The organism is Paraburkholderia sp. 31.1 (genome assembly GCF_014397645.1).
Taxonomy (GTDB): domain Bacteria; phylum Pseudomonadota; class Gammaproteobacteria; order Burkholderiales; family Burkholderiaceae; genus Paraburkholderia; species Paraburkholderia tuberum.
In genome coordinates this window covers 1-57,671 of the sequence record NZ_VZQN01000021.1, presented here as the reverse complement: position 1 = coordinate 57,671, position 57,671 = coordinate 1, and the positions used below count along the sequence as shown (strand labels likewise).

At 63.6% G+C, this 57,671-nt stretch carries 43 protein-coding genes, 1 tRNA gene, 3 pseudogenes and 2 riboswitches (1 of these 49 running past the window's edge); of the genes and pseudogenes, 32 read left to right on the top strand and 15 right to left on the bottom strand.

Annotated features, from left to right (window positions below):
- From F6X37_RS17825 to F6X37_RS17710, 24 genes are all read left to right on the top strand, one after another.
- Positions 1–378, top strand: the 3' portion of a protein-coding gene (locus F6X37_RS17825; RefSeq protein ID WP_018418872.1) for an ABC transporter ATP-binding protein. Its footprint begins 402 nt before the window's first position; only the last 378 of its 780 coding nucleotides appear in the window; the start codon falls outside the window, past its left edge; its stop codon occupies positions 376–378.
- Positions 375–1,133 carry an ABC transporter ATP-binding protein gene (locus F6X37_RS17820; protein ID WP_187612233.1) on the top strand — a complete coding sequence of 253 codons (759 nt, stop codon included), beginning with the start codon at positions 375–377 and terminating at the stop codon, positions 1,131–1,133. The genes F6X37_RS17825 and F6X37_RS17820 overlap by 4 nt, the downstream gene beginning before the upstream one ends.
- Before the next feature lie 62 nt (positions 1,134–1,195).
- Entirely contained in the window at positions 1,196–2,410 is a 1,215-nt protein-coding gene (locus tag F6X37_RS17815; protein WP_184060997.1) for an ABC transporter substrate-binding protein, read from the top strand.
- 190 nt (positions 2,411–2,600) lie between these two features.
- A complete protein-coding gene (locus tag F6X37_RS17810; protein ID WP_184036882.1) occupies positions 2,601–3,485 on the top strand; it encodes a branched-chain amino acid ABC transporter permease in 885 nt (294 codons plus the stop codon).
- Entirely contained in the window at positions 3,485–4,456 is a 972-nt protein-coding gene (locus F6X37_RS17805; RefSeq protein ID WP_187612277.1) for a branched-chain amino acid ABC transporter permease, read from the top strand. Before F6X37_RS17810 ends, F6X37_RS17805 begins: the two co-directional genes overlap by 1 nt.
- 559 nt (positions 4,457–5,015) lie before the next feature.
- Complete coding sequence (locus F6X37_RS17800; RefSeq protein ID WP_187612232.1) at positions 5,016–6,182, top strand: ABC transporter substrate-binding protein; 1,167 nt, start codon at positions 5,016–5,018, stop codon at positions 6,180–6,182.
- Positions 6,183–6,600: 418 nt separating this feature from the next.
- A complete protein-coding gene (locus tag F6X37_RS17795) occupies positions 6,601–7,761 on the top strand; it encodes an ABC transporter substrate-binding protein (protein ID WP_187612231.1) in 1,161 nt (386 codons plus the stop codon).
- A gap of 219 nt (positions 7,762–7,980) precedes the next feature.
- Positions 7,981–9,036, top strand: coding sequence for a branched-chain amino acid ABC transporter permease (locus tag F6X37_RS17790; RefSeq protein ID WP_187612230.1), 1,056 nt, complete (start codon positions 7,981–7,983; stop codon positions 9,034–9,036).
- A gap of 4 nt (positions 9,037–9,040) precedes the next feature.
- Positions 9,041–10,825: an ATP-binding cassette domain-containing protein gene (locus F6X37_RS17785; RefSeq protein ID WP_187612229.1), complete on the top strand. Its 1,785-nt coding sequence runs from the start codon at positions 9,041–9,043 to the stop codon at positions 10,823–10,825.
- Positions 10,825–11,601 carry an ABC transporter ATP-binding protein gene (locus tag F6X37_RS17780; RefSeq protein WP_184051910.1) on the top strand — a complete coding sequence of 259 codons (777 nt, stop codon included), beginning with the start codon at positions 10,825–10,827 and terminating at the stop codon, positions 11,599–11,601. Before F6X37_RS17785 ends, F6X37_RS17780 begins: the two co-directional genes overlap by 1 nt.
- Before the next feature lie 175 nt (positions 11,602–11,776).
- A complete protein-coding gene (gene mnmG, locus F6X37_RS17775) occupies positions 11,777–13,735 on the top strand; it encodes a tRNA uridine-5-carboxymethylaminomethyl(34) synthesis enzyme MnmG (protein ID WP_187612228.1) in 1,959 nt (652 codons plus the stop codon).
- Entirely contained in the window at positions 13,732–14,415 is a 684-nt protein-coding gene (gene rsmG / locus F6X37_RS17770) for a 16S rRNA (guanine(527)-N(7))-methyltransferase RsmG (RefSeq protein WP_187612227.1), read from the top strand. Before mnmG ends, rsmG begins: the two co-directional genes overlap by 4 nt.
- 71 nt (positions 14,416–14,486) lie before the next feature.
- Positions 14,487–15,278: a ParA family protein gene (locus tag F6X37_RS17765; protein WP_187612226.1), complete on the top strand. Its 792-nt coding sequence runs from the start codon at positions 14,487–14,489 to the stop codon at positions 15,276–15,278.
- A gap of 18 nt (positions 15,279–15,296) precedes the next feature.
- The gene (locus F6X37_RS17760; RefSeq protein WP_090802389.1) at positions 15,297–16,184 is read left to right on the top strand and encodes a ParB/RepB/Spo0J family partition protein; all 888 of its coding nucleotides are present in this window, start codon (positions 15,297–15,299) and stop codon (positions 16,182–16,184) included.
- A 575-nt stretch (positions 16,185–16,759) separates the two neighbouring features.
- Positions 16,760–17,305 (top strand): ATP synthase subunit I, encoded by a 546-nt coding sequence (locus F6X37_RS17755; RefSeq protein ID WP_090802391.1) that lies wholly within the window; start codon positions 16,760–16,762, stop codon positions 17,303–17,305.
- 165 nt (positions 17,306–17,470) lie between these two features.
- On the top strand, positions 17,471–18,322 hold the full coding sequence (gene atpB / locus F6X37_RS17750; protein ID WP_187612225.1) for a F0F1 ATP synthase subunit A: 852 nt from the start codon (positions 17,471–17,473) through the stop codon (positions 18,320–18,322).
- An 82-nt stretch (positions 18,323–18,404) separates the two neighbouring features.
- Complete coding sequence (atpE, locus tag F6X37_RS17745; RefSeq protein ID WP_007180033.1) at positions 18,405–18,674, top strand: F0F1 ATP synthase subunit C; 270 nt, start codon at positions 18,405–18,407, stop codon at positions 18,672–18,674.
- A gap of 136 nt (positions 18,675–18,810) precedes the next feature.
- Positions 18,811–19,281, top strand: a complete 471-nt coding sequence (locus F6X37_RS17740) for a F0F1 ATP synthase subunit B (RefSeq protein ID WP_090802394.1) — start codon at positions 18,811–18,813, stop codon at positions 19,279–19,281.
- Positions 19,282–19,283: 2 nt separating this feature from the next.
- The gene (locus F6X37_RS17735) at positions 19,284–19,823 is read left to right on the top strand and encodes a F0F1 ATP synthase subunit delta (RefSeq protein WP_090802396.1); all 540 of its coding nucleotides are present in this window, start codon (positions 19,284–19,286) and stop codon (positions 19,821–19,823) included.
- A 56-nt stretch (positions 19,824–19,879) separates the two neighbouring features.
- Positions 19,880–21,421 carry a F0F1 ATP synthase subunit alpha gene (gene atpA, locus F6X37_RS17730; RefSeq protein ID WP_187612224.1) on the top strand — a complete coding sequence of 514 codons (1,542 nt, stop codon included), beginning with the start codon at positions 19,880–19,882 and terminating at the stop codon, positions 21,419–21,421.
- Between the two features lie 140 nt (positions 21,422–21,561).
- The gene (gene atpG, locus F6X37_RS17725) at positions 21,562–22,446 is read left to right on the top strand and encodes a F0F1 ATP synthase subunit gamma (protein WP_184036910.1); all 885 of its coding nucleotides are present in this window, start codon (positions 21,562–21,564) and stop codon (positions 22,444–22,446) included.
- Between the two features lie 101 nt (positions 22,447–22,547).
- Positions 22,548–23,942: a F0F1 ATP synthase subunit beta gene (gene atpD, locus F6X37_RS17720; RefSeq protein WP_090802401.1), complete on the top strand. Its 1,395-nt coding sequence runs from the start codon at positions 22,548–22,550 to the stop codon at positions 23,940–23,942.
- Between the two features lie 158 nt (positions 23,943–24,100).
- Positions 24,101–24,526: a F0F1 ATP synthase subunit epsilon gene (locus tag F6X37_RS17715; protein ID WP_090802403.1), complete on the top strand. Its 426-nt coding sequence runs from the start codon at positions 24,101–24,103 to the stop codon at positions 24,524–24,526.
- 234 nt (positions 24,527–24,760) lie between these two features.
- On the top strand, positions 24,761–26,491 hold the full coding sequence (locus tag F6X37_RS17710; RefSeq protein WP_187612223.1) for an AMP-binding protein: 1,731 nt from the start codon (positions 24,761–24,763) through the stop codon (positions 26,489–26,491).
- An 815-nt stretch (positions 26,492–27,306) separates the two neighbouring features.
- On the opposite strand, the gene F6X37_RS17705 is transcribed toward F6X37_RS17710, so the two are convergent.
- Positions 27,307–28,098 carry a transporter substrate-binding domain-containing protein gene (locus F6X37_RS17705; protein ID WP_187612222.1) on the bottom strand — a complete coding sequence of 264 codons (792 nt, stop codon included), beginning with the start codon at positions 28,096–28,098 and terminating at the stop codon, positions 27,307–27,309.
- A gap of 294 nt (positions 28,099–28,392) precedes the next feature.
- Here F6X37_RS17705 and hemE point away from each other — a divergent pair, with 294 nt between their 5' ends.
- The 5 genes from hemE to F6X37_RS17680 all read left to right on the top strand — a co-directional run bounded on the left by hemE (position 28,393) and on the right by F6X37_RS17680 (position 39,860).
- Entirely contained in the window at positions 28,393–29,493 is a 1,101-nt protein-coding gene (hemE, locus tag F6X37_RS17700; protein WP_184061008.1) for a uroporphyrinogen decarboxylase, read from the top strand.
- Positions 29,494–29,967: 474 nt separating this feature from the next.
- Positions 29,968–32,205 (top strand): primosomal protein N', encoded by a 2,238-nt coding sequence (locus F6X37_RS17695; protein WP_187612221.1) that lies wholly within the window; start codon positions 29,968–29,970, stop codon positions 32,203–32,205.
- A 169-nt stretch (positions 32,206–32,374) separates the two neighbouring features.
- Complete coding sequence (locus F6X37_RS17690; protein ID WP_187612220.1) at positions 32,375–33,805, top strand: YeiH family protein; 1,431 nt, start codon at positions 32,375–32,377, stop codon at positions 33,803–33,805.
- Positions 33,806–34,685: 880 nt separating this feature from the next.
- Positions 34,686–38,624 (top strand): trifunctional transcriptional regulator/proline dehydrogenase/L-glutamate gamma-semialdehyde dehydrogenase, encoded by a 3,939-nt coding sequence (gene putA, locus F6X37_RS17685; protein ID WP_187612219.1) that lies wholly within the window; start codon positions 34,686–34,688, stop codon positions 38,622–38,624.
- An 87-nt stretch (positions 38,625–38,711) separates the two neighbouring features.
- Positions 38,712–39,860, top strand: coding sequence for a branched-chain amino acid ABC transporter substrate-binding protein (locus F6X37_RS17680; RefSeq protein WP_184061013.1), 1,149 nt, complete (start codon positions 38,712–38,714; stop codon positions 39,858–39,860).
- 95 nt (positions 39,861–39,955) lie between these two features.
- On the opposite strand, the gene F6X37_RS17675 is transcribed toward F6X37_RS17680, so the two are convergent.
- The 8 genes from F6X37_RS17675 to F6X37_RS17640 all read right to left on the bottom strand — a co-directional run bounded on the left by F6X37_RS17675 (position 39,956) and on the right by F6X37_RS17640 (position 51,278).
- Entirely contained in the window at positions 39,956–41,701 is a 1,746-nt protein-coding gene (locus F6X37_RS17675) for a thiamine pyrophosphate-binding protein (RefSeq protein ID WP_187612218.1), read from the bottom strand.
- Between the two features lie 238 nt (positions 41,702–41,939).
- Positions 41,940–43,328 (bottom strand): L-serine ammonia-lyase, encoded by a 1,389-nt coding sequence (locus tag F6X37_RS17670; RefSeq protein ID WP_090802417.1) that lies wholly within the window; start codon positions 43,326–43,328, stop codon positions 41,940–41,942.
- Between the two features lie 29 nt (positions 43,329–43,357).
- Entirely contained in the window at positions 43,358–44,488 is a 1,131-nt protein-coding gene (locus F6X37_RS17665; RefSeq protein ID WP_090802419.1) for an alginate lyase family protein, read from the bottom strand.
- Positions 44,489–44,627: 139 nt separating this feature from the next.
- Positions 44,628–47,564: an aminomethyl-transferring glycine dehydrogenase gene (gcvP, locus tag F6X37_RS17660; RefSeq protein ID WP_187612217.1), complete on the bottom strand. Its 2,937-nt coding sequence runs from the start codon at positions 47,562–47,564 to the stop codon at positions 44,628–44,630.
- 68 nt (positions 47,565–47,632) lie between these two features.
- Positions 47,633–48,013 (bottom strand): glycine cleavage system protein GcvH, encoded by a 381-nt coding sequence (gene gcvH, locus F6X37_RS17655; protein WP_090802422.1) that lies wholly within the window; start codon positions 48,011–48,013, stop codon positions 47,633–47,635.
- A gap of 59 nt (positions 48,014–48,072) precedes the next feature.
- Positions 48,073–49,188 carry a glycine cleavage system aminomethyltransferase GcvT gene (gene gcvT, locus F6X37_RS17650; RefSeq protein ID WP_187612216.1) on the bottom strand — a complete coding sequence of 372 codons (1,116 nt, stop codon included), beginning with the start codon at positions 49,186–49,188 and terminating at the stop codon, positions 48,073–48,075.
- 80 nt (positions 49,189–49,268) lie between these two features.
- Positions 49,269–49,429, bottom strand: a riboswitch (glycine riboswitch).
- Positions 49,430–49,449: 20 nt separating this feature from the next.
- Positions 49,450–49,552, bottom strand: a riboswitch (glycine riboswitch).
- 107 nt (positions 49,553–49,659) lie between these two features.
- Positions 49,660–50,010 (bottom strand): hypothetical protein, encoded by a 351-nt coding sequence (locus F6X37_RS17645; protein WP_018418835.1) that lies wholly within the window; start codon positions 50,008–50,010, stop codon positions 49,660–49,662.
- Between the two features lie 218 nt (positions 50,011–50,228).
- Positions 50,229–51,278, bottom strand: coding sequence for an oxidoreductase (locus tag F6X37_RS17640; protein WP_187612215.1), 1,050 nt, complete (start codon positions 51,276–51,278; stop codon positions 50,229–50,231).
- 308 nt (positions 51,279–51,586) lie between these two features.
- On the opposite strand from F6X37_RS17640, the gene F6X37_RS17635 reads away from it, so the two are divergent.
- Positions 51,587–53,677 carry a UvrD-helicase domain-containing protein gene (locus tag F6X37_RS17635; protein WP_187612214.1) on the top strand — a complete coding sequence of 697 codons (2,091 nt, stop codon included), beginning with the start codon at positions 51,587–51,589 and terminating at the stop codon, positions 53,675–53,677.
- Positions 53,678–53,797: 120 nt separating this feature from the next.
- On the opposite strand, the gene F6X37_RS17630 is transcribed toward F6X37_RS17635, so the two are convergent.
- The gene (locus F6X37_RS17630; RefSeq protein ID WP_187612213.1) at positions 53,798–54,697 is read right to left on the bottom strand and encodes a c-type cytochrome; all 900 of its coding nucleotides are present in this window, start codon (positions 54,695–54,697) and stop codon (positions 53,798–53,800) included.
- Positions 54,698–55,005: 308 nt separating this feature from the next.
- On the opposite strand from F6X37_RS17630, the gene F6X37_RS17625 reads away from it, so the two are divergent.
- Positions 55,006–55,081: transfer RNA gene (locus F6X37_RS17625), tRNA-Arg, on the top strand.
- A 54-nt stretch (positions 55,082–55,135) separates the two neighbouring features.
- Here F6X37_RS17625 and F6X37_RS17620 read toward each other — a convergent pair.
- Both F6X37_RS17620 and F6X37_RS17615 read right to left on the bottom strand, forming a co-directional pair.
- A pseudogene (locus tag F6X37_RS17620) lies at positions 55,136–55,426 on the bottom strand (tyrosine-type recombinase/integrase); the annotation flags it as partial.
- Positions 55,418–55,729 (bottom strand): annotated as a pseudogene (locus F6X37_RS17615) (hypothetical protein); the annotation flags it as partial. The pseudogenes F6X37_RS17615 and F6X37_RS17620, both read right to left, overlap by 9 nt.
- A gap of 61 nt (positions 55,730–55,790) precedes the next feature.
- Between F6X37_RS17615 and F6X37_RS17610 the strand changes: the two are divergent.
- Positions 55,791–56,522, top strand: coding sequence for an alpha/beta hydrolase (locus F6X37_RS17610; protein WP_187612212.1), 732 nt, complete (start codon positions 55,791–55,793; stop codon positions 56,520–56,522).
- A gap of 130 nt (positions 56,523–56,652) precedes the next feature.
- Here F6X37_RS17610 and F6X37_RS17605 read toward each other — a convergent pair whose 3' ends face one another.
- The 3 genes and pseudogenes from F6X37_RS17605 to F6X37_RS37980 form a co-directional block, all read right to left on the bottom strand.
- The gene (locus F6X37_RS17605; RefSeq protein ID WP_090802433.1) at positions 56,653–56,928 is read right to left on the bottom strand and encodes a BrnA antitoxin family protein; all 276 of its coding nucleotides are present in this window, start codon (positions 56,926–56,928) and stop codon (positions 56,653–56,655) included.
- Positions 56,900–57,181, bottom strand: a complete 282-nt coding sequence (locus F6X37_RS17600) for a BrnT family toxin (RefSeq protein WP_187612211.1) — start codon at positions 57,179–57,181, stop codon at positions 56,900–56,902. The genes F6X37_RS17605 and F6X37_RS17600 overlap by 29 nt, the downstream gene beginning before the upstream one ends.
- Before the next feature lie 160 nt (positions 57,182–57,341).
- A pseudogene (locus F6X37_RS37980) lies at positions 57,342–57,554 on the bottom strand (phage late control D family protein); the annotation flags it as partial.
- Between the last annotated feature and the right edge of the window lie 117 nt (positions 57,555–57,671).

Below are 57,671 nucleotides of genomic sequence, written 5' to 3'. Positions count from 1 at the left end.
CTGACCCAGGTCGGCCTGACCGATTTCGCCGATGTGTTGACGGTCGAGCTCGCCTACGGCCGCAAGCGCGCGCTCGAAATCGCGACCACGCTCGCGATGGAGCCGGAACTGATGCTTCTCGACGAGCCCACGCAAGGCATGGGTCATGAGGACGTCGATCGCGTGACCGCGCTGATCAAGAAAGTGTCGGCCGGACGCACGATCCTGATGGTCGAACACAATATGAACGTGATCGCCGGAATCTCCGACACGATCACCGTGCTGCAACGGGGTGAAGTGCTCGCCGAGGGCAGCTACGCGGAAGTGTCGAAGAATCCGCTCGTGATGCAAGCCTACATGGGCAGCGCCGACGCGGCGCTCGCCGGAGCCCACGCATGAATACGACGGTCGAGCGCGAAGGCCTCGAAGCGAACGAAACGAAAAGCGGCGCACCCGCGCTGGAAATCGCGGGACTGCAAGCCTGGTACGGGGAATCCCACATTCTGCACGGCGTCGATCTGTTGGTCGGCCGCGGCGAGGTCGTGACGCTGCTCGGACGCAATGGCGCGGGCCGCACCACGACGCTACGCGCGATCATGGGCCTCACGGGTCGCCGTACCGGCTCGATCCGTATCGACGGACGCGAAACGGTCGGCTTGCCCACGCATCGCATCGCGCATTGCGGCATCGGCTATTGCCCGGAAGAGCGCGGCATTTTTTCGAGCCTGTCGTGTGAGGAAAATCTGCTGCTGCCGCCGCCCGTCGGCGACAAGGCGCGCATGATGTCGCTCGAGGAAATCTACGCGATGTTCCCGAATCTGCACGAGCGGCGCATGAGTCAGGGCACGCGGCTCTCGGGCGGCGAACAACAGATGCTCGCGGTCGCGCGGATTCTGCGCACCGGCGCGAATCTGCTGCTGCTCGACGAAATCTCGGAAGGGCTCGCGCCCGTGATCGTGCAGGCGCTCGCGCGCATGATCGTTACGCTGAAGGCGCGCGGCTACACGATCGTGATGGTCGAGCAGAACTTCCGCTTCGCCGCGCCGCTCGCGGATCGTTTCTATGTGATGGAGCACGGCGTGATCGTCGAGCATTTCGGGGCTAGCGAGCTCGAAGGCAAGATGCCGGTGCTGCACGATTTACTGGGCGTATAGACACGGACACACGCGCGCCCGACTGCCTCTGATAACCACAAGCGAAGAACCAGGAGACATGCATGAAAAAGAACCCACTCGCGCGAATTGCCTCACTCTGTTTCGCAGTCGCCGCCGGCACCGCGCTGACGCTGGGCAGCGCGCAAGCGGCCGACGATGCTGTGAAGATCGGCTTCATCACGGACATGTCGGGGCTGTACGCGGATATCGACGGGCAGGGCGGTCTTGAAGCGATCCGGATGGCGGTCGCCGACTTCGGCGGCAAGGTCAACGGCAAGCCGATCACGGTGCTGTACGCGGATCACCAGAACAAGGCGGACATCGCGGCATCGCGCGCTCGCGAGTGGTTCGACCGCGACGGCGTGGACATGGTGATCGGCGGCACGAACTCGGCGACCGCGCTGTCGACTAACACCGTCGCGGGCGAGAAGCACAAGGTCTATATCAGCGTTGGCGCCGGCGCCGATACGTTGACCAACGAGCAATGCACGCCGTACACGATCCACTACGCATACGACACGACCGCGCTCGCGAACGGCACGGGCTCGGCCGTGACGAAGCAGGGCGGCAAGACCTGGTACTTCCTGACGGCAGACTACGCATTCGGCAAGGCGCTCGAAAAAGCGACCGCGGAGGTCGTGAAGGCGAACGGCGGCCAGGTGCTCGGCGAGGTGCGTCATCCGCTGTCGGCGTCGGACTTCTCATCGTTCCTGTTGCAGGCGCAGGCGTCGAAGGCACAGGTCCTCGGCCTCGCGAACGCGGGCGGCGACACGATCAACGCGATCAAGGCCGCGAAGGAATTCGGCATCACCAAGACGATGAAGCTCGCCGCGCTGCTGATGTTCATCAACGACGTGCACAGCCTCGGTCTCGAAACGACGCAAGGTCTGGTGCTGACCGACAGCTGGTACTGGAACAAGGACGCCGACACGCGCAAGTGGTCGCAGCGGTACTTCGACAAGATGAAGAAGATGCCGTCGAGCCTGCAGGCTGCCGACTACTCGGCGGCGATGAACTATCTGAAGGCGGTGCAGGCGGTGGGCTCGACCGATCCGGACAAGGTGATGGCGCAGTTGCACAAGACGAAGATCGACGACTTCTACGCGAAGGGCTACATCCGTCAGGACGGCAGCATGATCCACGACATGTACCTGATGCAGGTGAAGACGCCGGCCGAATCGAAGGAGCCGTGGGATTACTACAAGATCACTGCGACGATTCCGGGCGATCAGGTCTTCACGACCAAGGCGCAGACCCGCTGCGCGCTGTGGAAGTAAGCGCGGGCGCAGTAAGCGGTCGAGGACCGCGCAGACCTGAGAGAACCGCCGGCGCTGCAGGGGCACGCGCTGGCGGATGACCGTTTCAGATGCCGTACGCCGATGGGCGGCGTCGCCGCTCGTCGCGTGCCGGCCGGATCGTGCGTCACCGATCTCACCTTGACGATGGCTTGAAGGGCTAAGGGCTTCAATGGACATCTTTGGCGTTCCGCTACCGGCGATGCTGAGCCAGCTTCTGCTCGGGCTCGTGAACGGCTCGTTCTACGCGATTCTGAGCCTCGGGCTGGCGATTATTTTCGGCCTGCTCAACGTGATCAACTTCGCGCATGGCGCGCTGTTCATGCTCGGGGCGATGCTCGCGTGGATGGGGCTGTCGTATTTCAATCTGCCGTACTGGGTGATGCTCGTGCTCGCGCCGCTGATCGTCGGACTGGTCGGCGTCGCGATCGAGCGCTCGATGCTGCGCTGGCTTTACAAGCTCGATCATCTGTATGGCCTGTTGCTGACGTTTGGCCTCACACTCGTGATCGAGGGCGTATTCCATTCGATCTACGGCTCGTCGGGCCAGCCGTACGATGTGCCGTCGGCGCTGTCGGGCGCGACCAATCTCGGCTTCATGTATCTGCCGAACTATCGCGCATGGGTGGTGGTCGCGTCGCTGGTCGTGTGCTTTGCGACCTGGTTCGTGATCGAGAAGACGCGGCTTGGCGCGTATCTGCGCGCGGGCACCGAAAACCCGAAGCTCGTCGAGGCGTTCGGCGTCAACGTGCCGCTGATGATCACGCTGACCTACGGCTTCGGCGTCGCGCTCGCGGCGTTTGCCGGCGTGCTCGCCGCGCCGGTGATTCAGGTCTCGCCCCTGATGGGCCAGTCGATGATCATCACCGTGTTCGCGGTGGTCGTGATCGGCGGCATGGGCTCGATCATGGGCTCGATCCTGACCGGCCTGATGCTCGGCGTAGTCGAAGGACTCACGCGTGTGTTCTACCCCGAGGCGTCGGCGACCGTCGTCTTCGTGATCATGGCGCTCGTGTTGCTCGTGCGTCCGGCGGGTCTTTTCGGCAGGGAAAAATGATGCAGAGAAACGTGCTCTACGGTCTGCTGCTGATCGTGCTGCTCGCGGTGCCGGTGCTCGGCATCTATCCGCTCTTCGTGATGAAGGTGCTGTGCTTCGCGCTGTTCGCGGCCGCCTTCAATCTGCTGATCGGCTATACGGGCCTGCTGTCCTTTGGTCATGCGATGTTTCTCGCGTCGGCCGGTTACGTCACCGGCTATGCGATGCAGACGCTCGGCTTTTCGCCGGAGCTCGGCGTGCTGAGCGGCACCGCGGCGGCGACGCTGCTTGGGCTCGTCGTCGGCTTCTTCGCGATTCGCCGTCAGGGTATCTACTTCGCGATGGTGACGCTCGCGCTCGCGCAGATGGTCTACTTCGTGTTCCTGCAGGCGCCGTTCACGCACGGGGAAGACGGTCTGCAAGGCGTGCCGCGCGGCAAGCTGTTCGGCGTGCTCGATCTCTCTTCGGACCTCGCGCTATATTTCGTCGTGCTCGCGGTGATCGTCGCGGCTTTCCTGCTGATCGTGCGGATCGTGCATTCGCCGTTCGGGCAGGTGCTCGTCGCGATCAAGGAAAACGAGCCGCGCGCGGTGTCGCTCGGCTACGACACCGACCGTTTCAAGCTGCTCGCATTCATCCTGTCGGCCGGCATTGCGGGTCTCGCGGGTTCGCTGAAGGTGCTGGTGCAGGGTTTCGAAACGCTGAGCGATGCCTATTGGACGATGTCCGGCCTCGTGATCCTGATGACGCTGGTGGGCGGCATGGGCACGCTGTTCGGGCCGTTGCTCGGCGCCGCGTTGATCGTGTCGCTCGAAGACAGGCTCGGCGATATCGGCGCGGCACTCGCGTCGATGACCGGCATCGACTGGTTCCGCTCGCTCGGCGAATCGGTGACGATCGTCACCGGGCTGATTTTCATCGCGTGTGTGCTGGCGTTCCGGCGCGGCATCGTCGGTGAGATCGTCGCGCGAGTGCGACCGTTGCGGGCTTGAGAGTGGCTGTTTGATCCCGCCCGCGTGGTTGCTCGCTTGATGCAGTGCGATACGAAATTGCTTCGACCTCCGATCTAATTGCGGCTCGTGCTGAAGGTCCGCTGGATCAAGGGCTCGGGCGAACCTGTGGCAAACCGTGTGACGAAATGCGCCCTACGCGCCCCAATCCGGTGCCGCAGTGCACCACTAGGGTAATTGCTAGTTGTGACTGTTGGGGGTGGTCGTTTAATCTTCATGCAGTTCTGATGCACCACGAATTTGCAGGTGGAGAACGAGGAGACAAGTGAGGCACTCAGTGCCCAGAAGAAAGCGCTGTTGGATTGATATCCAACAGCGCTTTTTTATTTGTGTTTATCGAATTTTTGACGCGATCTCCCGGCTATTTCACGCGCCATTTTTTACTCTCCACCAGCCGCTGCGGGTAAACATCACAAGCCTGCGAAACGCTTGCAGCACGGCGCTTGCGTCCGCTACACTCGCTTATTCACCGACCACTGGGTTGGCAATTAAATCCGCGGATTTAATTGCAATTGAATAACGGGGTTAATAGAGGAGCAGGATGAAGTCGGCATTGCGTTGGATCAGCGCGGCATTGGTCGCCACAGGGGTCTCGGCTGCCTGGAGCGGCCATGCATTCGCGGACGTGAAAATCGGCGTCACCGTGTCGGCAACAGGACCGGCCGCATCGCTTGGCATTCCGGAAAAGAACACGATCGCGCTGCTGCCGAAAGAAGTGGCGGGCCAGAAGATCGACTACATCGTCCTCGACGACGCAACCGATTCCACCCAGGCGGTCAAGAACGCCCTCAAGCTCACTAGCGAAGACCACGTCGATGCACTGATCGGCTCGACCGTCGTGCCGAACTCGCTCGCCATGATCGACATCGCTGCCGAAACCTCGACGCCGATGATCTCTCTGGCCGCGGCCGCGGGCATCGTCGAGCCGATGGACGCGAAGCGTGGATGGGTCTTCAAAACGCCGCAAAACGACATTCTGATGGCCACGGCGATTGCGCAGCACATGGCCAATCACGGCGTGAAGACGGTCGCGTTCATCGGCTTTTCCGACGCGTACGGCGAGAGCTGGTTCAAGGAATTCAGCAAAGCCGCTGACCTCGCGAAGATCAAGGTCGTCGCGAACGAGCGCTTCGCGCGCAACGATGCATCGGTCACGGGCCAGGTGCTGAAGATGATGTCGCAGAACCCGGACGCGGTGCTGATCGCCGGTGCGGGCACGCCGGCCGCGCTGCCGCAGAAAACGCTGAAGGAGCGCGGCTACAAGGGCAAGTACTATCAGACGCACGGCGTCGCGAACAACGACTTCCTGCGCGTGTGCGGCAAGGATTGCGAAGGCACATGGCTGCCCGCTGGCCCGCTGCTGGTCGCCGAGCAACTGCCCGAGGCGAATCCGGTGAAGAAAAGCGCGCTCGCGTACAAGCATGCGTATGAAACGGCATATGGCGCGGGGTCGGTGTCGACGTTCGGCGGTCACGCATGGGACGCGGGTCTGCTTCTGCAGCATGCGATCCCGCTCGCGTTGAAGAAGGGGCCGCCAGGCACGCCGGCATTCCGCGAGGCGCTGCGTGCCGCGCTCGAAGGAACGAAAGATCTGCCCGCGTCGCACGGCATCTTCAACATGAGCGGGAACGACCATGCCGGCCTCGATCAGCGGGCGCGCGTGACGGTGCAGATCGTCGACGGCAAGTGGAAGCTCGCCGGCGACTGAGCGAAGGCTCTGCGCCACGGGACCTCATCGAAAAAGACGCGTGCAGTTGACGCGTCTTTTTTATTACCCGGGCCAGGTGTCGCATCGCGCAAAAGTGTGGTTTCGCTGCTTCAGGACAAACCCGCATTTGGCGCACGCTCTCTTGACCGTCGATAATGCAGAACGCAAGCTACTAACATATTAGTGGTTTATGAAATGCCTGGTTGGAATAAAGCCGCGGCACAGAAACGCGGCGTATGACGCGAATGCGCGCTCGCGCGACGCGAGAGGAGCGGTACCCGACGCAGCGGGGGAAGGTATGCGCGCCGAGCAGGGAAAACCATGCTTGGCACACCTGAACCCGCTCACTAGATTCAAACACCCGGCCCAGCAAGCCGGTTTACAGATAGGCGCTTTTCAAAGCGTTTGGAGACTCGCAATGAAAAAGACAAGGCATTGGGTACGCACCGGCATCGCGATGGCGCTGATGTGCGGCGCGGGGGCTGCATTCGCGCAGGTGAAGATCGGCGTCACGTTGTCGACGACGGGGCCGGCCGCGTCGCTCGGGATTCCTGAAAAGAACACGATCGCGTTGCTGCCGAAGGAGATCGGCGGCAAGAGCGTGCAGTACATCATCCTCGACGACGGGTCGGACACCAGCAAGGCCGTGCAGAACACGCGCAAGCTGATCGACGAAGACCACGTCGACGCGATCATCGGCTCGACCGTCACGCCGAATTCGCTCGCGATGCTCGATCCGGCCGCTGAGGGCAAGACGCCGGTGATCTCGCTCGCGGCATCGGCCGCGATCATTCAGCCGATGGATGCGAAGCGCGCATGGGCATTCAAACCGCCTCAGAACGACAGCCTGATGGCCGAAGCGATCGCCGATTACATGCAGCATCACGGCGTGAAGACGGTCGGCTTCATCGGATTCTCGGACGCATACGGCGACAGCTGGAACACGACGTTCGACGCCGCCGCGAAAGCGCACAACCTGAAGATCGTGTCGAACGAGCGCTTCAACCGCACCGATGCATCGGTGACGGGCCAAGTGCTGAAGACGATGGGCGCGAATCCCGACGCGGTGCTGATCGCGGGCTCGGGCACGCCGTCGGCGCTGCCGGCCAGGACGCTGAAGGAGCGTGGCTACAAGGGCAAGGTCTATCAGACTCACGGGGTCGCGAACAACGACTTCCTGCGTGTGTGCGGCAAGGATTGCGACGGCGAACTGCTGCCGGCCGGTCCGATTCTCGTCGTCGATCAATTGCCGGATTCGAACCCGGTGAAGAAGTCGGCGGAAGCCTATAAGAACGCCTATGAGAAGGCTTATGGCGCGGGTTCGGTCGCGACCTTCGGCGGCCACGCATGGGATGCCGGCCAGATGTTGCAGGCTGCGATTCCGGTCGCGCTGAAGACCGCCCAGCCGGGCACGCCGGAGTTCCGCGTGGCGCTGCGCAACGCGCTCGAAAACATCAAGGAGCTGCCAGTGTCGCACGGCATCATGAACACCACCGCGAACGACCACAACGGCCTCGACCAGCGCGCACGCGTGATCGTGCAGATCGTCGACGGCAAGTGGAAGTTGCAGAACAACTAAGACTATTTACAAAAACAAGTAGCGGTACGCGCCTCTCGCGCAATCTGCGGTGCATGACGCCGCATTGCCATTGTGTTCGACGACAATGGCATCGACCGCCGCGCCGCGTCCCGGCGCGGCGGTTGTCTTTTCTGACATGCAGATCGATGGCCGGCTTCGCACCGCGCCGTCGCGACTGTTTCCCGGCTTTTCGATTTCGACGCTTCAGGACGAGGAAGTATGGATCTATCAATTGCGGCGATCCTCGCGCAGGACGGCATCACGACCGGCGCGATCTACGCGCTGCTCGCGCTTGCGCTGGTGCTGGTGTTCTCCGTCACGCGGGTGATCTTCATCCCGCAAGGGGAGTTCGTTTCGTACGGCGCGTTGACGCTCGCCGCACTGCAAACGCAGAAGTTTCCGGCCACCTGCTGGCTGTTGATGGCGATGGGCGCGGCATGCTTCGTCGTCGAGACGGCGGCCGTGTTGCGGCATGCTGAGCGGCGTCGTCATGCGGCGCGCACGCTGCCCGTGCTGGCGGGAAAGTACCTGCTGTTTCCGATCGCGGTCTACGCGCTCACGCGCGGCATCTTCCTGCAGCCGCTGCCGATGATCGTGCAGATCGCGCTGACGCTGCTGATCGTGATTCCGATGGGTCCGTTCGTGTATCGCCTTGCCTACGAGCCGATCGCGGAGGCGACCACGCTGCTGCTGTTGATCGTCGCGGTGGCCGTGCATTTCGTGATGGTCGGTCTCGGCCTCGTGATGTTCGGCGCCGAAGGCTCGCGCACCAACGCGTTTTCCGATGCGACGTTCAACATCGGCACGTTGTCGATCTCCGGACAGAGCCTGTGGGTGATCGGCACCGCGGCCGTGCTGATCGGCGCGCTGTATTTGTACTTCGATCGCTCGATTTCGGGCAAGGCGTTGCGCGCGACGTCGGTGAACCGGCTCGGCGCGCGGCTCGTCGGCATCGGCACCACGCAGGCGGGACGCCTCGCATTCACGCTTGCGGCGGGGCTCGGCGCACTGTGCGGCATCCTCGTCGCGCCGCTCACGACGATCTACTACGACTCGGGCTTCCTGATCGGTTTGAAGGGCTTCGTGGGCGCGATCATCGGCGGTCTGGTCAGCTATCCGCTGGCGGCGGCCGGCTCGATTCTCGTTGGTCTGCTGGAGTCGTATTCGTCGTTCTGGGCTAGTGCTTATAAGGAAGTGATCGTGTTCACGTTAATCATCCCGGTGCTGCTGTGGCGCAGTCTTGCGAGCCCGCACGCCGAAGAGGAAGCGGAGTGACACGATGAAACGAATCATGCAAAAGAAGTTCTTCTGGTTGTTCCTCGTGGTGCTGTTCGCTTTGCCGGTTCTGCCGCATCCGATCCATGTACCCGAGTACTGGGTCACGCTGCTGAACTACATCGGTCTCTATTCGATCGTCGCGATCGGCCTCGTGCTGTTGACCGGCATCGGCGGGATGACGAGCTTCGGGCAGGCCGCGTTCGTTGGCATCGGCGCGTATGCAACCGCGTATCTGACGACGAACTTCGGCGTGTCGCCGTGGCTCGCACTGATCGCGGGCGTGATCGTCACTGCCCTGGTTGCGCTGATGCTCGGTCTCGTGACGATGCGCCTATCCGGCCACTTTCTGCCGCTCGGCACGATTGCGTGGGGGCTCGCGCTGTTCTACCTGTTCGGCAATCTCGACATGCTCGGCAAGTACGACGGCATCAACGGCATCCCGGTGTTGAATGTTTTCGGGATCAATCTCGAGTCCGGCCGCCGTATCTATTACCTGATCTGGGTGGTCGTGCTCGGTGCGGTCGTCTCTGTTCAGAATCTGCTTAATAGCCGGCCGGGTCGCGCAATCCGCGCGTTGCGCGGCGGTGGTCTGATGGCCGAGGCAATGGGCGTCAACACCGGCTGGATGCGCGTCGTGATTTTCGTCTATGCGGCGGTGCTTGCGTCGGTCTCGGGTTTTCTGTACGCGCACTTGCAGCGCGCCGTGAATCCGACGCCGTTTGGACTGAATCACGGCATCGAGTTCCTGTTCATGGCGGTGGTGGGCGGCGTCTCGCACGTCTGGGGCGCGGTGCTGGGCGCGGCGATCCTGACCGTGCTGCAGGATTATTTGCAGACGCTGCTGCCAAAACTGCTCGGCGAGAACGGCAACTTCGAAGTGATCGTGTTCGGCATCATCATGGTGCTGCTTCTGCAGTACGCGCGGCAGGGCGTCTGGCCGTTCGTCGCGCGCTTTTTCCCGCGTGGCCCGCGGGCGCATCTCGCCGATCACGCGGATCCTCTGCCGCAGCGCAACAAGCCACAGACCGGCGAAGACCTGCTGACGGTGAATAAGGCGCGCAAGCAGTTCGGCGGTCTCGTCGCGGTGAACGACGTCAGCTTCGAGGTCAAAGCAGGGCAGATCATCGGGCTGATCGGACCGAACGGCGCAGGCAAGTCGACGACCTTCAATCTCGTGACCGGTGTGCTGCAGGCGACAAGCGGCGAGATCACGTTCCGCGGCGAGCGCATCGATGCGCTGAGTTCGCGTGAAATCGTCAAGCGCGGCATCGGCCGGACGTTCCAGCACGTGAAGCTGCTGCCGGGTATGACCGTGCTCGAGAACGTCGCGATCGGTGCGCATCTACGTGGCCATGCGGGCGTGTGGCGCAGTGTCGTGCGGCTGAACCGCTCCGAAGAGCAGCGGTTGATGGCCGAAGCCGCTCGGCAGATTCGCCGCGTCGGCCTCGAACAGCACATGTATGACGAAGCGGGCAGCCTGGCGCTTGGTCAACAGCGGATTCTCGAAATTGCGCGCGCCCTGTGCTGCGACCCGACTCTGCTATTGCTCGATGAACCGGCCGCTGGTCTCCGGTATCAGGAAAAGCTTCAGCTCGCCGACCTGCTGCGCAGACTGAAGACAGAAGGGATGAGCGTGCTGCTCGTCGAGCACGACATGGATTTCGTGATGAATTTGACGGACCGGCTCGTGGTGATGGAGTTCGGCACGCGGATCGCTGAGGGCCTGCCGCAGGAAGTCCAGCAGGATCCGGCGGTGCTCGAAGCGTATCTGGGTGGGGTGGAATGATGGACGACATGACAACGACCGGCGTGGCGGCAGCGGGACCGATTCTCGAAGTGAGCCATTTGTCCGTCCGCTACGGCAAGGTTGAAGCGCTGCACAATGCGGCGATCAAGGTGCGGGCGGGGCAGATCGTCTCCGTGATCGGCCCGAACGGCGCGGGAAAGTCGACGCTGCTGAATGCGATCATGGGCGCGTTGCCGACGTCCGGTCATGCGAAAGGCGCGGTTTCCTATCAGGGCGACGACGTCAGCGCGATGCCGGTCGAAAAACGCGTTGCGCTTGGGATGTGCCTGGTGCCGGAAAAGCGCGAGCTTTTCGCTTCGATGACCGTCGAGGACAATCTGCTGCTTGGCGCCTACCGGCGCAAGCGAGCAGGGGAGCGCAACTTTCTCGATCAGCTGGAACCGGTGTTCGAACTGTTTCCGCGGCTGAAGGAGCGGCGCAAGCAGGCGGCCGGCACGCTTTCCGGCGGCGAGCGGCAGATGCTCGCGGTCGGCCGCGCCCTGATGGGCAAGCCCGATCTGCTGATGCTGGACGAGCCGAGCCTCGGTCTCGCGCCGCTGATCGTGAAGGAAATCTTTCACATCATCAGCGCCTTGCGGCAGACGGGCGTCGCGACGCTGCTGATCGAGCAGAACGCGCGCGCTGCATTGCAGATCTCGGACTACGGCTACGTGCTGGAAACCGGCGAGTTGGCACTGGAAGGACCGGCGACCGACCTCGCGCAAAATCCCCGGGTGATCGAAACCTATCTCGGTCTTGCCAAAAAGGTCGCATAAGCCCGCACTTATTTCGCTGATCGCTGTCTCTGGAAGCGGTGTGTTTCACGTGAAACACACCGCTTTTTTATTGCTTCACCATTCGGACGAAATTCGGGCCGAAACCGAACCCGTTATAATTCGCCCATACATTTCTTTTGAAGGCTCACGCGACGATCTGGCGTGAGATCCCGCGATGCTTTTTCCCTCAGAATTTGACGTAATCGTCGTCGGTGGCGGTCATGCCGGCACCGAAGCTGCTTTGGCGTCGGCGCGCATGGGCAACAAAACGCTGCTTTTGACCCATAACATCGAGACCCTTGGTCAGATGAGCTGCAATCCGTCGATTGGCGGCATAGGCAAAGGCCACCTGGTCAAGGAGGTCGACGCGCTGGGCGGCGCCATGGCGGCCGCTACCGACGAAAGCGGCATCCAGTTTCGGATCCTGAATTCGTCGAAAGGACCGGCGGTCCGCGCGACGCGCGCTCAGGCTGACCGCATGCTGTACAAAGCGGCGATCCGCCATCGTCTAGAGAATCAGCCGAACCTCTGGCTATTTCAGCAGGCCGTCGACGATCTGATGGTCGAGGGCGACCGCGTGGTCGGCGCCATCACGCAAGTGGGTATTCGTTTCCGGTCGCGCGCGGTGGTGCTGACGGCGGGCACGTTCCTCGACGGCAAGATTCACGTGGGGTTGAACAACTACACAGGCGGACGCGCGGGCGACCCGGCTGCGGTTTCGCTGTCGGCGCGGTTGAAAGAGCTGAAGCTACCGCAGGGCCGGCTCAAGACCGGTACGCCACCGCGAATCGACGGTCGCACGATCGACTATTCGCAGCTCGAAGAGCAGCCCGGCGATCTGGACCCGGTGCCGGTGTTTTCGTTCCTCGGGCGTGTCGAGCAGCACCCGCGCCAGGTGCCGTGCTGGGTCACGCATACGAATCAACGGACACACGACATCATTCGCGGCGGTCTCGATCGTTCGCCAATGTACACGGGCGTGATCGAGGGGGTGGGGCCACGCTATTGCCCGTCGATCGAGGACAAGATTCACCGGTTTGCGTCGAAGGAATCGCATCAGATCTACCTCGAGCCGGAAGGTCTGACGACCAACGAGTTCTATCCGAACGGGATCTCGACGAGCCTGCCCTTCGACGTGCAGCTCGAGCTGGTGCGTTCCATGCGCGGGCTCGAGCATGCGCATATCCTGCGCCCGGGCTACGCGATCGAGTACGACTATTTCGATCCGCGTGGCCTGAAGGCATCGCTAGAAACGAAGGTGATCAGTGGCCTGTTCTTCGCCGGACAGATCAACGGTACGACCGGCTACGAGGAGGCAGCTGCACAGGGCACTCTGGCCGGCATCAACGCCGGTCTGTTCGTGCAAGGCAAGGAAGCATGGTGTCCGCGTCGCGACCAGGCTTATCTCGGCGTGCTCGTGGACGATCTAGTCACGCGCGGGGTGTCCGAGCCGTACCGGATGTTCACGAGCCGCGCGGAGTACCGTCTGAGCTTGCGCGAAGACAACGCCGATGCGCGGCTGACGGAGATCGGGCGCGAACTCGGCGTGGTCGATGACGCCCGCTGGGACGCCTTCAGTCGCAAGCGTGACGCTGTTTCACGTGAAACACAGCGCTTGCGTTCAACCTGGGTCAATCCTAAGACCTTACCGGCAGAAGAGGCGACCGCCTTGCTTGGCAAGCCAATCGACCACGAATACAGTCTCGCGGACCTGCTGCGTCGTCCGGGCGTCAGCTACGACGGCGTCTGCGGGCTGCGTGACGGCACCTGTGGCGCGCCCGAAGCACTTGCGGAAGACCCCGTGCTGCTCGCGCAAATCAAGGAACAGATCGAAATCGGCGTCAAATATCAGGGCTACATCGACCGACAGGCCGGTGAGATCGAACGCAACGAGGCGCAAGAGAACACGCGTCTGCCTGAAGGACTGGACTACACCGAGGTCCGTGGGCTGTCGTTCGAAGCTCGCCAGAAGTTGATGCAGTTCCGGCCGGAAACGATCGGACAGGCGTCGCGTATTTCCGGTATCACGCCTGCCGCCATCTCGCTGCTGATGGTCCATCTGAAGCGTGGCCTCGGGCGTCGTCCGTCGAAGTCCGCCGAGCCCGGCGCCGACAGCACGCCGGTGGTTCAATGACGGCAGCGCAGAGGGGAATCGACCAGCAGGCCTTGGCGTCATTGCTGGCGGACGGTGTCCGTGAACTTGGTCTCGAACTCAGCGACGCGCAGCAGCGCAAGCTGCTCGATTACGTCGCGCTGCTCGCGAAGTGGAACAACGTCTACAACCTGACAGCGATCCGCGATCCGAGGCAGATGCTAATCCAGCACATTCTCGATTCGCTATCGATCGTGCCGCACCTGGCGCCGCGCAGGCCGTCGTCGGTGCTCGACGTCGGTTCGGGCGGGGGGCTGCCGGGCATCGTGCTCGCGATCGTGCTGCCCGATTGGACCATCACGACGAACGACATCGTCCATAAGAAGACTGCCTTTCAGTCGCAGGCGAAGGCGGAACTGGGCCTCGCGAACCTGTCGATTGTGACCGGTCGGGTGGAGACGCTGCGGCCTGGCGCCGAAGTACCGGCAAAGTTCGACGTAATTGTCTCGCGCGCGTTCGCAGAACTCTCGGATTTCGTTACACTGGCCCGTCATCTGGTTGCGGAGCAGGGCGCAATTTGGGCGATGAAGGGTATGCGGCCGGATGCCGAAATCGCGCGTCTGCCGGCGGGCGCTCACGTGGAACAGATCATCCGGCTGAACGTGCCGTCGCTCGACGCCGAGCGGCATCTGATCGAGGTGCGAGTGGACCCCGAAAGCTGACGGCCGCTTCGGCCTGTCAACACCCTCAACGATTTTCACTTCATCCAAGCAGCAAAAGGGACACACCAACGATGGCAAAAATCTTCTGCGTTGCGAACCAGAAGGGCGGCGTCGGCAAGACGACCACCACAGTCAATCTGGCCGCGAGCCTGGCAGCGCAGGGACAGCGAGTCCTTCTCATCGATCTGGACCCGCAAGGCAACGCCACGATGGGCAGCGGTATCGACAAGGCCGAATGTACGAACACGGTCTACGAGGTGCTCGTGGACAACGTGTCGGTGGCCGATGCGCGCGTACGGCCCGAGGCGGTCGGATACGACGTGCTTCCCGCGAACCGTGAGCTCGCGGGCGCCGAGGTCGAACTCGTCAGCATGCAGAATCGCGAGCGTCAACTGAAGGCGGCGCTCGCCGCGGTCGAGGGCGAGTACGATTTCGTGCTGATCGATTGCCCGCCGGCTTTGTCACTGCTGACGCTCAACGGACTATGCGCCGCGCACGGCGTCGTCATTCCGATGCAGTGCGAATATTTCGCGCTCGAAGGGCTGTCCGACCTCGTCAACACGATCAAGCAGGTCCATGCGAATCTGAATCGCGACCTCAAGGTGATCGGTCTGCTGCGCGTCATGTTCGATCCGCGCATTACGTTGCAACAGCAAGTCTCGGATCAATTGAAAGAGCACTTCGGCGACAAGGTCTTCGACGCGGTGATTCCACGCAACGTGCGATTGGCCGAGGCGCCCAGCTATGGGCTGCCCGGTGTGGTGTTCGACAGGGCGTCGCGAGGCGCGCAGGCGTACGTGCAGTTCGGCGTCGAAATGATTGAGCGGGTGCGCGCGCTGAATGACGCGCCCCAGGCATCCTAAGCGGATCGAGGAAGCACGATGAATGCAGTAGCAAGAAAGAAGGGACTGGGCCGCGGTTTGGAGGCATTGCTCGGCGGCACCGCCGATATCACCGAGGCAGCGGTGATCGACGGCGCACCGAACGTATTGCCGCTCGGCAAGATGCAGGCGGGCAAATACCAGCCGCGCACGCGCATGGACGAAGGCGCGCTGCAGGAGCTTGCGGCGAGCATCCGCGCGCAAGGGCTGATGCAGCCGATTCTCGTGCGTCCGATCGCGGCGGACCGCTATGAGATCATCGCGGGGGAGCGGCGTTTTCGCGCGGCGCGGCTTGCGGGCCTCGACGAGGTGCCGGTGCTTGTGAAGGACGTGCCCGACCAGGCCGCCGCGGCGATGGCGCTGATCGAAAACATCCAGCGCGAGGATCTGAATCCCCTCGAAGAGGCCCAGGGTATCCAGCGCCTGCTCGACGAATTCAATTTCACGCATGAGCAGGCGGCAGAGTCGGTGGGCCGCTCGCGAAGCGCGGTGTCGAACCTGCTGCGTCTGCTGAACCTTGCGACACCGGTACAGACGATGTTGCTCGCCGGCGATCTCGACATGGGCCACGCTCGCGCGCTGCTCGCCGTCGATGCCGCGACGCAGATCACGCTGGCCAACCAGGTCGTCAACAAGCGCCTGTCTGTGCGCGAGACGGAAAAGCTGGTGGCGATGACCACGAAGGTGACGCCGGCGGCCAAGGCCCGCGCGAATCCGGACGGCGGCCGTGACACGCGACGCCTGGAAGAGGAACTGTCGGACCTGCTGTCCGCTACGGTGAAAATCAAGCTCGGCCGACGCGGTCGCGGCCAGGTGCTGGTGGACTTCGGCGATCTCGACGCGCTGGAAGGCATTCTGGTTCGTTTGCGAGGGAACGCGAACGTCTGAGCACAGATTGGCGCTCAGCAGGCAAGAGTGGTGAACGGCTGGCGGCCTGTGCATGAGCACTGCCGCGAGTTGGTCTACCTCGGTGCGAGCGACTATTGCGGATTCCAAAACAACGGATGCACGAATAATCAGGAATCCTAGCTTCGGACGCTCCACATTCACGCGATAATCATCCTGACGAGCCGCTATCAAAAGCGACCCGATCATCATCGAAATTTGCGGTGAGGCTGATTCAGCTCAATAGAAGAGCTATCCCGTTCAGCCCTTAAAAAAGAGGCATTTGTTGCATTTTCGAGACGTCTGCCGCTGCGTCGGAACGCACTGCCAACGAGCTTCGATCCACGCGACCACCCGCACGGGTTTTGCCGTCCCCCGCCCGCCTTACATTTGACGTGTTTCGCGTCGTTAGCGTACGTTTTACCGCATCGTGAAGGGAAGTTTCACGCGGTTATAGGCTGGCCTAAAGTCTTGAATTGCCTGCAACTATCGCTTACAATCGCCCGGATTTAATTGCACGGCAACCCCGTAAGCGCTGCGTAAACTCGCGGGCTGAACGAGACTTTCGGAACATTGCGATGGCGGTCAAAACGTCGAATCTGTCGCCGGAGAATGGTGACGACAGACACCGCGCTGAACGCTCCGCACCCGAGATGTCCTCCAGTCGGCAGTTCGATCCGGCCGAAGCGTGGGATGACGCGCAGGAAGATAACAATATCGTTCCGCTCACGCGGGCCGAGGCGGAAAAGCTGTTTGGTCCCGGCGTGGGTCGTCCATCGCGCGTAACGCCGTTCAGGGTCGTCGCAGCGCAAATGGTTTTGTCCCTGGTCGCAACGCTGTTGTGGTGGCTGTTCTACAAGCCGCCGGGCGCTGCTGCGCTGTCCGCGTTCCTCGGGGGGGCGATCTGCTGGGTGCCGGGCGCGTTGTTCGCGGCACGACTGAAAAAGCAGGGCGGCGCCGAGACCGTGATGAGCTGGATGATCGGCGAAGCACTCAAGATGGGGACAACGATTGCGATGTTTGTCGCAATCGCCTTCTGGTATCACGACGTACGCTGGATTCCGCTGCTCGTGACCTACCTCATCGCGCTGAAGACTTACTGGATCGCCTTGGCGTGGCGCTAAGGTAGCAGCACAAAAAACAGCAGCAAAAAGAATTTAAGGCCGGCGCGCAGCGCCGGCACGGGTGTGCGGGTGAGACAGGGCCCGCACCCGGCGCGTTCCCGCAACACAGTGTTCCGGCGGGAGCGGCCTCGAACGATTTTCGACAATTTGGGTGGCTTTAACGATATGGCAGCTAGCGAAGGCACGCGCGCAATGGATCCGTCCGAGTACATCGCGCACCACTTGCAGAACTTTTCCACCGCACACCAGACGTCGATTTTCGACATCCATGTGTGGAATCTCGACACCCTTTTCTGGTCGATCGTGTGCGGCCTCGTCACGATCTTCGTGCTGCATCTGGCAGCCCGCAAGGCAACGGCCGGCGTGCCGGGTCGCTTCCAATGCGCGATCGAAATGCTTGTCGAAATGGTCGAGGATCAATCGAAGGCCATGATCCACGGCTCGCGCACCTTCATCGCGCCGCTCGCGCTGACCGTGTTCGTCTGGGTCGCGCTAATGAACTCACTCGACTTCATTCCCGTCGACCTGCCGGGCCGTGTGATCGGCTGGCTGGGTCTGTCCGAAGCCATCCCGCACCACCGCATCGTGCCGACCGCCGACCTGAACGGCACGATCGGTATCGCGCTCGGCGTGTTCGTGCTGATGATTTACTACAACTTCAAGATCAAGGGCGCTGGCGGCTTCTTGCATGAACTGCTGTCCGCTCCGTTCGGTGCGCATCCGCTGCTGTGGATCCCGAACCTCGCACTGAACATCATCGAGTTCGTCGCGAAGACGGTCTCGCTCGGCATGCGGTTGTTCGGCAACATGTACGCGGGCGAACTGTTGTTCCTGCTGATTGCCCTGCTCGGCAGCCTCTGGAGCTTCGGCGCGGACACGACGGTGCTTGGCTTCATCGGCCACGTGGTCGCCGGCACAGTGTGGTCAATCTTCCACATCCTGATCGTTCTGCTGCAGGCGTTCATTTTCATGATGCTGACGCTGGTGTACATCGGTCAGGCACACGACACGCACTAACCTGCGCCGTCGGTAAAAGAATCGTAGTTTTTCAAATCCCAGTTCCAACCAGTTCTAAAAGACTTTTCACAAAGGAGTGATCATGCAAGCTTTCATCGCCAACATCCAGGGTCTGACCGCCATCGGTATCGGCATCATCATCGGCCTGGGTGCTATCGGCGCCTGTATCGGTATCGGTCTGATGGGCGGCAAGTACATCGAAGCATGCGCCCGTCAACCGGAACTGATGAACCCGCTGCAAACCAAGATGTTCCTGCTGGCTGGTCTGATCGATGCGGCGTTCCTGATTGGCGTTGGTGTGGCAATGCTGTTTGCGTTCGCGAACCCGCTGCTCTCGAAGCTGGCAGGCTGAGGTTCCTCGGAGGTTTGCGCCTGAGCTATAACAGGTAAAGGCGCAGGGCGGAACGGGTACTGGGGCGCTGATCGAGCAGAATCGATGAGCGCCTTGCCGTTTCACTTTCCGAACTAGCAACGTTTAAGGAAACACCGTGAATCTCAACGCAACCCTGTTTGCGCAAATGGTCGTGTTCCTGATCCTCGCGTGGTTCACGATGAAATTCGTGTGGCCGCCGCTGATCAACGCCATCGACGAGCGCGCGAGGAAGATCGCCGACGGTCTGTCCGCCGCGGAAAAGGGCAAGCAGGAACTCGAAGCCGCTCACAAGCGCGTCGACCAGGAACTGGCTCAGGCTCGCAACGACGGCCAGCAACGCATTGCCGACGCTGAAAAGCGCGCTGTCGCAGTCGCCGACGAAATCAAGGCTCAGGCGCAGGCGGAAGCCGCCCGCATCATCGCGCAGGCGAAGGCCGACGCGGATCAGCAAGTCGTGAAGGCGCGCGAAGCGCTGCGTGGCGAAGTTGCTGCACTCGCTGTGAAGGGCGCTGAACAGATCCTGCAGCGCGAAGTCGACCAGGCGGCTCATGCTGACCTGCTGAATCAACTGAAAGCCGAGCTCTGATCATGGCCGAACTTGCAACCATCGCCCGTCCGTACGCGGAAGCGCTGTTTGGCGTGGCCGAAGCTGGTGACATCGCCGCCTGGTCCACGCTCGTGCAGGAGCTGGCACAGGTTGCGCGTCTGCCCGAAGTGCTGTCGATCGCCTCGAGCCCGAAAGTGAGCCGTGCCCAGGTAAGCGATCTGCTGCTGGCCGCGGTCAAGTCGCCGCTCAAGGACAACGCGCAAGCGAAGAATCTGGTGCAGATGCTGGTGGACAACCATCGCCTGCAGCTGCTGCCGGAAATCGCCTCGCAGTTCGAAGAGTTGAAGAACGCCCGCGAAGGGGCAGCAGATGTGCTGATCGTCAGCGCATTCCCGCTCGAAGGTGCGCAGTTGAACGAACTCGTCGCAAGCCTCGAACGCAAGTTCAAGCGCAAGCTGAAGCCGACGGTCGAAGTCGATCACTCGCTGATCGGCGGCGTACGCGTGACGGTCGGCGACGAAGTGCTCGATACCTCGGTCCGCGCGCGGCTCGCCAGCATGCAAACGGCCCTGACGGCCTGAAGCGCTTCGCGTTTTAGCGGCTGGCACGCAACAGAATTGACTATCAGGAGCGAATAATGCAACTCAATCCCTCTGAGATCAGCGAGCTGATCAAGAGCCGGATCCAGGGCCTTGACGCGAGCGCAGACGTTCGCAACCAGGGCACCGTGATCTCCGTGACCGACGGTATCGTGCGTATCCACGGCCTGTCGGAAGTGATGCAGGGCGAAATGCTCGAATTCCCGGGCAACACCTTCGGTCTCGCGCTGAACCTCGAGCGCGACTCGGTCGGCGCCGTGATTCTGGGTGAATACGAACACATTTCAGAAGGCGACATCGTCAAGACGACGGGCCGCATTCTGGAAGTGCCGGTGGGTCCGGAACTGCTCGGCCGCGTGGTCGACACACTCGGCAACCCGATCGACGGCAAAGGCCCGATCAACGCGAAGAAGACCGACGCAATCGAAAAGATTGCTCCGGGCGTGATCTGGCGTAAGTCGGTTTCGGAACCGGTCCAGACCGGTCTGAAGTCGATCGACGCGATGGTGCCGATCGGCCGTGGCCAGCGTGAGCTGATCATCGGCGACCGCCAGTGCGGCAAGACCGCAGTCGCAGTCGACGCGATCATCAACCAGAAGGGCAAAAACCTCTTCTGTATCTACGTTGCGATCGGCCAGAAGGCTTCGTCGATCATGAACGTGGTGCGCAAGCTGGAAGAAACCGGCGCGCTGGAATACACGATCGTCGTGTCCGCTTCGGCTTCGGAATCGGCTGCGATGCAGTACCTCGCACCGTACGCCGGCTGCACGATGGGCGAATACTTCCGCGACCGCGGTCAGGACGCGCTGATCGTTTATGACGACTTGACCAAGCAGGCTTGGGCATACCGTCAGATCTCGCTGCTGCTGCGCCGCCCGCCGGGCCGTGAAGCTTATCCGGGTGACGTGTTCTATCTGCACTCGCGTCTGCTCGAGCGTGCTGCTCGCGTGTCGGAAGAGTACGTCGAGAAGTTCACCAACGGCGAAGTGAAGGGCAAGAGCGGTTCGCTGACGGCGCTGCCGGTCATCGAAACGCAGGCAGGCGACGTGACCGCATTCGTTCCGACGAACGTGATCTCGATTACCGACGGCCAGATCTTTCTTGAAACCGACCTTTTCAACGCAGGTATCCGCCCGGCGATTAACGCTGGCGTGTCGGTGTCGCGTGTGGGTGGCGCGGCTCAGACGAAGGTCGTGAAGAAGCTGTCGGGCGGTATCCGTACCGACCTCGCGCAGTACCGTGAACTCGCTGCGTTCGCGCAGTTCGCATCGGACCTCGACGAAGCGACCCGCAAGCAGCTCGAGCGCGGCCGCCGCGTGACGGAACTGCTGAAGCAGCCGCAGTATCAGCCGCTGCAAGTGTGGGAACTGGCTGTGTCGCTGTTCGCGGCGAACAACGGCTATCTCGACGACCTCGAAGTTGCTCAAGTCCTGCCGTTCGAAAAGGGCTTGCGCGACCAACTGAAGTCGAGCCATGCTGAGCTGGTCAAGCGTATCGAAGACACCAAGGAACTCTCGAAGGACGACGAAGGCCTGCTGCACACGGCCGTCAAAGACTTCAAGAAGTCCGGCGCTTATTGATCCGCGAGTGATCCGCAAGGCATAAACGGACCTTGAAGCGGCGCGGGCCGCATGCGAATGCTCCCGCGCTACTTCGGCCGCATTGCATGGGACCCGAGTTAGCGCTAAAGCGCTAACTCGGGCCGACAAAGGAGCAAGCAATGGCTGGAATGAAGGAAATTCGCGGCAAGATCAAGAGCGTGCAAAACACGCGCAAGATCACGAAAGCGATGGAGATGGTGGCCGCATCGAAGATGCGCCGCGCTCAGGAGCGCATGCGCGCTGCTCGCCCGTATGCCGACAAGGTCCGCGATATCGCCGCGCACATGAGCCGTGCGAACCCGGAGTATCGTCACCCGTTCATGGTGTCGAACGAAGGCGCGAAGGCGGCCGGCATCATCCTCGTCACGACTGATAAAGGTCTGTGCGGCGGGATGAACACCAACGTGCTGCGTGCGTCGCTGCAGAAGTTCAAGGAACTGGAAGGCCAGGGCAAGACGATCGAGGCAACCGCGATCGGCAGCAGGGGTCTGGGCTTCCTGAACCGACTGCAGGCGAAAGTCGTGTCGAACGTCGTGCAACTGGGCGATACGCCGCATCTGGAAAAACTGATCGGCGCTGTGAAGGTGCAGCTCGACCTGTACTCGGAAGGGAAGATTTCGGCGGTGTACCTCGCGTACACACGCTTCGTCAACACGATGAAGCAGGAGCCGGTGATCGAGCAACTGCTGCCATTGTCGGCGGACCAGTTCGAGCGCACGGAAGAAGACGGTACGACGCCGAGCACGCAGTGGGACTACATCTACGAGCCGGATGCGCAGGCAGTGGTGGACGAACTGCTGGTGCGTTATGTCGAAGCGCTGGTCTATCAGGCCGTCGCGGAAAACATGGCATCGGAGCAGTCGGCCCGCATGGTCGCGATGAAAGCCGCTTCGGACAACGCGAAGACGGTCATCAACGATCTGCAGCTCGTCTACAACAAGAGCCGTCAGGCCGCGATCACGAAAGAACTGTCGGAAATCGTCGGTGGAGCGGCGGCCGTCTGACCCCGGTCAGGCAGGTCGTTGCGTGTGCGCCCGAGCGGCGCACCCATCGGAGAAACTGCGCCTTTGCGCGAGTGAAGAATTGAGTATCTAAAGGAAAAGCGATGAGTACTACTGCTTTGGTAGAAGGCAAGATCGTACAGTGCATCGGCGCGGTGATCGACGTGGAATTTCCGCGTGAAACCATGCCGAAGATCTACGACGCGCTCATTCTGGAAGGTTCGGAACTGACGCTCGAAGTCCAGCAGCAGCTGGGCGACGGCGTGGTCCGTACCATCTGTCTGGGTGCTTCGGATGGTCTGCGCCGCGGCACGATCGTCAAGAACACGGGCAACCCGATCAGCGTGCCGGTCGGCAAGCCGACCCTCGGCCGTATCATGGACGTGCTTGGCCGTCCGATCGACGAAGCCGGCCCGATCTCGAGCGAAACCACGCGTGCGATCCACCAGAAGGCTCCGGCGTTCGACCAACTGTCGCCGTCGACCGAGCTGCTCGAAACCGGCATCAAGGTTATCGACCTGATCTGCCCGTTCGCGAAGGGCGGTAAGGTGGGTCTGTTCGGTGGCGCCGGCGTGGGCAAGACCGTGAACATGATGGAACTGATCAACAACATCGCGAAGGAACACGGCGGTTACTCCGTGTTCGCCGGTGTGGGCGAGCGTACCCGCGAAGGGAACGACTTCTATCATGAAATGAAGGACTCGAACGTTCTCGACAAGGTCGCGCTGGTGTACGGCCAGATGAACGAGCCGCCGGGCAACCGTCTGCGCGTCGCGCTGACCGGCCTGACGATGGCCGAGCACTTCCGTGACGAAGGCCTCGACGTGCTGTTCTTCGTCGACAACATCTACCGTTTCACGCTGGCCGGTACCGAAGTGTCGGCACTGCTCGGCCGTATGCCGTCGGCAGTGGGCTATCAGCCGACGCTGGCTGAAGAAATGGGTAAGTTGCAAGAGCGTATTACGTCGACCAAGACTGGCTCGATCACGTCGGTGCAGGCCGTGTACGTCCCTGCAGACGACTTGACCGACCCGTCGCCAGCTACGACCTTCGGCCACCTCGACGCAACCGTCGTGCTGTCGCGTGACATCGCTTCGCTCGGTATCTACCCCGCGGTGGACCCGCTCGATTCGACCTCGCGTCAGATCGACCCGCACGTGATCGGCGAAGAGCACTATTCGATCACGCGCGGCGTGCAGCAAACGCTGCAGCGCTATAAGGAACTGCGCGACATTATCGCGATTCTGGGCATGGACGAACTCGCGCCGGAAGACAAGCTCGCCGTCGCGCGCGCTCGTAAGATTCAGCGTTTCCTGTCGCAGCCGTTCCACGTCGCTGAAGTGTTCACGGGTTCGCCGGGCAAGTACGTGCCGCTGAAGGAAACGATCCGTGGCTTCAAGATGATCGTCGAAGGCGAGTGCGACCACCTGCCGGAGCAAGCGTTCTACATGGTCGGCACGATCGACGAAGCCTTCGAAAAAGCCAAGAAGATCCAGTAAAGGTCGGGTGTAACGAAGCGGGCGCCGACCTCGCGCATCACGGCTGCCAAAACGGTAGTGTTGCGCAAAGCCAGCGTCTCTGATTACGCTCAACCCGCCTTGTATGGGACGGGAGTCAGCACTCAAGCGCTAACTCTCGTCGACAGGAGTCGACACATATGGCAACCATTAAAGTAGACGTCGTCAGCGCGGAAGAGCAAATCTTTTCGGGCCAGGCGAAGTTCGTCGCGCTGCCAGGCGAAGCGGGTGAACTCGGCATTCTGCCGGGCCACACGCCGCTCATCACGCGGATCCGTCCGGGTGCGGTGCGCATCGAAGTTGAAAACGGCGAAGAAGAGTTTGTGTTCGTCGCCGGCGGCATCCTCGAGGTCCAACCGGGTGCAGTGACGGTTCTCGCCGACACCGCGATCCGCGGCAAGGATCTCGACGAAGCCAAGGCCGAAGACGCACGCAAGCGTGCGGAAGAGGCGCTGCAGAACACGGGCTCGAACCTCGAGTACGCGACCGCACAGGCGGAACTCGCGTACGCGACGGCGCAGCTCGCGGCAATCCAGCGTCTGCGCAAGCTGCGCGGCCAGCACTAAAGCAGCACGTAGTGGAAGAAAGCAGCCTGCGCGGCTGCTTTTTTTTGATAGCTAGTTGACGTTTACGTAAAGGTCGGCAAAATCCACGAGGTTGGAGAAACGGACGGTCACCGCTCGCCGCGGTCGATGCGACGCGGTGCGGGTAAGACTTGATGCCGGCCGGATACGCGCCGGTGCACAATCGATTTCAAATTCATTTCAATCGAGCGCGCTTGCGCTCACGGAGACAACACCATGGCAACGCATAGCTCGGGAGAAGGTGCGCTCATCGAACCCGCGGATGGACTGTCGTATGTGCGCGGGTCGACTGAAAATCCGTTGAGCGAAGCGACCGTCGGCGAGCTTCTGCGCGACACCGCGGCGCGCTTTCCCGACCGGCCGGCCGTGGTGTTTCGGGAGCAGCGCATCCGCTGGACGTGGAGCGAATTCGCGCAGGAAGTGGATGTGCTTGCGTCCGGGCTGCTTGCACTCGGCATCGCGAAGGGCGATCGCGTCGGCATCTGGTCGCCGAACCGCGTCGAGTGGCTGCTGACGCAGTTCGCGACCGCGCGTATCGGCGCGATCCTCGTCAACATCAATCCTGCCTACCGGCTCGCGGAGCTCGAATACGCGCTGAACAAGGCCGGTTGCAAGGCGATCGTCACCGCCGAGCGCTTCAAGACGTCGATGTACCTCGAGATGCTGCAGGAACTCGCGCCCGAATTGGCGACGCAGCCGCCGGGTGAACTGCATGCCGCGCGGCTGCCGGAACTGCGCTACGTGATCCGCATGTGCGACACGGAGACCCCAGGCATGCTGAGCTTTTCCGACGTGATCGAGCGTGGCCGTGCGTCGTTCGACGCCACTCGGCTCGATGCGATCGGCGCGACGCTGTCGTGCCGGGAGCCGATCAACATCCAGTTCACGAGCGGCACGACGGGCAATCCGAAGGGCGCGACGCTGACGCATCGCAACGTCGTGAACAACGCGCGCTATATCGCGATGGCGATGCGGCTCAGCGAGCAGGACGGCCTGTGCATTCCAGTGCCGCTGTACCACTGCTTCGGGATGGTGCTGGCGGTGCTCGCGTGCGTGTCGGTCGGGGCGAACATGGTGTTTCCGGGCGAGGGCTTCGATCCGGCCGCGACACTCACCGCGACCGCGGAGGAAAAATGCACCGCGCTGCACGGCGTCCCGACGATGTTCATCGCAGAACTCGACCATCCGACCTTCGCCTCGTACGACTTCTCGCGGCTGCGCACCGGCATCATGGCGGGCTCGCCGTGTCCGATCGAGACGATGAAGAAGGTCGTCTCGAAGATGCACCTGAGCGAGATTACGATCGCCTACGGCATGACGGAAACCAGCCCAGTCTCGTTCCAGAGCTCGACGACCGATCCGCTCGACAAGCGTACGACGACAGTCGGTCGCATCCAGCCGCATCTCGAAGTGAAAATCGTTGATCCGCTCGGCAATATCGTGCCGGTCGGCGAAACGGGCGAGCTATGCACGCGCGGCTACTCGGTGATGCTCGGTTACTGGGGGGACGACGCGAAGATGCACGAGAGTATCGTCGACGGCTGGATGCACACGGGCGACCTGGCGACGCTCGACGCCGAAGGCTATTGCAACATCGTTGGCCGGCTGAAGGACATGCTGATTCGCGGCGGCGAAAACATCTATCCGCGCGAGATCGAGGAGTTTCTGTTCCGTCACCCGAAGATCCAGAGCGTGCAGGTGTTCGGCGTGCCCGATACCAGGTATGGCGAAGAAGTATGCGCGTGGATCGTGCTGCGGACCGGCGAACAGGCGACGGCAGAAGAAATCCAGCAGTTCTGCCAGGGACAGATTGCGCACTACAAGGTGCCGCGATATATCCGCTTCGTCGATGAACTGCCGATGACCGTGACCGGCAAGGTGCAAAAATTCGTGATGCGCGAACGGATGATCGGCGAGTTGAAACTCAGAGAGGATAAGACGGCATGACGCCGCCGCAGCACGCTGCGCAGCCAAATATGCCAAATAGGTACGGTAGAACAGGAGTTGCGCGGCGAGGATTCGTCGCGCGCAAACGTTTGAGCAGGCGAAAAAAAAGCGGGCCTGGAGCCCGCTAAAAACCACACGCTACGGGGTTAGCGCGAGGAGACCAAAGATGGGACGGTTATCACGACGCCCCTGCGTCGATGACGGCCCCAGCAGGGATGCCCCTTTACAGGGCTTCGGCAAGCGCCGACCGGCAAGTGCATCGTATCTGCTCACACCACGCACACAGCCACATCCGTGTTGAAACCGTTGAGGGCATTGTGGGCGAATTACCCTATGAACGCGGTAACAAAGTGTTTCAGGTTGTAACGCCCGCCAGATAAGGCGCTGCGGGATTTATTGCCAAAATGAAACCTTTAAAACGTAGTTATTACCGATGACTACGCCGCAATTTAATACGCATGATTGATGCCATTCATGACGCCTGGTGCAGCAGAAATTGGGTCACTAATCAGCGTGAAATGGTTGCGTCTGCAGCGTTCGAGCGACGAATTTCCTGCGGAACCAGCGCTGTGACCCTGCCCCGAAATACATCGCAATTCGAGGAAAAACCTGTGATGCAATGCAGCAAAGCGAATCCGCTTGTGCCGCGTATTGGAAAGGGGCGCATCGCTGCACCTTGGACCTGATCCGGACAGTTATACGACCCGACGACGTCGCCCTTCGTTACATCATCGCCGGCACCCAAATCTCCAGGCGCACGAAGGCCGTCTTCGCAATCAGTCAGCAGCTGACGCCCTCCAACGGACACGGTCGGCTTACTTCAACCACTTGTCCGAGATAGCCTGATACTCGCCGGTCGCTCGAGCGAGATGCAGCCACTGATCGACGTATTGCTGGAACGCGACATCCCCGCGCGGTAGCAACCAGGCCTTCTCGCCGTACTGGAACGGCTTGTCCGGATGCACCGAGCAGAGGCCGGGATTGAGTTTCTGCTGCAGCAGCGTTTCCGACGCATCCGTCACCATCACGTCCGCCTTGCCCGCGAGGATCTGCTTGAAGATCGTCACGTTGTCCGGATAAACGGTCACGTTTGCGTGTGTGAAGTATTGCTTCGCGAACTTCTCGTTGGTGCCCCCCGGATTGACGATCACTCGTGTGGACGGTTGATCGATCTGCGCGACCGTCTGATATTTGTTGACGTCGTCGCAACGGACGATCGGCGTTTTGCCGTCGATCATGTAAGCCTGTGTGAAGAACGCATGCTTCTGGCGCTCGAGCGTCGGCGACACACCGCCAATGCCGATGTCGCACTTTGCGACGAAGTCGTTCATCAGGTTCGACCACGACGTCTTGACGAACTCGAGCTTCACGCCGAGCGACTTCGCGAGCGATTCAGCCATGTCGATATCGATGCCCTCGAACTGGCCATCGCCCCTGTAGAACGAATACGGCTTGTAGTCGCCGGTCGTGCAAGCGCGCAGCGTGCCGCGGCTGATGATGTCGTCGAGCCTGGAGGGCGCGGGCGCGGCGTTTTGCGCGCTGGCTACGCCGACGTTCATCAGGACGCCGGCGAGCGCGCCGAGCATTGCGAGTGCTGCCTTCTTCATCGAGTCTCCTGGTGGTGTGTAGTGTGCAATTCATCGGTAAAGCTGTTGGATAGTAGCTTGGCAGCGCGGGCTTGAACATCGGCCGTTCAGCCAGGGCGACCCGGGCAGCGGAAGACATCGACCCTGACCCGTGCGGGCAGTGGCGGGCGGTAGCTGATCGAGGTGCGTCCGAGCTGCTTCCCGCCCGCTTCCCACGACGCGCCGTCGCCACATTCATTACCCCGCGACGCGCGATGTCCGGAGCCGCCTCCGGTAAAATGCTCCTTTGCCCTCAGCTCTTCAGTCGCACGCAACGTGGCCCATCAACTCCTGAACGACACCTTTCTGCGCGCGCTGCTGCGCCAGCCCACCGACTACACGCCGATCTGGCTGATGCGGCAGGCTGGCCGCTATCTGCCGGAATACAACGCCACGCGCGGCCGCGCGGGCAGTTTCCTCGGTCTCGCGAAGAACCCGGCTTTCGCGACGGAAGTCACCTTGCAGCCCCTCGATCGCTATCCGCTCGACGCCGCGATCCTGTTCTCCGACATCCTGACCGTGCCCGACGCGATGGGCCTCGGTCTCGAGTTCGTCAACGGCGAAGGGCCGAGATTTGCCCGTCCGGTGCGCACCGAAGACGACGTCGCGCGCCTGGCGGTACCCGACATCGACGCGACACTGCGCTACGTGACCGACGCCGTGCGTGAAATCCGCTCGGCGCTGAAGGACGCGCAAGGCCGCCAGCGCGTGCCTCTGATCGGCTTCTCAGGCAGCCCGTGGACGCTCGCGTGCTACATGGTGGAAGGAAGCGGCTCGGCGGACTTTCGCACCGTCAAATCGATGCTGTACGCGCGTCCCGATCTGCTGCAGCGGATTCTCGAGGTCAACGCGCGCTCGGTCGCGGCATATCTGAACGCGCAGATCGAAGCCGGCGCGCAAGCGGTGATGATTTTCGACACATGGGGCGGAGCGCTCGCCGATGGCATCTATCAGCGCTTTTCGCTGCGCTACATCGAGCAGGTGGTCAGCCAGCTGAAGCGCGAACACGACGGCGAAAAAGTGCCCGTAATCGCGTTCACGAAGGGGGGCGGCTTGTGGCTCGACGACATCGCCGCGAGCGGCGTCGACGCGGTGGGCCTCGACTGGACCGTGAACCTCGGCAAGGCGCGCGAACGTGTCGGTGGCAAGGTGGCGCTTCAGGGCAACATCGATCCGTCGGTGCTGTTTGCGCCGCCTGCCGCGATCCGCATGGAAGCGCGCGCGGTGCTCGACAGTTTCGGCAATCATCCCGGCCACGTTTTCAATCTGGGTCACGGCATTTCACAGTTCACGCCGCCAGAGCATGTTGCTGAACTGGTCGACGAAGTGCATCGTCACAGCCGCGCTATTCGTAGTGGCGCACATACGCCCGCGTGAGTGTGTAATCATTACCGTTTCTTGTTGCATCGCAGCGAATTGGGCTCTCGCCCTAAGGACCGCAGCTCCGCGAATACGCCGCCAGATGGTGGTCTTACGAAAGTCAAGAGCTGACTTATGCACACTTCGCACGCTGCGGCGCGGCAGAGACTTTAATCGTGCCCCGACCCTTGCACATACTCGGCGCATTTGATCTGAGCCTTGCCGGGCAAGGGTTTGCGGGGCGCGTGATGAAATGTGCGGAATCCCACACAAGGCCGTCGCGGCGCCGTTTGCGGCCCGTCGAAGCGAAGTTCTCAACAAAGTTATCCACAGGGCCGCGAGCCGAGCGCAATTGTTCAGTCGAATCCAAAACTTAGCGGTGAAATTAAGGTTTTACTTTAACTTCTACGGCTTCGCGTCCCATGCGACCCACCCCGCGCCGCGAGTTGGCCTCCTGCCGGCTCATCCTCAGCGCCACGCCGAGTGAACGAAATGTTCGTCCGCGTCGCGCTCGACCATCCGCTGCCGACCCTGTTCGACTACCGCTGCGACATCTCCACGGCGGCTGTCGTAGGCACGCTCGTCAGCGTTCCGTTTGGCAAGCGGCACGTGGTGGGGCTCGTTTGCGAAGTGACCGCTCACAGCGACGTGCCGGCCGAGCGCCTGCGTGATGTGGATCAGGTCTGCACGGCGTGTCCGCCGGTGTCGACACATTGGCTCGCGCTCGCCGCATTCGCCGCTGACTACTATCAGCGCGGTCTCGGCGAGGTGGCGCTGCCGGGGTTGCCGCAGGCGCTGCGCGACGCGTCGCGCTGGTCGCGGCTGTTCGCGCCGGAAGAGCGCTATCGGTTGACGGCCGAGGGCCGCACGGTATTGCCTGACGCCTTGCCGGCCCGCGCGACCGCGCTCCGAGCGCTCGCTCAAGCGCTCGCTCGAGCCGACTTCCTCCTCGCTGCCGACGCCCGCGCGCTGCATCCGAAGGCGCTGGCGACACTCGACACATGGCAGACGGCAGGCTGGGTCACGCTCGATGTGATCGACGCCAGCACGGTGCCCGCCGCCGCGTCGCTGCCGAACATGCCCGCGCCTGCCCTGCCAACCCTCACCGACGAACAGGCGAGTGCCGTCGAAGCGATCCGCGACGCCCACGGCTTCGCGCCGTTCCTGCTGCACGGGGTGACGGGCAGCGGCAAGACCGAGGTGTATCTGCGCGCGCTCGCCGCGATTCTGGCCGGCAAGCCCGATGCGCAAGCGCTCGTGCTGGTACCGGAAATCAACCTGACGCCGCAGTTCGAGGCGGCGTTCCGCGCCCGCTTCGCCGCGCTCGACGCCAGCGCGATCGTCACGCTGCATAGCGGCCTCGCCGAAGGCGAGCGCGCCCGCAACTGGTTCGCCGCGCACACCGGCCGCGCGCGCATCGTGCTCGGCACGCGGCTCGCGGTGCTCGCGTCGCTGCCGCGGCTGGCGATCATCGTCGTCGACGAGGAGCACGATCCGGCCTACAAGCAGCAGGAAGGCTTGCGCTATTCGGCGCGCGATCTCGCGATCTATCGGGCGAAGCAACTCGGCGTGCCGGTCGTGCTTGGCTCGGCGACGCCGTCGCTCGAGAGCTGGTGGCAGGCAGATCAGGGCCGCTACGAGCGGCTCACGCTGTCGCGCCGCGCCGTCGCCGAGGCCGCACTGCCGAGCGTGCGTCTCATCGATCTCGAAGACGAGCGCCGGCGCGGGCGGGCATCGATCGAAGGTTTGTCGGGCCCGTTGATCGCCGCGATAAAGGCGCGGCTCGAACGCGGCGAGCAGAGCCTCGTGTTCCTCAACCGCCGTGGCTACGCGCCGCAACTCGCCTGCGACGCGTGCGGCTGGGTGGCCGGTTGTCCGCGCTGCAGCGCCTACGTCGTGCTGCACAAGCCCGAGCGCGCGCTGCGCTGCCATCACTGCGGCTGGGAGTCTCGTATCCCGCGTTCGTGCCCGGAGTGCGGCAACGTCGATATCGCACCGCTCGGGCGCGGCACGCAGCGCGTCGAGGAAACGCTTGCGAGCGCGGTGCCGGGCGCCCGTGTGCTGCGTATCGACGCCGACAGCACGCGCCGCAAGGGCAGCGCGCAGGCGTTGTTCTCGGACGTGCACGCGGGTGAGGTCGATATTCTGGTCGGCACGCAGATGATCGCGAAGGGACACGATTTCCAGCGCGTGTCACTGGTTGGCGTGCTGAACGCCGATACCGCGCTGTTTTCGCATGATTTCCGCGCGAGCGAGCGCCTGTTCGCGCAGCTGATGCAGGTGAGCGGCCGCGCGGGCCGCGCCGGTCTGCCGGGCGAAGTGCTGGTGCAGACGCGCTATCCGCGTCACGCGCTGTATCACGCGCTGTGCCGTCATGACTACGTCGGCTTCGCCAATGCGACGCTCGCCGAGCGACGCGACGCGCACCTGCCGCCGTTCGTCTACCAGGCGCTGTTGCGCGCCGAAGGCCGCACGCTCGAAGCGGCGCTCGCGTTTCTGCAGCAGGCCGCCGCCGAACTTGCGCGGATTCCTGCCGCCGAGCGCGTCACCGTCTACGACGCAGTGCCGCTCACGATCGTCAAGGTGATGCACGTGCATCGCGCGCAACTGCTGATCGAAAGCGCATCGCGCGCGGCGCTGCAGGCTACGCTGCGCACGTGGCAGCCACTGTTGCGCGCGCTCAAGGGCGTGCTGCGCTGGAACCTCGAAGTCGATCCGCTCGACATCTGACGCCACGGGCCAGATGACGCCCGCCATACTTCTTTGAGTCATATCCATAGAGCGAATGATCGTTTCGCTTTGCGATCCCGCTCGCCTATAGTCGCCAAATCGGCGCATTTTTGGGCTAAACGACAATAACTTCGCGCCGATGCCATCCAACTTTCGCGGGGCATCTGCAATGAGCGACACCCGTCACACCGTGCCGGAGGGCGCCGCGCCGGCTCAGCGGCAAGGTACACAAGACGCGCAAACCGCACGAGGCAGCGGCTTTTCGCTGACCGAAGACTGGCTCGCCGCGGGCGTCGGCCTGCTCGTGATCGTGATCGCGTGGGCGCTGTTCACGTCGGGCAGCAGCATCAAGTGGCTCGCGGTCGCGCCGGCCAAATGGTCGAGCGTCGCGCAGGCCGCGCAGGACATCGGCAAGCATCTACCCAACTACTTCGCGCTATTCGCGACATTCGCGGTGCTGTTCGGCGCGAGCGTCGCGCTGCTCCGGCAGCGCGTCGGCGCGTTTCTCGCCGCGTTCGTCGTGGTGTTCGTCGCTTCCGCGCTGATTCTGACGCTCGGCGCATGGGTCGACGCGTCCAGGTACAACCTCGAGCCGCCGCTCGTCGCGCTCGCGCTCGGGCTGCTCGTGTCGAACCTGTTCACGCTGCCGGAGTGGCTCGCGGCTGGGCTGCGCGTCGAGTTTTACATCAAGGTCGGTATCGTGCTGCTCGGCGCGACGCTGCCGTTCACGCTGCTCGTGTGGGCCGGTCCGGTCGCGGTCGTCCAGGCGAGCATCGTCTCATTGGTGACGTTCTTCGTGATCTTTCTCGTTGCGCGAGCATTCGGACTCGATCGACGCTTTGCCGCCGTGCTCGGTGTCGGCGGCGCGGTGTGCGGCGTGTCGGCGGCGATCGCGATTGCCGGCGCGGTACGGGCGAAACGCGAGCAGGCGTCGGTCGCGATCACGCTGGTCGTGCTGTGGGCGATCGTGATGATCTTCGTGCTGCCGTTCGCGTCGCGCTCGCTCGGACTGCCGACGGCCGTCGCCGGCGCCTGGATCGGCACCTCCGAATTCGCCGACGCCGCGGGCATCGCCGCCGCCCAGGCCTACGGCGATTTCGCGCGCCACGCGGGCGGCGCGATCGCCGGCGCGCCGGAAGCGTCGTTGCAGGCCTTCACGCTGATGAAGGTGGTCGGCCGCGACATCTGGATCGGCATCTGGGCGTTCGTGCTCGCAATCGTCGCGACGACGCGCTGGGAAGCGCAGGACAGCGGCGTCGCCGCGCGCGCGAATGCCGGTGAGATCTGGGCGCGTTTCCCGAAGTTCGTGATCGGCTTCGTGATCGCGTCGGCGTTGGTCACGTGGATCGCGAGCCATTATTCACTCGCCGATTACCGTAAGGTCGTCACGCCGGAGTTCGTCGCGCCGATCACGGTGCTGCGCACGTGGGCGTTCACCTTCTGCTTCCTGAGCATCGGTCTGACGACGCGCTTGCGCTCGCTTGCCGCGACCGGTCTGAAGCCGTTCCTCGCGTTCACGGCGGGCGTGGTGGTCAATATCGCGATCGGTTACGCGCTGTCCGCACACGTGTTCGCGTCGTACTGGAACAGCCTCGGATAACGCCATGAAGATTTCGATGGATCGTGGCGCCGGCGCTGCGCCATACGTAGGCGCCGTAGAGCGCAGCTGCGCGGCGGACGCGCCCTGCTGCGCCGCATGCCGGCATCGCGTGAGCGAACGGGATGCGCTCGAGCAGCGTATCCCAGGGCTTGCCGTGTTCAGTTCAGGGTTCGGCGCGAGCGTCGCCGATAGCCGACTGTGTGGTCTGCATGACCAGTTGGTATCGCCCGGCGATGTCTGTGCGCGGTTCGAGCCGGCTGCGCCGTCGCTCGGGCCGCGCTGATCCAACAGCGATCTTCAGGCGCAAATCCCCGTGCCAATCCAGTCGCGAATCCCCACATTCGCGCGCATCCGGCTTCATGAGCCGTTGCGCGCCTCTCCTGATCTCAGTCGTTCAGCGCGTTTCGCGTATCGCCCGCCGATCCACGCGAGGCCGCGCTCGCACGCTTGCGCTCCTCTTCGCGCCGAGTCGAGCCCCTTGTCGCGCCTCGAATGAAAAACACCGCACAGGCCGCGCACAGCGCCCAGATGCCCAGTATTACCAGCCACTTTTCCATTACACCAACCCTCGAGAACCCCGTTTATCTTTTCTGCGTGCCCTGAAACCGACGTTTCGGGCCGTCCGTCTTCGTGCTTCTGTATATCGGCGCGCGAAGTCGTTTGATAAGGCTTATTTCAAAAAGAATCACGCCAGGGAAAGTACCGATCGAAAACACCCCGGTTCGACTGTCGGTCACCGCCCGGAAACCCATGTTCCATAAGGCTTCCGACGGGGTGCAACCAACCTGCCGATTTGGTTGCACCTTTTTATTTGGAGGCGTACGATTCGCCCAACTTTTAGTCTTTCGCCAGGCTCGCGCCCGATATCAGAGAAGGAAACATGGCTAGCACCACCCTTGGCGTCAAGGTCGACGACCTCCTGCGTTCCCGGCTCAAAGATGCCGCCACCCGCCTCGAGCGCACCCCGCACTGGTTGATCAAGCAGGCGATTTTCGCCTACCTCGAAAAGATCGAGCACGGCCAGTTGCCGCCCGAACTGTCAGGCGCGACCGGCACGGCCGATCTCGCCGACGGCGCGGCGGTCGAGAACGAGGAAGACGGCGCATCCCATCCGTTCCTCGATTTCGCGCAGAACGTGCAACCGCAGTCGGTGCTGCGCGCGGCGATCACCGCCGCGTATCGCCGCCCTGAACCCGAGTGCGTGCCGTTCCTGCTCGGCCAGGCGCGTCTGCCGGCCAACCTCGCCGGCGACGTGCAGGTGATGGCCGGCAAGCTCGTCGAAACGCTGCGCTCAAAGAGCAAGGGCGGCGGCGTCGAAGGGCTGATCCACGAATTTTCGCTGTCGAGCCAGGAAGGCGTCGCACTGATGTGCCTCGCCGAGGCGCTGCTGCGCATTCCCGATCGCGCGACCCGCGACGCGCTGATCCGCGACAAGATCAGCAAGGGCGACTGGAAATCGCACGTCGGCCAGGCGCCGTCGCTATTCGTCAACGCGGCGACCTGGGGCCTGATGATCACCGGCAAGCTGGTGACGACCAATAGCGAGACGAGCCTGTCGTCGGCGCTCACGCGCCTGATCGGCAAGGGCGGCGAGCCGCTGATCCGCAAGGGCGTCGACATGGCGATGCGCCTGATGGGCGAGCAGTTCGTGACCGGCGAGAACATTTCCGAAGCGCTCGCGAACAGCCGCAAGTACGAGGCGCGCGGTTTCCGCTATTCATACGACATGCTCGGCGAAGCGGCCACCACCGAGGCCGACGCGCAGCGCTACTACGCGTCGTACGAGCAGGCGATCCACGCGATCGGCAAGGCCGCGGGCGGCCGCGGCATCTACGAGGGCCCCGGCATCTCGATCAAGCTGTCGGCGCTGCATCCGCGCTACTCGCGCGCGCAGCAGGAACGCACGATGAGCGAGCTGCTGCCGCGCGTGCGTTCGCTCGCGATCCTCGCGCGCCGCTACGACATCGGCCTCAATATCGACGCCGAAGAAGCCGACCGCCTCGAACTCTCGCTCGACCTGCTCGAAGCGCTGTGCTTCGATCCGGAGCTGCAAGGCTGGAACGGCATCGGCTTCGTCGTGCAGGCGTATCAGAAGCGCTGCCCGTTCGTGATCGACTACCTGATCGATCTGGCGCGCCGCAGCCGCCACCGTGTCATGGTGCGGCTCGTGAAGGGCGCGTACTGGGATACGGAAATCAAGCGCGCGCAGGTCGACGGCCTCGAAGGCTATCCGGTCTACACGCGCAAGGTCTACACCGACGTGTCGTACCTCGCCTGCGCGAAGAAACTGCTCGGCGCGCCCGATGCCGTCTATCCGCAGTTCGCGACGCACAACGCGCACACGCTGTCGGCGATCTATCAGCTCGCAGGCAACAACTACTACCCCGGCCAGTACGAGTTCCAGTGCCTGCACGGCATGGGCGAGCAGCTCTACGAAGAAGTCACCGGCCGCGACAAGCTGAACCGCCCGTGCCGCGTGTACGCACCGGTCGGTACGCATGAGACGCTGCTCGCGTACCTCGTGCGCCGGCTGCTCGAGAACGGCGCGAACACGTCGTTCGTGAACCGCATCGCCGACGAATCCGTCGCGATCAAGGAGCTGGTCGCCGATCCGGTCGAGGAAGCGTCGAGGATCGTGCCGCTCGGCGCGCCGCACGCGCGCATTCCGCTGCCGCGCAACCTGTATGGCGCGCAACGGCTCAATTCGATGGGCTTCGATCTGTCGAACGAGCATCGGCTCGCGTCGCTGTCGTCGGCGCTGCTCGCGAGCGCGCATCATCCGTGGCGCGCCGCGCCGATGCTCGAAGACAACCAGATCGCGGTCGGCGCCGGGCGCGACGTGCGCAACCCGGCCGACCATCGTGATCTCGTCGGCACGGTCGTCGAAGCGACGGCGGAGCACGTGAGCGCCGCGCTCGGCCATGCGGTGGCCGCCGCGCCGATCTGGCAGGCGACGCCGGTCGAGGCGCGCGCGGATTGCCTCGCGCGTGCCGCGGATCTGCTCGAAGCGCAGATGCATACGCTAATGGGCCTCGTGGTGCGCGAAGCGGGCAAATCGCTCGCCAACGCGGTCGCGGAAATCCGCGAAGCGATCGACTTCCTGCGCTACTACTCGACGCAGATCCGCGACGAGTTTTCGAACGACACGCATCGGCCGCTCGGTCCGGTGGTCTGTATCAGCCCGTGGAATTTCCCGCTGGCGATTTTCATGGGCCAGGTGGCCGCCGCGCTCGCGGCCGGCAACACGGTGCTCGCGAAACCGGCCGAGCAGACGCCGCTGATCGCAGCTCAAGCGGTGCGAATTCTACGCGAAGCGGGCGTGCCGGCGGGCGCGGTGCAACTGCTGCCGGGCAATGGCGAGACGGTCGGAGCCGCGCTGGTCGCCGATCCGCGCACGCGTGCGGTGATGTTTACCGGCTCGACCGAAGTCGCGCGTCTGATCAACAAGACGCTGTCCGGCCGACTCGATCCGGATGGCAAGCCGATTCCGCTGATCGCCGAAACCGGCGGCCAGAACGCGATGATCGTCGACTCGTCGGCGCTCGCCGAGCAGGTCGTCGCCGACGTGCTGCAGTCGTCTTTCGACTCCGCCGGTCAACGGTGTTCGGCGTTGCGCGTTCTTTGTCTGCAGGACGATGTCGCGGACCGCACGCTCGAAATGCTGACGGGCGCGATGCGCGAGCTCGCGCTCGGCAACCCGGATCGGCTGTCGACCGACGTCGGCCCGGTGATCGACCTGGACGCGAAGCGCGGCATCGACGCCCACATCGCGGCGATGCGCGACAAGGGCCGCAAGGTCGAGCAACTGCCGCTGCCGGAGGGCGCGACGCAGGGTACTTTCGTGCCGCCGACGCTGATCGAGCTCGACAGCATCGACGAGCTGAAGCGCGAAGTGTTCGGTCCGGTGCTGCACGTGGTGCGCTATCGCCGCAGCCAGCTCGACAAGCTGCTCGAACAGATTCGCGCGACGGGTTATGGTTTGACGCTCGGCATCCACACGCGCATCGACGAAACGATCGCGCACGTGATCAGCCGCGCACACGTAGGCAACATCTACGTGAACCGCAACGTGATCGGCGCGGTGGTCGGGGTGCAGCCGTTCGGTGGCGAAGGACTGTCGGGTACGGGGCCGAAGGCCGGCGGTGCGTTATATCTGCAGCGTCTGCTCGCAACGCGTCCGGCTGGTTTGCCGAAGTCGCTCGCGCAGGCGCTGGTGGTCGAAGTACCGCAGGCGGCGCAGGCTGCAGAACAGGGCGACAATCCGGCGGCCGCGCTGAGCGCGTTGCGCGACTGGCTGATCGCCGAGCGCGAGCCGCAGCTTGCCGCGCGTTGCGACGGCTATCTGTCGCATGTGCCGGCGGGCGCGACCGCGGTACTGTCGGGGCCGACCGGCGAGCGCAATACGTACACGCTGGGCCCGCGCGGCACGGTGCTGTGTATCGCGTCGACGGCGAGCGGCGCGCGCGTGCAGTTCGCGGCGGCGCTGGCTACGGGAAATCGTGCGTTGTTCGAGGGCGCGGCCGGTGAACAATTGGTTTCGCAATTGCCGGCGTCGCTGAAGGCCCACGCGAGCGTGAAGAAGAGCGCCGACGTGCCGTTCGACGCCGTGCTGTTCGAGGGCGACAGCGATGAGCTGCTCGCGCTCGTGAAGGAGGTCGCGAAGCGCGCGGGGCCGATCGTGTCGGTGCAGGGCGTCGCGGCCCGTGCGCTCGCGAGCGGCGACGAGGACTATGCGCTCGAGCGTCTGCTCACCGAGCGCTCGGTCAGCGTGAATACCGCGGCGGCAGGCGGCAATGCGAATTTGATGACGATCGGTTGAGCGAACCTCGGCGATTTATTCAATAGAAAGGAAGCGGCACGGCGACCCCGACACCGCTTCATCCACACCTGGTATCAAGGAGAAGCTATGCAACACAAAATGAAACAGCTGGCAGGCGCAGCTCTGGTTGCCGCCATGTCGCTGGCGGGGACGGCCAACGCTCAATCGACGGAAGACGTGAAGATCGGTTTCGCCGGTCCGATGACGGGCGCACAGGCGCACTATGGCAAGGACTTCCAGAACGGCATCACGCTCGCGGTCGAAGAGTTCAATGCGACGAAGCCGGTGATCGGCGGCAAGCAGGTTCGCATCGTGCTCGACTCGGCCGACGACCAGGCCGACCCGCGCACCGGCACGACGGTCGCGCAAAAGCTCGTGGATGACGGCATCAAGGGCATGCTGGGCCACTTCAACTCGGGCACGACGATTCCGGCCTCGCGCATCTACGCGAACGCGGGCATTCCGCAGATCGCGATGGCGACGGCGCCGGAATACACGCAGCAGGGCTTCAAGACCACCTTCCGCATGATGACGTCCGACACGCAGCAAGGCTCGGTCGCTGGCGCGTTCGCGGTGAAGAACCTCGGCATGAAGAAGATCGCGATCGTCGACGATCGCACCGCTTACGGCCAGGGTCTTGCGGATCAGTTCGAGAAGGCTGCGAAGGCGGCAGGCGCGACGATCGTCGATCGCGAATACACGAACGACAAGGCCGTCGACTTCAAGTCGATCCTGACCAAGCTGAAGTCGTCGAACCCGGATCTGATCTATTACGGCGGCGCGGATTCGCAAGCCGCACCGATGGTCAAGCAGATGAAGCAACTCGGCGTGAAGGCGCCGCTGATGGGCGGCGAAATGGTCCACACGCCGACCTTCATCAAGCTCGCCGGCGATGCGGCGAACGGCACGGTGGCTTCGCTCGCCGGTCTGCCGCTCGAAGAAATGCCGGGCGGCAAGGCATACGTCGAGAAGTACAAGGCGCGCTTCAACGAAGACGTGCAAACGTACTCGCCGTACGCGTTCGATGGCGCGATGGCGATGTTCACCGCGATGAAGAACGCGAACTCGACCGATCCTGCCAGGTACCTGCCGGTGCTCGCCAAGACGTCGAAGCCGGCCGTGACGTCGGCCAACCTCGCGTACGACGCGCGCGGCGATCTTAAGAACGGCGGTATCACGCTGTACAAGGTCGTCGATGGCAAGTGGACGACGCTGCAAAGCGTGGGCGGCAAGTAAGTTTTTTGCTGACTACGGTTGATAGAAAACCCCGCTCTGGCGGGGTTTTTTTATGGGCGGCGCGTTCGACACGCTGTCAGGCCACGTGGCGATTTTCACTGCCCGCGCATCTTCCTCCCCTGCTCACGAATCATCTCGAGCGTCGCCGCGGGCGTGCTCGCTTCCTGCGGCATGCGAATTTCGATCACGGCCGGCAGTTGCGATTCGATCGCGCGTTGCAACGCCGGCAGAAAATCCCCGGTACGTTCAACGGTCTCGCCATGCGCGCCGAACGATCGCGCGAATGCCGCGAAGTCCGGATTCGTGAGGCCGGTGCCATGCACGCGATGCGGATAGTGTCGCTCCTGATGCATGCGGATCGTCCCGAATTGGCTGTTGTTGACGACGATGAACAGCACGCGCAGGTCGTACTGCATCGCTGTCGCGAGCTCCTGCGCGGCCATCATGAAGCAGCCGTCGCCGGCGAGCGCGACCACCGCGCGCTGTGGATACAGCGACTTTGCCGCGAGCGCCGCCGGCACGCCGTAGCCCATCGCGCCGCTCGTCGGCGCGAGCTGAGAACGGAAGTGCCGATACGAGAAATGCCGATGCAGCCACGTCGCGTAATTGCCCGCGCCGTTCGTGAGGATCGCGTCGTCGGGCAAGTGGGCGCGTAACTGCTGGATCACTTCGCCCATCTGCACGTCGCCGGGAATTGGGCGCGGCTTGCGCCAATCCAGATACGCCCGATGCGCTTCCTCAGCGGCACCCGTCCAGGCGAGCCTGCCGGACGACGATGGTTCCAGTTCCACAAGCATCGCCGCAAGCTCAGGCATGCCCGAGACGATCGGCAGATCGGCCGCATATACGCGGCCCAGTTCTTCCGCGCCCTGATGCACGTGCACGAGCGTCTGCTTCGTCTTCGGGATGTCGAGCAGCGTGTAGCCGTTGGTCGTCGCTTCGCCGAGGCGCGGACCGAGCGCGAGCAGCAAGTCAGCGTCGCGAATGCGCTGAGCGAGCGCCGGATTGATGCCGAGACCGACGTCGCCCGCGTAGTTCGGATGCTCGTTGTCGAAGGTGTCCTGGAAGCGGAACGCGAGGCCAATCGGCAACTGCCAGTTTTCGATGAAACGCCGCAGGTCCGCGCATGCGGCCGCTGTCCAGCCGCTGCCGCCGGCGATCACCATCGGCCGTTGCGCGCCTTCGAGCAACTCGCGCAGCTTCGCGATCTGCGCGGCCGATGGCGACGCCGCCACGCGGTGATAAGCGGGTGCGCCTGGTACCGCGTCGCAGGCATCGCTCAGCACGTCTTCGGGCAGCGCCAGCACGACCGGCCCGGGCCTCCCCGAGGTGGCCGTATGAAACGCATGGCTCAGATATTCGGGGATGCGCTTCGGGTCGTCGATCTGCGCGACCCACTTCGCCATCTGACCGAACATGCGCCGGTAGTCGATCTCCTGAAATGCCTCGCGATCGAGATGTTCGCGCGCGCACTGACCGATCAGCAGAATCATCGGCGTGGAGTCCTGAAACGCAGTATGAACGCCGATCGACGCATGCGTCGCGCCCGGCCCGCGCGTGACGAGTGCGACACCCGGGCGGCCGGTCAGCTTGCCGAGCGCTTCGGCCATGTTCGCGGCCGCGGCTTCGTGACGGCAGACGATCGTCTGGATGCGCCCGGTTTCGTCGTGCAGCGAATCGAGCACGGCGAGAAAGCTTTCGCCGGGGACGCAGAACACGCGCTCGACGCCGTGTGTGAGCAACGCCTCGACGACGAGGCGCGCGCCGGTCGTGCGTGCGGTATGGGAAGCGATAGCGGAATTGGAAGCGGAATTGGCAGCGGGAGCATTCGGCAGCGACATTGCGAAGAAGCCTCCTGGCAGTGCGTGGGTGCGTTGGGATGGAGCCGCATCGGCGGAACGTGCAACAGCGGCCGATGGGCGCTTCGACAGCTTACGCCGAGCACGTGGGCGCTGTCATGGCGCAGCGCAACTGTTCGATCGGCGTGCGCGCAACACGATTGCGCAAATGAAAACGCGAGCCGCAGGGCCCGCGCTTTTCCGATGCGATCGCACGCAATTGAATGCCGCGCTCAACGACTCAACACTCGACGATATTTACCGCGAGGCCGCCGCGCGACGTTTCCTTGTACTTGGTCTTCATGTCCGCGCCGGTTTCGCGCATCGTCTTGATCACCGAATCGAGCGACACATAGTGGCTGCCGTCGCCGCGCAACGCCATGCGTGCGGCATTGACCGCCTTCACCGATGCCATCGCATTGCGCTCGATGCACGGAATCTGCACCATGCCGCCGACCGGATCGCAGGTGAGCCCGAGGTTGTGCTCCATGCCGATTTCCGCGGCGTTCTCGACCTGCTTCGGCGTGCCGCCCATCACGGCGGCCAGCGCGCCCGCGGCCATCGAGCATGCGACGCCGACTTCACCCTGACAGCCCACCTCCGCACCGGAGATCGACGCATTCAGCTTGTACAGGATGCCGATCGCGGCGGCCGTCATCAGGAAGTCGATCACGCCCTGCTCGTTCGCGCCCGGCATGAAGCGCGTGTAGTAATGCAGCACCGCCGGAATGATGCCGGCCGCGCCATTGGTCGGCGCGGTGACGACGCGCCCGCCCGCCGCGTTCTCTTCGTTGACGGCGATCGCGTACAGGTTGATCCAGTCGACCATGGACAGCGGGTCCTGCAACGCGCGCTCAGGGTTGCCCGTCAACGCGCGATACAGCTGCGGCGCGCGCCGCTTCACCTGGAAAGGTCCGGGCAAGTGACCATCGGCATCGGGATTGTTGATGCCGCATCCGCGCGCGACGCATGATTGCATCACGTCCCAGATCTTCAGCAGACCGGCGCGCGTCTCTTCCTCGCTGTGCCAGACGCGCTCGTTTTCCCACATCAACTGCGCGATGCTCTTGCCACTCGCCGCACACAGCGCGAGCAATTCGTTGCCGGTACGGAACGAATGCGGAAGCTGATCGACGGCGCTCAATACCTTCGTGTTCGGCGCGCCGGCCGTCACGACGAAGCCGCCGCCGACCGACAGATAGGTCGACTCGCGCAGCGTTGCCCCTTGCGCATCGAAGGCGAACAGCTTCAGGCCGTTCGGATGCTCGGGCAGCGCCTGACGATAAAACGCGATGTGCTCTTTCTGCACGAAGGGCACCTCGTGCGTGCCGAGCAGCGCGAGTTGGCGCGACGTGCGCACTGCTTCGAGCCGTTGCGCGATCGTCTCGGGATCGACGGTGTCGGGCGCGTCGCCCATCAGGCCCAGCATGACGCCGCGATCGGTGCCGTGGCCCTTGCCGGTCGCGCCGAGCGAGCCGTACAGCTCCGCCTTCACCGATGCGGTGGAAGCGAGCAGCCCGTCGCGCTCGAGTCCCTGGACGAACATCAGCGCCGCGCGCATCGGCCCGACCGTGTGCGAGCTCGACGGACCAATGCCGATTTTGAAGAGATCGAAGACGCTGACTGCCATGTACTGCTCCCTGCCTATAGATAAAGAGTTTAGCGCGCCGGCAGCGGCAAGCACACGGCGAGCCACGCGGGCGGCGTCGGTGCGAGCTGCAGCGCGACTGGCGTAAAGCGTCCGTCGAGACGGGCCGCCAGGTGAAACAGTTCCGTCGCGTTCTTCGGATCCCACTGACCCGAATAGCCGGGCAAGCCGGCCTCGCGACGTTTTGCATCGAACGCGACGTTCGAATGCACGAATTCCTCATGCGTCTGAGCGCCGGTAGCAAACGGCACGAGCCAATTCAGCGCGGCGAGCAGCGTCGCGCCGTTCGCGCCCTTTTCTTGCAGCCAGTTGCGGTTGTGGCGGCGCGCGGCGAGCGCGGCCGTCACCAGCGGTTGCAGATCGTAGGTCACGTAGTGCAGCGCATCGCGCTCGCCGAAGTCGATCGTCGAGCCGTCCGGGGCGATGTTGTCGCCGATATGCTCGACGAACAGCCGCTGCGCGGCGTTGATCATCTTGCGGTTGTCGAGCGTGAATGCCGCCATCGCGATCAGCTTGATGCGGTGGCTTTGCCAATTGTTGCGGAACGTGCCCGTGAGCGGCCGCGGCTGCGCGTCGATCTGCGCGATGTAGCCGTTCGCGAGCTTCGTCAGAAACGCCATCGCCGCGTTGCGCGTTTTGACGGGCAACGCGCTCGCGGTCATGTCGTACGCGAGGATCAGACCTTCGAAACGCGTTTCGTCGATCGGATTGAAGCTCGGCTGATAGGTCGTGACCCACGCGTACAGCAGACGGTCGACGAGCTTCAGGAAGCGGTCGTCGCTGGTCGCGCGCCACGCGAGCGCGGCGTCGCGCAGCAGGTCGAGATCCTTCTCCGCTTCGACGCTCTGATCGTAGATGCCCTCGTGCGGCAGCGTGCCCTCGGTGTGCAATTTGGCGAGCGCATGCGGCTGCTCGTTCAGATGTGCCTGCACGTTGGCGACGAGCGCCTTGACGCCGGGGTCGGCATTGGTGCGCTCGCTCGTTTGCAGCGCCGGCGCCGCGCAGAAATTCATCGCGGCCTGCGCCGCGCGCAGCGGCAGCAACGCGGCCGCTGCGGCCAACAGTACCGCGTAAGCGGGCCGCCACGGACGGACGCCTGCCGCCTCGGCCCGGCTTTGCATCAATCGCACCTTTCGCGCCATGCGAAACTCCTCGTTAGGCTGATTCGGTGTGTGATGTTAGCCGGTTGCGGCTTTCAACGACAGGACCGCGGGCGGACCGCTCGCAAACGCCGACGGACCTTCACAGCGCCGGGCATGACCTCTCGCCGACTCGCGCTGCTTACTCGTAATCGGCGATCGGCACGCACGAGCAGAACAGGTTGCGATCGCCGTACACGTTGTCCGCGCGACCGACCGGCGGCCAGTACTTGCTCGCGATCAGCGTCTTCAGCGGGTAGGCGGCGGTCTCGCGCGCATACGCGTGCTTCCAGTCGTCAGAGATCACGACCGCCGCCGTGTGCGGCGCGTGCTTCAGCGGATTGTCCTCGCGGTCCGCGCGGCCTTCCTCCACCGCGCGGATTTCCTCGCGGATCGCGATCATCGCCTCGATGAAGCGGTCGAGCTCTTCCTTCGACTCCGACTCGGTCGGTTCGACCATCAGCGTGCCCGGTACCGGGAAGCTCATCGTCGGCGCGTGGAAGCCATAGTCGGCGAGGCGCTTCGCGACGTCGTCGACGGTGATGCCGCTCGTGTCCTTGATCGGACGCAGATCGAGAATGCACTCGTGTGCGACGAGGCCGCCGGGGCCCGAGTACAACACCGGATAGTGCGGCGCGAGCTTGTTGGCGACGTAGTTCGCGTTGAGGATCGCGGTTTCGGTCGCGGCGCTCAGGTTCTTCGCACCCATCATCGCGATGTACATCCACGAGATCGGCAGGATCGACGCCGAGCCGTACGGCGCGGCCGACACCGCGCCGATGCCATCCTCCGAGCGCTGGTAGCCCGACGAAGTCTGGTTCGGCAGGAACTGCGCGAGATGCGCGCCGACCGCGACCGGACCGACGCCCGGTCCGCCGCCGCCGTGCGGAATGCAGAAGGTCTTGTGCAGGTTCAGATGCGAGACGTCGCCGCCGAACTGACCCGGCGCGCACAGGCCGACCATCGCGTTCATGTTCGCGCCGTCCACGTACACCTGGCCGCCGTGCGCATGCACGATCTCGCAGATTTCGCGGACGTTCTGCTCGAACACGCCGTGCGTCGACGGGTACGTGATCATGATCGCCGCGAGCTTATCGGCGTGCTGCGCGGCCTTCTTCTTCAGGTCTTCGATATCGACGTTGCCCTGCGCGTCGCATGCCACGACCACGACCTGCATGCCGGCCATTTGCGCCGACGCCGGGTTCGTGCCGTGCGCCGAAGCGGGAATCAGACAGACATCGCGATGCGCTTCGCCGCGCGACGCGTGATAGGCGTGGATGATCAAAAGACCCGCGTACTCGCCCTGCGAGCCCGCGTTCGGCTGCAGCGACACGGCCGCATAGCCGGTCGCGGCGACCAGCATCTCTTCGAGCTGATCGATCATCTCGCGGTAGCCGACGGTTTGCTCGGTCGGTGCGAACGGATGGATCTGGCCGAACTCGGGCCACGTGACCGGCAGCATTTCCGACGTCGCATTCAGCTTCATCGTGCAGGAGCCGAGCGGGATCATCGAGCGATCGAGCGCGAGGTCCCTGTCCGACAGACTGCGCAGATAGCGCAGCATTTCCGTTTCCGAATGATGACGGTTGAACACGTGATGCGTCAGGTACGCGCTCGTGCGTTCGAGCGCGGCCGGCACCGACGCAGAGTTCGATGCGTCGAGCGCGGCGTCGAGCGCATCGACTTGCGGCAGGTCGCTCGTGAAGGCCGCTTGAGCGAACACCGCGAGCAGGTCGGCCAGATCGTGGCGCGTGGTGGTTTCGTCGATCGACAGGCCGACTTGCGTCGCGCTCACGTGGCGCAGGTTGATGCGCCTGGCCGTAGCCGCGTCGTGCAGCGCTTGCGTGCGGGCGCCGGTGTCGAACGTGAGCGTGTCGAAGAAAGTTTCGTTGACGAGCTGATAGCCAAGCTGCTTCGCGCCTTCGGCGAGCAGCGTGGCGATGCGATTGACGCGCAGTGCGATCGTCTTCAGGCCACGCGGGCCGTGATAGACCGCGTACATGCTCGCCATGATCGCGAGCAGCGCCTGCGCGGTGCACACGTTCGAGGTCGCCTTCTCGCGGCGGATGTGTTGCTCGCGCGTTTGCAGCGCGAGACGCAGCGCGGGGTTGCCTTGCGCGTCGACGGTTACGCCGACCAGACGTCCCGGCATTTGCCGCTTGAATTCGTCGCGCACCGCGAGGTACGCGGCATGCGGGCCGCCGAAGCCGACCGGCACGCCGAAACGCTGCGTATTGCCGACCGCGACGTCCGCGCCCCATTCGCCCGGCGGCGTAAGCAGCGTCAGCGCGAGCAGGTCGGCGGCGACGACGACATGGCCGCCCGCCGCGTGGATCGCTTCGGTCAGCGCGCGGTAGTCGCGCACGTCGCCGTTCACGCCCGGGTATTGCAGCAGCACGCCGAATGCGTTGGCGTCGGCGGCTTCAGCGGCCGGGCCGACTTTCACTTCGATGCCGACCGGCGTCGCGCGCGTCTTCACGACTTCGATGGTCTGCGGCAACACGTCGTCGGCAACGAAGAACACGTTCGACTTCGGCTTGCCGACGCGTTGCAGCAGCGTCATCGCTTCGGCGGCGGCGGTCGCTTCGTCGAGCAGCGATGCGTTCGAGATCGCGAGGCCGGTCAGGTCGGTGACCATCTGCTGGAAGTTCAGGAGCGCTTCCAGACGGCCTTGGGAAATTTCAGGCTGGTACGGCGTGTACGCGGTGTACCACGCCGGATTTTCGAGCACGTTGCGCAGGATCACCGTCGGCGTATGGGCGTTGTAATAGCCCTGGCCGATGTAGGAGCGGAACACCTGGTTCTTGTCCGCGAGCTCGCGCAAGGCGGCGAGCGCTTCGGCTTCGCTCTTCGGTTGCGCGAAGGGGCCGAGCGGCAGCGTTTCGGTGCGGCGGATCGTCTTCGGGATGACGGCGTCGATCAATGCCGCGCGCGACGCGAAGCCGAGTGCTTCGAGCATCGCTTGCTGGTCGGCCGTATCCGGGCCGATATGCCGTTCGGCGAAGGCGTCGTGCACTTCGAGCGCGGCGAGCGAGAGAGGAGTGCGGTTCATCAGACGATCCGGGTGTTCGAGCTTCATGGGTGTTCCTGGCGGCGCGGCGCGCCGTTGTGCGAGCGCCGCGCCTGACGGTTAAAACAAACGGCGACTCAGGCGCCGATCGACTTCGCGTACGCCTCGGCGTCGAGCAGACGGTCGAGCGACGCATCGGCGGCCGGCTTGATCTTGAACAGCCAACTGTCGTACGGCGTGCTGTTGACGGTGTCGGGCGAGTCCGCGACGGTCGTGTTCGCCTCGATGACTTCGCCCGAGACCGGCGCGTAGATATCGGAGGCGGCCTTCACCGATTCGATCACGGCGACGGTGTCGCCCGCGGTCACGGACTTGCCGAGTTCCTGGACTTCGAAGAAGACGATGTCGCCGAGCGCTTCCTGCGCGTGGTCGGTGATGCCGACCGTCAGCGTGCCGTCCGCTTCGGTGCGGACCCATTCGTGCGATTCGGTGTATTTCAGTTCGGCCGGGATGCTCATTGGATGCTCCTGAACGGTATGTTCGGTAGTGTTTGAATGTAGGGGCGTGCGCCGGCCGCTTAGACCGCCAGCACCTTGCCGTTGCGCACGAACGGCAGTTTTACCACGCTTGCGGGACAGGCTTTGTCGCGAATCTGGACGTGCACGGTGTCGCCCGGCTGCACGCCCTTCGGCACGCGCGCGAAGGCGATCGATTCCTGCATGGTCGGCGAGAACGTGCCGCTGGTGATTTCGCCGTCGCCGTGCGGCGTGACGACTTTCTGATGCGCGCGCAGCACGCCCGCGGCCTTGCCGTTTTCCTTCAGCAGGATCAGGCCGACGAACGCGGCGCGCGAGCCGTCGGCTTCGAGGCTGCTCTTGCCGACGAACTCGCGCGGCGAGGCCAGGTCGACGGTCCATGCGAGGCCGGCGTCGAGCGGCGAGACATTGTCGTCCATGTCCCGGCCGTACAGGTTCATGCCGGCTTCGAGGCGCAGCGTATCGCGCGCGCCGAGACCGGCCGGGCGCACGCCGTGGGCCGCGAGCGCATTCCACAGCGCTTCGACGTGGGTAGCCGGGACGATGATCTCGAAGCCGTCTTCACCGGTATAGCCGGTGCGCGCGACGGTCAACTCGCCGAACGGCGTGCCGTCGACGCGCGCGGCGTTGAACGGCTTCAGCGTTTCAGTCGCGGCGCGCGCGGCCGGCACGGTTTGCCAGGCCTTTTCGCGTGCGTTCGGGCCTTGCACGGCGACGATCGCCAGATCGCGGCGCGGCGTGATGGTGAGACCGAAGCCGCCCGCGTTGAGCTGGCCGAACCAGGCGATGTCTTTGTCGGCGGTGCCGGCGTTGACGACCACGCGGAAGTGGTCTTCGGCGAAGTAATAGACGATCAGATCGTCGATCACGCCGCCGTTCGGATTCAGCATGCAGGAGTAGAGCGCGCGGCCCGGCGTTTGCAGCTTCGCGACGTTGTTCGCGAGCGCGTATTCGAAGAACGCGCGGACGCGCTCGCCGGTGAAGTCGACCACGCACATGTGGGACACGTCGAACATGCCGGCGTCGGTGCGCACCGCGCGATGTTCCTCGATCTGCGAGCCGTAGTTGACGGGCATGTCCCAGCCGCCGAAGTCGACCATGCGAGCATTGAGCGCGCGGTGAGCGGCGTGGAGCGGGGTGTGTTTGAGTTCGGTCATGGGGCCTCGGGCATCTCGCGAAACAAAAAAGGCCATGCGGCGCACTGCCTCGCGGCCGTGTGCCTGCGAGCGTGGTTCTGCATGACCCCTCTGTCCTCGATACCTGAGAGATTGCGCCGCCGCGACTGGCTCAATGAGCTCGATCCGTCACGGTGAAACGCGCGCCCCTTCGGTGGGCAGCCTGCCTGCGGTGCACGAGGTGCGACGCGGATGGCTACTGCCGCTCTCCAGAGTGCGAAAAAGCCGCCGGAAGACGGGTTTTTCGACGCGGTCGGTCCTTTTGCCTGAGAGTTTGCGGGTGTGCCCCTTCGGCGGCGCGGCCTGCGATTTTTCGCCTGCCAGCACGCTCTCCCGACGCGTGCGGCGAATTTACGCGACGGGCCGGGGCTTGTCAAATAAAGGCCCGGGAGCGGTGTGGGGGCTCACCTGGTGGCTCGTTTGCCGATTCGGTTTGACCACTTGCTCGCTGGCTCACTCGCCGATCGCATGAGCCGCATTGTCCAGTTCCTGATTCAGCACGCGCTGTTCTTCCGCGGACAAACCGCCGCCATGCTGGGCGGCCATGTCATGCGCTTCCTGGCGAATCGTCTCGAGACGATGATGCAGCGCGGCGCCTTGCGGCGGCGGGTAATAGCCCTGATTCACGCGGTTATCGATACGGTGCGCGAGATTGTCGATGCGGCCGTCGACCTGATGCAGACGCTGGTCCGCGATCTGCTGCGGAGTCGGGCCCGGATGCGGCGCCGGCGGGGGCGTTACCACGCAGGCGGCGACGGAGCCGAGCAGCGCGCATGCAACAAGGGCACGGATGATTCGAGACATGGATTCTCCCGGAGTCGTTGTCGTGTTGGGTTGCTACCTCACTAGCAACGGCTGACGAAGAACGCCCGCTGACCTGGCAGCGGGCGAATTTGTAACGTTATGTTCCTTTCCAGAACGTCAGGAAAGCCCGCGCCGACAGCCTTCGCGGCGCTAAAGGCGGTCCCGTTTTTGGTACACAGATCGTGGTGGCGCGGTGTCGACGCGCAGCGGGGCGGGGTTCAGCGAATGCGCTCGAACGGCAGTCGCACGCCCTGCTCGGAACTGCGCGCGGCCAGGTCGATGATCGTCATCACGTCGACCGCGTCGCGCGTGCTGATCGGAAATGCGACGCCGTTCTGGATCGCGTCGGCCAACGCAATATAGAAGCCTGCGTACTCGCCGTTGCGGGTCGGCAATTCGCACTCGACTTCCTCGTCGCCTTCGAGCACGCGCAGCACGCCGGGGCTGTCGCCGGCGCCGAAGCCTGCGTCGCCGGGGCGCAGGCCCGCTTTCAGCTGATCTTCCTGGGTGTCGAGGCCGTACTTCACGTAGCTGCCGCGCGTGCCGTGGATAGCAAAGCGCGCTCCCGGCAACGCGGTCAACGCGCTTGCGTGCAGCACGACCTCGAACTCGTCGTAGCCGAGCTGGATGTGCACGTAGTCGGGTGCACTTGCGTCGTCGCGATGGGTGCGCACCGTCGCCGATACGGTCCGCGGCGCGCCGAAGAGGGCGAGCGCCTGGTCGATCAGATGCGGACCGAGATCGAACAGCAGACCGCCGCCGCGCGTCACGTCTTCGCGCCAGCGCTGACGCACGCCCGGCCGGAAGCGGTCGAAATGCGATTCGTACTGCGTGAGGCGACCCAGTTCCACGCGCGCGAGCAGATCGCGCACGGTCAGAAAATCGCCGTCCCAGCGGCGGTTGTGAAAGGGCGCGAACAGCTTGCCGCGCGCGAGCGCGATATTGGCAAGCGTGTGGGCGTCGGCGGCGCTCAGCGTGACAGGCTTGTCGACGACCACGTGCTTGCCGGCTTCGAGGGTGCGGCGCGCGAGGTCGAAGTGGGTGTCGTTGGGCGTCGCGATCACGACGCAGTCGATGTCGTCGAGCGCGAGCAGCGCGTCGAGATCGGCGACGATTTTCGCGTGCGGAAAGTCGGCGTGCGCGCGCTCGGATTGCCCGGTCGCAATCGCGGCGACCCTCGCGCGTCCGCAGTGTTCGATCACCGGTGCGTGAAACGTCGCGCCGGCGAAGCCGTAGCCCATCAATCCAATTTTCAGCGATGCGGACATGCGAGTCTTCCTGGAGGAGCGGCGCGCCGCCTTGCCACCGCGGCGGCGGCGCGCAATCTGGTCATTGTGGCATTTGTGGGCTGGACTGGGGGCTGAGCATGACTGCCGGCGTTGCGCGCAGCCCGTCGGGGCGTCCGAACCATCGAGGCATCCAACGAGGGCGTCCATCGCAGTGGCCATCGCGGTGGCCATGTTAACATCGCACCTCTCGCGCGCATTGCGCCGCGCAGCATGCCCCGGGCCTTCGGCCGGCGCCACCCGCCGGTCCGACCTCAGCGGCCCTCAACCGTATTACCCATCCACAAACGATGTCCGCAGGCCTGAACCCCGCTCAAAGTGAAGCGGTCCGTTATCTCGACGGCCCCTGTCTCGTGCTCGCCGGCGCCGGCAGCGGCAAGACGCGCGTGATCACGCAGAAAATCGCGCACCTGATCGAAGCGAAGGGCTTCGAGCCACGCCACATCGCCGCCGTCACGTTCACGAACAAGGCCGCGGCGGAGATGCGCGAGCGCGTCGGCAAGCTGCTCGAAGGCAAGACGCTGACCGCACCCGGCAAGGAAGGCCGCAAGGTGCCCGTGAACCAGCTGACGGTGTGTACGTTCCACTCGCTCGGCGTGCAGATTTTGCGTCAGGAGGCGGAGCATGTCGGCCTGAAGCCGCAGTTCTCGATCATGGATTCCGACGACTGCTTCGGCATGATTCAGGAGCAGGTCGGCTCGACGGACAAGGGCCTCATCCGCAAGATCCAGTCGATCATCTCGCTGTGGAAGAATGGCCTGATCATGCCCGAGCAGGCGATCGCGACTGCCTCGACCGAGGACGAGCATCAGGCGGCGATCGTCTATCGCAACTACGTGGCGACGCTGCATGCGTACCAGGCGGTCGATTTCGACGATCTGATCCGCCTGCCCGCCGAACTGTTCGCGAGCAACGAGCAGGTGCGCGACCGCTGGCAGAACAAGCTGCGCTATCTGCTGATCGACGAGTATCAGGACACCAACGCATGCCAGTACGAACTGGTGAAGCTCCTGGCCGGCAAGCGCGCGGCGTTCACGGCGGTCGGCGACGACGATCAGGCGATCTACGGCTGGCGCGGCGCGACCCTCGAAAACCTCGGCCAGCTCGGCAAGGATTTCCCGAACCTGCACCTGATCAAGCTCGAACAGAATTACCGCTCGACGGTGCGCATCCTGAGCGCCGCGAACAACGTGATCGCGAACAACCCGAAGCTGTTCGAGAAGAAGCTGTGGTCCGAGCACGGCATGGGCGACACGATCACGGTGACGGGCTGCAACGACGAGGAGCACGAGGCGGAGTCCGTCGTGTTTCGGCTGTCCGCGCACAAGTTCGAGCGGCGCGCGAATTTCCGCGACTACGCGATCCTCTATCGCGGCAACTTCCAGGCGCGCATCTTCGAGCAGGTGCTGCGCCGCGAACGGATTCCGTACGTGCTGTCGGGCGGCCAGTCGTTCTTCGATAAGGCCGAGATCAAGGACATCTGCGCGTACCTGCGTCTGATCGCCAACGCGAACGACGATCCCGCGTTCATCCGCGCGATCACGACACCGCGTCGCGGCGTCGGCAATACGACGCTTGAGGCGCTCGGCGCGTTCGCGGGTCAGGCGAAGGTGTCGCTGTTCGAGGCGGTCTACATGGGCGGCATCGAGGCGCGTCTGTCGCCGCGTCAGATCGAGCCGATGCGCGCGTTCTGCGACTTCATGCAGCGCCTGACCGACCGCGCGGAGAAGGACGCGGCGGGCACGCTACTCAATGAGCTGATGGGGGCGATCCACTACGAAGCGTATCTGTACGACGCGTTCGACGAACGCCAGGCGCAGGCGAAGTGGCAGAACGTGCTGGAGTTCATCGAGTGGCTCAAGCGCAAGGGCACGAAGGAAGAGCCGGAGCACGGCAGCGGCAGCGAAGCGACCGGCTACGACACCGCCGACGGCTTCGGCGACACCGGCAAGAACCTGCTCGGGCTGATCCAGACGGTCGCGCTGATGTCGATGCTCGAAGGCCGCGAGGAAGATCCGGATGCGGTGCGGCTGTCGACCGTGCATGCGTCGAAGGGGCTCGAGTATCCGCACGTGTTCCTGGTCGGCGTCGAGGAAGGCATCATGCCGCATCGGGGCAGCGCGGACGACGAGCCGATCGACGACGCGCGCATCGAGGAGGAACGGCGGCTGATGTACGTCGCGATCACGCGCGCGCAGCGCAGCCTGCATCTGAACTGGTGCAAGAAGCGCAAGCGGGCGCGGGAGACGGTCGTCTGCGAGGCGTCGCGCTTCATCAACGAAATGCTGCTCGACGATGCGCCGCCGCCGACTCCGGAAGAAGCGCCGATGTCGCCGAAGGACCGGCTCGCGAGCCTGAAGGCGTTGTTGCAGAAGTCGTGAGCGGGCGGGACTGCAAGTGCCCACCAGGTGCGGTTGCTTGCGATTGCACATAAAAAATCCCTGCATCGCGTTAGCGCATGCAGGGATTTTTCATTTCAGCGACGACCGATGCCGCCTGCTTTACTTCACCGCGCTGACCATATAGTCGACCGCGGCCTTCACGTCCGCATCCGATGCGTTCGAGCCGCCCTTCGGCGGCATCGCGCCCTTGCCGTGCAGCGCGTAGTTATAGACGGTGTTCATCGGGTCCTTCAGGCGCGGCGCCCATGCTTCCTTGTCGCCGAACTTCGGCGCGTTCAGCACGCCGGTCGCGTGACAGGCCTGGCATACCGACTGATACAGCGCTTTGCCGGCCTGCGAGGCGTCCGCGCTTTGCGCGCCACCTGCTGCCGGGGCGGGAGTCTGCGGCACGCTGGCCATTGCGGCCATCGCCGCGGCGGCCTGGGCCGCGCCCGCATCCGATGCACCTGCTGCACCGGATGCCGCTGCCGCACCGGATGCCGCGGCCGCGCCCGCCGCCGGCAGCGCCGGCTCGGGGAAGCTCGCGCCCGAATTGTTCGCCATATAGACGACCGCGCGCGCGATCTCGAAGTCACTGTAGTCGTCGGGGCTCGTGCCGCCGCGCGGCGGCATGGCGCCCTTGCCGGACAGCGCGGTGTGCCACAGCGTGTCGAAGCCCTGCGCGATGCGCGGCGCCCAGTCGGCGGTGTTGGTGAATTTCGGCGCGCCTGCGGCACCCGACGCGTGACACGCCGAGCAGACCGCCTTGTAGACTTCCTCGCCGCTCTTGTAGACGCGCGGTGCGTTGGCGTCGCGAATCTCGACTTGGGCGATCGGATGGATGCGGGAGGTGACTTCGGCTTCGGAGAGAGAGTCGGTGCCGGCGCCGGTGCGCGTCGAATTATCGACGTAGACGGCGAGCAGAACGATGATGACGATCGGCACAGCAAACCCGGCGATGACCGCGGCGATAAGCTGTGCTGGGGTTTTGATCGGGGCTCCGTGTGGTGCTTCGCTCATGCTTGTCTCGTCTCCGTGGGTGTGTGAGCGGTACAGCGCGACGGCAACTTCTTGTTCTTTATCAGCCACGGACGATTATAGACGCAAGCTTTCGGCGGCGGCGAGAGGGCCAGGACGGTGTTCAGCCGGCGTTTACCCGGATCGGTATGGACGATGGCAGGGGTCGGGGAAGACGCTGGGATGGGCGTCGGAGGCCGTCCTGTGGACGGTTCGGCCGAAACCGGGTATCCTTGCGGTCTCTCGCGTTGGCGTCGCGTCCGTTCTGGTTGGCGCGCTTTCGCGTAGATTCCCCGCAGTTTTGTGGTGAAGCGCCCGTAGCTCAATGGATAGAGTACTGCCCTCCGAAGGCAGGGGTTGCTGGTTCGATCCCAGCCGGGCGCACCAACCCTGACAAGGGTTCCAACGAATTCACCCGTTCCCGCTCCCCACGAATTGCAGCTAAATTGCAGCTAACTGCGGTGCGGCTTGCATCGTCATCGGCTGCACCCACTGCGCCAAGTGATCGGCCGACAGGTGCGCGTACCGCTGCACCATTTCCAGCGTTTCCCATCCTCCCAGCTCCTTGAGCACCTGTAACGGCGTGCCGCGCTGCACATGCCAGCTTGCCCACGTGTGGCGCAGATCGTGCCAGCGGCAGTCACGGATACCGGCCCGCTTCAGCGCTTTGGTCCACGCCGCAGTCACGGTCTGGTAGACCGGTTTGCCGTGGTATACGAACACGCTTTCGACGACGATCACGCGCCTTGCCTTGTCGAGCCGCTGCACGTCGGCTGTCCAGCCGTAGCCTGACTTGTCGCCTTGGGTCTGCGTCTTGACGCCGCCGTTGATTGTCGGGTCGATATAGCGCATGTCGACGGCGACGACGTGGCCTGGATTCAGTGTGCGGACGATGAACGCGGCGGCCGGCCCGCCGTGGCCGACTTCGCCGGGCTGCGCCTTCGAGCTGGTCCAGTCGTTAAAGCCGAGCGTCCTGGCCGTGATCGCCGCGTCGACCGCAGCATCGGAGATCCCGCGCCCGGTCAGGAACCGCCTTGGTCGGCGCTATGGTCGCGCCAACCGGTGCCGTGCCAGCCGCGTTGGAGAATAAAAAGTAATGCAACAGAAATTCAACGGGAACATCGGGCAAGTTGCAGGCCGCGATGTCAAGACGAATAGCGCGCAATCCAACGTAAGCGTGCATATCCACAACGAACCGAAACCGAGTTGCATCAGCGATCGTCAGCGTAGTGCGATCGCACGCAAGGCGTATCAGATCCAAGCCAAGACGCAGACCGACAAGCTGATGGTCTATCGGCGCTTGATGACCGTGTTCAAGTTTCCGAACATGGACGAGATGCCGCGCGACGTGTACCAGCGTGCAATGTCATATCTCGAAGTGTGGTTGCGAAATGGCACAACAGAGCCGGCATCGGCCAGGGCAACATCACGAAACCCAGTTCAGGCGGTCGATACGTCGCGGCACGATGCCATTGAAGGCGCGAGCAATGCAGTCGCTCCCGTGAAGCCGGTTGTAGTAGATCCGCCGATCCTTGCTCAGACGGCGGCGACCATCGCGCAAGCGCCCGGGAAACAGACGCCGTGGCGCGCGGTTGCTGTAGCGTGCGGAGTGATCGCTGCGCTCGCAGCAGTGGCACACGTCGTCGTGGAGCGATCGGCAGCATCCGCGCAGCTGCCTGCTGCGCCGCAATGCGAGTACGGCGGTCATCACTACTCGATCGGCAGTGTCGTGTTGCAAGCTGGCTTGCGCCAGCAATGCGTTACCACGGGCGAAAACGGAGCCACCTGGGAAAAACTCAGCGCAGGCCGTCGCGTCGCCGGTAAATAACGAAAATCGCAGCGTCTGGCCGATTCCGGGGAGTTTGTCTGGCATTGACGCTATGGAAATTCGAATCGACAAAAAGGGCACTGTGCGCCCCCTTGTCAGGTTGTACTGAAAACGATCGTTTGCGGAACGCCTATGCGTGGTGTGTTTTCAGCCAGTCACGCAAAGCGTTGTTCATGCGGGTTTGCCAGCCTTCGCCGCTTTCCTTGAACCGGTCGACGATATCGGCGTCGTACCGCACCGTTACCGCGACTTTCGGATTCGCGAGTTTCGGCCGGCCGCCGCGTCGCTTCATCTGCGCGAACTGTTCATCGGTCGGCTCGAACGTGTCAGGGTCGGCCGCGATGCCGCGCGCAATCGCGGCTTCTTCTTCTGGCGTGTTACGGATCAATTTGGGTTGCTTCTTCATAGCGGTCAATCTCCCGGTTGTTGGCTTTGCGCAGACTGATAACCCGGAAGGTTTCGCCGCGCTGCGTGAAAACGATGCAATAGAGACGGGCATCGATCACGGCATAGCCTATTTCGCGCAGTTCTCCGTAGTCCTTGCGGTCGTCGGGCGCGCACCATACCGACGACCAATCGATAGCATCAGCGAGCGCCAGGGAAACGCCGTGCTTCCCTTCGTTGGCTTCGCTTTTAGCTGGGTCGTGTGTTGTTGTCATATGGTTATTGTAGTTACGTAAACTGGCGCGCGCAACAGGTTTTTGTAACTACGATTACTTGCCTGGTTTGCGAAAGTTCGAGCGGTGCCGGTCGCTCGTCGGATCGTCGCGCATCTCCAGGTCGAGCTGCGTCGTGTATCCGCCATCGGCAATCGTGTGCAATATGCGCGATCGCGATTTTCGCGAGGGCGTCGGCGATCGCCGGCTTGAGGCTGTGCCGGCCGGCGATCTTGCGCACGATCGGGCCGAGCGTTTCGCCGTGCCAGCTCGCCTCCTTTCGTTCGCCCATGTCCTTGGTCATCGAGGCCGAGCGCGCCCGAATGGTGAGGATATCCGGGGCGCCGCTGTGCTCTACCTCGTCGACGGTAAGTGTTGCTGGTAAACGCGTTTGAATTTTGTTAACTTCGGCGACCCCATTGCGCCGGAGTCCAGATGAAGTGTGTTGTAGAGCTGAGCGAAGCCGAGGAAAAGACCTTGCAACAGATGTCGT

Coding starts and splice junctions, on each gene's coding strand:
- F6X37_RS17670 (WP_090802417.1), bottom strand. CDS start 43,328: ATGGCAGTCAGCGTCTTCGATCTCTTCAAAATCGGCATTGGTCCGTCG.
- mnmG (WP_187612228.1), top strand. CDS start 11,777: ATGCTTTTTCCCTCAGAATTTGACGTAATCGTCGTCGGTGGCGGTCAT.
- F6X37_RS17735 (WP_090802396.1), top strand. CDS start 19,284: ATGGCCGAACTTGCAACCATCGCCCGTCCGTACGCGGAAGCGCTGTTT.
- F6X37_RS17635 (WP_187612214.1), top strand. CDS start 51,587: ATGTCCGCAGGCCTGAACCCCGCTCAAAGTGAAGCGGTCCGTTATCTC.
- F6X37_RS17705 (WP_187612222.1), bottom strand. CDS start 28,098: ATGAAGAAGGCAGCACTCGCAATGCTCGGCGCGCTCGCCGGCGTCCTG.
- F6X37_RS17610 (WP_187612212.1), top strand. CDS start 55,791: ATGCAACAGAAATTCAACGGGAACATCGGGCAAGTTGCAGGCCGCGAT.
- F6X37_RS17680 (WP_184061013.1), top strand. CDS start 38,712: ATGCAACACAAAATGAAACAGCTGGCAGGCGCAGCTCTGGTTGCCGCC.
- F6X37_RS17605 (WP_090802433.1), bottom strand. CDS start 56,928: ATGAAGAAGCAACCCAAATTGATCCGTAACACGCCAGAAGAAGAAGCC.
- gcvH (WP_090802422.1), bottom strand. CDS start 48,013: ATGAGCATCCCGGCCGAACTGAAATACACCGAATCGCACGAATGGGTC.
- F6X37_RS17780 (WP_184051910.1), top strand. CDS start 10,825: ATGGACGACATGACAACGACCGGCGTGGCGGCAGCGGGACCGATTCTC.
- rsmG (WP_187612227.1), top strand. CDS start 13,732: ATGACGGCAGCGCAGAGGGGAATCGACCAGCAGGCCTTGGCGTCATTG.
- atpG (WP_184036910.1), top strand. CDS start 21,562: ATGGCTGGAATGAAGGAAATTCGCGGCAAGATCAAGAGCGTGCAAAAC.
- F6X37_RS17715 (WP_090802403.1), top strand. CDS start 24,101: ATGGCAACCATTAAAGTAGACGTCGTCAGCGCGGAAGAGCAAATCTTT.
- F6X37_RS17665 (WP_090802419.1), bottom strand. CDS start 44,488: ATGGCGCGAAAGGTGCGATTGATGCAAAGCCGGGCCGAGGCGGCAGGC.
- F6X37_RS17695 (WP_187612221.1), top strand. CDS start 29,968: ATGTTCGTCCGCGTCGCGCTCGACCATCCGCTGCCGACCCTGTTCGAC.
- F6X37_RS17785 (WP_187612229.1), top strand. CDS start 9,041: ATGAAACGAATCATGCAAAAGAAGTTCTTCTGGTTGTTCCTCGTGGTG.
- F6X37_RS17765 (WP_187612226.1), top strand. CDS start 14,487: ATGGCAAAAATCTTCTGCGTTGCGAACCAGAAGGGCGGCGTCGGCAAG.
- atpE (WP_007180033.1), top strand. CDS start 18,405: ATGCAAGCTTTCATCGCCAACATCCAGGGTCTGACCGCCATCGGTATC.
- F6X37_RS17820 (WP_187612233.1), top strand. CDS start 375: ATGAATACGACGGTCGAGCGCGAAGGCCTCGAAGCGAACGAAACGAAA.
- F6X37_RS17795 (WP_187612231.1), top strand. CDS start 6,601: ATGAAAAAGACAAGGCATTGGGTACGCACCGGCATCGCGATGGCGCTG.
- atpD (WP_090802401.1), top strand. CDS start 22,548: ATGAGTACTACTGCTTTGGTAGAAGGCAAGATCGTACAGTGCATCGGC.
- gcvT (WP_187612216.1), bottom strand. CDS start 49,188: ATGACCGAACTCAAACACACCCCGCTCCACGCCGCTCACCGCGCGCTC.
- F6X37_RS17810 (WP_184036882.1), top strand. CDS start 2,601: ATGGACATCTTTGGCGTTCCGCTACCGGCGATGCTGAGCCAGCTTCTG.
- gcvP (WP_187612217.1), bottom strand. CDS start 47,564: ATGAAGCTCGAACACCCGGATCGTCTGATGAACCGCACTCCTCTCTCG.
- F6X37_RS17760 (WP_090802389.1), top strand. CDS start 15,297: ATGAATGCAGTAGCAAGAAAGAAGGGACTGGGCCGCGGTTTGGAGGCA.
- F6X37_RS17710 (WP_187612223.1), top strand. CDS start 24,761: ATGGCAACGCATAGCTCGGGAGAAGGTGCGCTCATCGAACCCGCGGAT.
- atpB (WP_187612225.1), top strand. CDS start 17,471: ATGGCAGCTAGCGAAGGCACGCGCGCAATGGATCCGTCCGAGTACATC.
- F6X37_RS17630 (WP_187612213.1), bottom strand. CDS start 54,697: ATGAGCGAAGCACCACACGGAGCCCCGATCAAAACCCCAGCACAGCTT.
- F6X37_RS17675 (WP_187612218.1), bottom strand. CDS start 41,701: ATGTCGCTGCCGAATGCTCCCGCTGCCAATTCCGCTTCCAATTCCGCT.
- F6X37_RS17805 (WP_187612277.1), top strand. CDS start 3,485: ATGCAGAGAAACGTGCTCTACGGTCTGCTGCTGATCGTGCTGCTCGCG.
- F6X37_RS17600 (WP_187612211.1), bottom strand. CDS start 57,181: ATGACAACAACACACGACCCAGCTAAAAGCGAAGCCAACGAAGGGAAG.
- F6X37_RS17815 (WP_184060997.1), top strand. CDS start 1,196: ATGAAAAAGAACCCACTCGCGCGAATTGCCTCACTCTGTTTCGCAGTC.
- F6X37_RS17800 (WP_187612232.1), top strand. CDS start 5,016: ATGAAGTCGGCATTGCGTTGGATCAGCGCGGCATTGGTCGCCACAGGG.
- F6X37_RS17690 (WP_187612220.1), top strand. CDS start 32,375: ATGAGCGACACCCGTCACACCGTGCCGGAGGGCGCCGCGCCGGCTCAG.
- F6X37_RS17755 (WP_090802391.1), top strand. CDS start 16,760: ATGGCGGTCAAAACGTCGAATCTGTCGCCGGAGAATGGTGACGACAGA.
- F6X37_RS17640 (WP_187612215.1), bottom strand. CDS start 51,278: ATGTCCGCATCGCTGAAAATTGGATTGATGGGCTACGGCTTCGCCGGC.
- F6X37_RS17790 (WP_187612230.1), top strand. CDS start 7,981: ATGGATCTATCAATTGCGGCGATCCTCGCGCAGGACGGCATCACGACC.
- atpA (WP_187612224.1), top strand. CDS start 19,880: ATGCAACTCAATCCCTCTGAGATCAGCGAGCTGATCAAGAGCCGGATC.
- F6X37_RS17645 (WP_018418835.1), bottom strand. CDS start 50,010: ATGTCTCGAATCATCCGTGCCCTTGTTGCATGCGCGCTGCTCGGCTCC.
- putA (WP_187612219.1), top strand. CDS start 34,686: ATGGCTAGCACCACCCTTGGCGTCAAGGTCGACGACCTCCTGCGTTCC.